At 62.5% G+C, this 54,826-nt stretch carries 55 protein-coding genes and 2 pseudogenes (2 of these 57 running past the window's edge); 25 read left to right on the top strand and 32 right to left on the bottom strand.

The genetic code is table 11. From position 1 onward, the window contains the following. The 3 genes from AC0L2R_RS17940 to AC0L2R_RS17930 form a co-directional block, all read right to left on the bottom strand. Positions 1–1,317 carry the 5' portion of a cation:proton antiporter domain-containing protein gene (locus AC0L2R_RS17940; protein WP_473510573.1) on the bottom strand. 453 nt of this gene lie to the left of the window's left edge, so only the first 1,317 of its 1,770 coding nucleotides appear in the window; the start codon lies at positions 1,315–1,317; its stop codon lies beyond the left edge, outside the window. A gap of 147 nt (positions 1,318–1,464) precedes the next feature. After that, positions 1,465–2,493 carry a cation diffusion facilitator family transporter gene (locus AC0L2R_RS17935; RefSeq protein WP_473510571.1) on the bottom strand — a complete coding sequence of 343 codons (1,029 nt, stop codon included), beginning with the start codon at positions 2,491–2,493 and terminating at the stop codon, positions 1,465–1,467. A 1-nt stretch (position 2,494) separates the two neighbouring features. Beyond that, a complete protein-coding gene (locus AC0L2R_RS17930; RefSeq protein WP_473510688.1) occupies positions 2,495–2,758 on the bottom strand; it encodes a metal-sensing transcriptional repressor in 264 nt (87 codons plus the stop codon). A gap of 288 nt (positions 2,759–3,046) precedes the next feature. Between AC0L2R_RS17930 and AC0L2R_RS17925 the strand changes: the two genes are divergently transcribed. Then, entirely contained in the window at positions 3,047–3,262 is a 216-nt protein-coding gene (locus AC0L2R_RS17925) for a hypothetical protein (protein WP_287222894.1), read from the top strand. Between the two features lie 256 nt (positions 3,263–3,518). Beyond that, the gene (locus AC0L2R_RS17920; RefSeq protein WP_473510686.1) at positions 3,519–4,277 is read left to right on the top strand and encodes a pseudouridine synthase; all 759 of its coding nucleotides are present in this window, start codon (positions 3,519–3,521) and stop codon (positions 4,275–4,277) included. A gap of 185 nt (positions 4,278–4,462) precedes the next feature. Here AC0L2R_RS17920 and AC0L2R_RS17915 read toward each other — a convergent pair whose 3' ends face one another. From AC0L2R_RS17915 to AC0L2R_RS17900, 4 genes are all read right to left on the bottom strand, one after another. Continuing rightward, positions 4,463–6,193 (bottom strand): Na/Pi cotransporter family protein, encoded by a 1,731-nt coding sequence (locus AC0L2R_RS17915; protein WP_473510569.1) that lies wholly within the window; start codon positions 6,191–6,193, stop codon positions 4,463–4,465. An 87-nt stretch (positions 6,194–6,280) separates the two neighbouring features. Further along, complete coding sequence (gene pstS / locus AC0L2R_RS17910; protein WP_473510567.1) at positions 6,281–7,366, bottom strand: phosphate ABC transporter substrate-binding protein PstS; 1,086 nt, start codon at positions 7,364–7,366, stop codon at positions 6,281–6,283. Between the two features lie 457 nt (positions 7,367–7,823). Then, positions 7,824–8,564 carry a 2OG-Fe(II) oxygenase gene (locus AC0L2R_RS17905; protein ID WP_473510566.1) on the bottom strand — a complete coding sequence of 247 codons (741 nt, stop codon included), beginning with the start codon at positions 8,562–8,564 and terminating at the stop codon, positions 7,824–7,826. Positions 8,565–8,741: 177 nt separating this feature from the next. Beyond that, complete coding sequence (locus tag AC0L2R_RS17900; RefSeq protein WP_473510564.1) at positions 8,742–9,614, bottom strand: DMT family transporter; 873 nt, start codon at positions 9,612–9,614, stop codon at positions 8,742–8,744. A 328-nt stretch (positions 9,615–9,942) separates the two neighbouring features. On the opposite strand from AC0L2R_RS17900, the gene AC0L2R_RS17895 reads away from it, so the two are divergent. Continuing rightward, positions 9,943–10,473 (top strand): putative pterin-binding protein, encoded by a 531-nt coding sequence (locus tag AC0L2R_RS17895; RefSeq protein WP_473510562.1) that lies wholly within the window; start codon positions 9,943–9,945, stop codon positions 10,471–10,473. Between the two features lie 21 nt (positions 10,474–10,494). Continuing rightward, positions 10,495–12,468: a putative bifunctional diguanylate cyclase/phosphodiesterase gene (locus AC0L2R_RS17890; protein WP_473510561.1), complete on the top strand. Its 1,974-nt coding sequence runs from the start codon at positions 10,495–10,497 to the stop codon at positions 12,466–12,468. 70 nt (positions 12,469–12,538) lie between these two features. On the opposite strand, the gene AC0L2R_RS17885 is transcribed toward AC0L2R_RS17890, so the two are convergent. Continuing rightward, a complete protein-coding gene (locus tag AC0L2R_RS17885; protein ID WP_139172690.1) occupies positions 12,539–12,838 on the bottom strand; it encodes a hypothetical protein in 300 nt (99 codons plus the stop codon). Between the two features lie 117 nt (positions 12,839–12,955). Between AC0L2R_RS17885 and AC0L2R_RS17880 the strand changes: the two genes are divergently transcribed. The 5 genes from AC0L2R_RS17880 (at position 12,956) to AC0L2R_RS17860 (ending at position 17,845) form a co-directional block, all read left to right on the top strand. Next, entirely contained in the window at positions 12,956–13,891 is a 936-nt protein-coding gene (locus tag AC0L2R_RS17880; protein ID WP_473510559.1) for a hypothetical protein, read from the top strand. A gap of 105 nt (positions 13,892–13,996) precedes the next feature. Next, positions 13,997–14,857, top strand: a complete 861-nt coding sequence (locus AC0L2R_RS17875) for an FAD binding domain-containing protein (protein ID WP_128170315.1) — start codon at positions 13,997–13,999, stop codon at positions 14,855–14,857. After that, complete coding sequence (locus AC0L2R_RS17870; RefSeq protein WP_091598743.1) at positions 14,857–15,333, top strand: (2Fe-2S)-binding protein; 477 nt, start codon at positions 14,857–14,859, stop codon at positions 15,331–15,333. The genes AC0L2R_RS17875 and AC0L2R_RS17870 overlap by 1 nt, the downstream gene beginning before the upstream one ends. A 2-nt stretch (positions 15,334–15,335) precedes the next feature. Beyond that, on the top strand, positions 15,336–17,612 hold the full coding sequence (locus tag AC0L2R_RS17865) for a xanthine dehydrogenase family protein molybdopterin-binding subunit (RefSeq protein WP_473510557.1): 2,277 nt from the start codon (positions 15,336–15,338) through the stop codon (positions 17,610–17,612). Beyond that, positions 17,600–17,845 carry a MoaD/ThiS family protein gene (locus AC0L2R_RS17860; RefSeq protein WP_236391206.1) on the top strand — a complete coding sequence of 82 codons (246 nt, stop codon included), beginning with the start codon at positions 17,600–17,602 and terminating at the stop codon, positions 17,843–17,845. Before AC0L2R_RS17865 ends, AC0L2R_RS17860 begins: the two co-directional genes overlap by 13 nt. Positions 17,846–18,197: 352 nt before the next feature. On the opposite strand, the gene AC0L2R_RS17855 is transcribed toward AC0L2R_RS17860, so the two are convergent. The 4 genes from AC0L2R_RS17855 to AC0L2R_RS17840 form a co-directional block, all read right to left on the bottom strand. Then, complete coding sequence (locus AC0L2R_RS17855; protein ID WP_473510555.1) at positions 18,198–19,754, bottom strand: serine hydrolase; 1,557 nt, start codon at positions 19,752–19,754, stop codon at positions 18,198–18,200. Between the two features lie 126 nt (positions 19,755–19,880). After that, positions 19,881–20,018, bottom strand: a complete 138-nt coding sequence (locus tag AC0L2R_RS17850) for a hypothetical protein (RefSeq protein WP_473510553.1) — start codon at positions 20,016–20,018, stop codon at positions 19,881–19,883. A 368-nt stretch (positions 20,019–20,386) separates the two neighbouring features. Further along, positions 20,387–21,028, bottom strand: coding sequence for a peroxiredoxin-like family protein (locus tag AC0L2R_RS17845; protein WP_473510685.1), 642 nt, complete (start codon positions 21,026–21,028; stop codon positions 20,387–20,389). 513 nt (positions 21,029–21,541) lie between these two features. Further along, complete coding sequence (locus tag AC0L2R_RS17840) at positions 21,542–22,432, bottom strand: LysR family transcriptional regulator (RefSeq protein ID WP_473510551.1); 891 nt, start codon at positions 22,430–22,432, stop codon at positions 21,542–21,544. 103 nt (positions 22,433–22,535) lie between these two features. Here AC0L2R_RS17840 and AC0L2R_RS17835 point away from each other — a divergent pair, with 103 nt between their 5' ends. After that, positions 22,536–23,405: an SDR family oxidoreductase gene (locus tag AC0L2R_RS17835; RefSeq protein ID WP_473510549.1), complete on the top strand. Its 870-nt coding sequence runs from the start codon at positions 22,536–22,538 to the stop codon at positions 23,403–23,405. Positions 23,406–23,444: 39 nt separating this feature from the next. Continuing rightward, on the top strand, positions 23,445–23,918 hold the full coding sequence (locus tag AC0L2R_RS17830; RefSeq protein WP_473510547.1) for an SRPBCC family protein: 474 nt from the start codon (positions 23,445–23,447) through the stop codon (positions 23,916–23,918). A gap of 101 nt (positions 23,919–24,019) precedes the next feature. Here the strand turns inward: AC0L2R_RS17830 and AC0L2R_RS17825 are convergent, their stop codons facing one another. The 6 genes from AC0L2R_RS17825 to AC0L2R_RS17800 all read right to left on the bottom strand — a co-directional run bounded on the left by AC0L2R_RS17825 (position 24,020) and on the right by AC0L2R_RS17800 (position 29,297). Beyond that, entirely contained in the window at positions 24,020–24,778 is a 759-nt protein-coding gene (locus AC0L2R_RS17825) for an ABC transporter permease (protein WP_473510545.1), read from the bottom strand. Next, positions 24,775–25,551 (bottom strand): ABC transporter ATP-binding protein, encoded by a 777-nt coding sequence (locus tag AC0L2R_RS17820; protein WP_473510544.1) that lies wholly within the window; start codon positions 25,549–25,551, stop codon positions 24,775–24,777. The genes AC0L2R_RS17825 and AC0L2R_RS17820 overlap by 4 nt, the downstream gene beginning before the upstream one ends. Next, positions 25,551–26,597: an ABC transporter substrate-binding protein gene (locus AC0L2R_RS17815; RefSeq protein ID WP_473510542.1), complete on the bottom strand. Its 1,047-nt coding sequence runs from the start codon at positions 26,595–26,597 to the stop codon at positions 25,551–25,553. The genes AC0L2R_RS17820 and AC0L2R_RS17815 overlap by 1 nt, the downstream gene beginning before the upstream one ends. A 68-nt stretch (positions 26,598–26,665) precedes the next feature. Further along, positions 26,666–27,103, bottom strand: a complete 438-nt coding sequence (locus tag AC0L2R_RS17810; protein ID WP_023799114.1) for a VOC family protein — start codon at positions 27,101–27,103, stop codon at positions 26,666–26,668. 2 nt (positions 27,104–27,105) lie between these two features. Then, the gene (locus AC0L2R_RS17805; RefSeq protein ID WP_128246959.1) at positions 27,106–27,834 is read right to left on the bottom strand and encodes a FadR/GntR family transcriptional regulator; all 729 of its coding nucleotides are present in this window, start codon (positions 27,832–27,834) and stop codon (positions 27,106–27,108) included. 11 nt (positions 27,835–27,845) lie between these two features. After that, entirely contained in the window at positions 27,846–29,297 is a 1,452-nt protein-coding gene (locus AC0L2R_RS17800) for an FAD-binding oxidoreductase (RefSeq protein WP_473510540.1), read from the bottom strand. Positions 29,298–29,490: 193 nt separating this feature from the next. Here AC0L2R_RS17800 and AC0L2R_RS17795 point away from each other — a divergent pair, with 193 nt between their 5' ends. The 4 genes from AC0L2R_RS17795 to AC0L2R_RS17780 all read left to right on the top strand — a co-directional run bounded on the left by AC0L2R_RS17795 (position 29,491) and on the right by AC0L2R_RS17780 (position 33,214). Continuing rightward, the gene (locus tag AC0L2R_RS17795) at positions 29,491–30,231 is read left to right on the top strand and encodes an ATP-binding cassette domain-containing protein (protein WP_473510538.1); all 741 of its coding nucleotides are present in this window, start codon (positions 29,491–29,493) and stop codon (positions 30,229–30,231) included. Next, positions 30,221–31,330, top strand: coding sequence for an ABC transporter permease (locus tag AC0L2R_RS17790; RefSeq protein WP_473510536.1), 1,110 nt, complete (start codon positions 30,221–30,223; stop codon positions 31,328–31,330). The genes AC0L2R_RS17795 and AC0L2R_RS17790 overlap by 11 nt, the downstream gene beginning before the upstream one ends. A 53-nt stretch (positions 31,331–31,383) precedes the next feature. Beyond that, positions 31,384–32,388, top strand: coding sequence for a sugar-binding protein (locus tag AC0L2R_RS17785; RefSeq protein ID WP_473510534.1), 1,005 nt, complete (start codon positions 31,384–31,386; stop codon positions 32,386–32,388). A 76-nt stretch (positions 32,389–32,464) separates the two neighbouring features. Further along, positions 32,465–33,214 (top strand): glucose 1-dehydrogenase, encoded by a 750-nt coding sequence (locus AC0L2R_RS17780; protein ID WP_473510533.1) that lies wholly within the window; start codon positions 32,465–32,467, stop codon positions 33,212–33,214. Between the two features lie 162 nt (positions 33,215–33,376). On the opposite strand, the gene AC0L2R_RS17775 is transcribed toward AC0L2R_RS17780, so the two are convergent. The 4 genes from AC0L2R_RS17775 to AC0L2R_RS17760 form a co-directional block, all read right to left on the bottom strand. Beyond that, positions 33,377–33,952 (bottom strand): dihydrofolate reductase family protein, encoded by a 576-nt coding sequence (locus AC0L2R_RS17775; protein WP_473510531.1) that lies wholly within the window; start codon positions 33,950–33,952, stop codon positions 33,377–33,379. A 123-nt stretch (positions 33,953–34,075) separates the two neighbouring features. After that, positions 34,076–34,609, bottom strand: coding sequence for an SRPBCC family protein (locus AC0L2R_RS17770; RefSeq protein ID WP_473510529.1), 534 nt, complete (start codon positions 34,607–34,609; stop codon positions 34,076–34,078). Beyond that, the gene (locus tag AC0L2R_RS17765) at positions 34,606–34,995 is read right to left on the bottom strand and encodes an ArsR/SmtB family transcription factor (RefSeq protein ID WP_473510527.1); all 390 of its coding nucleotides are present in this window, start codon (positions 34,993–34,995) and stop codon (positions 34,606–34,608) included. Before AC0L2R_RS17765 ends, AC0L2R_RS17770 begins: the two co-directional genes overlap by 4 nt. Positions 34,996–35,142: 147 nt before the next feature. After that, the gene (locus tag AC0L2R_RS17760; RefSeq protein WP_473510525.1) at positions 35,143–35,778 is read right to left on the bottom strand and encodes an ankyrin repeat domain-containing protein; all 636 of its coding nucleotides are present in this window, start codon (positions 35,776–35,778) and stop codon (positions 35,143–35,145) included. Between the two features lie 407 nt (positions 35,779–36,185). On the opposite strand from AC0L2R_RS17760, the gene AC0L2R_RS17755 reads away from it, so the two are divergent. The 3 genes from AC0L2R_RS17755 (at position 36,186) to AC0L2R_RS17745 (ending at position 38,569) form a co-directional block, all read left to right on the top strand. Beyond that, complete coding sequence (locus tag AC0L2R_RS17755) at positions 36,186–37,424, top strand: MFS transporter (RefSeq protein ID WP_473510523.1); 1,239 nt, start codon at positions 36,186–36,188, stop codon at positions 37,422–37,424. Further along, on the top strand, positions 37,361–38,089 hold the full coding sequence (locus AC0L2R_RS17750; RefSeq protein ID WP_473510521.1) for a histidine phosphatase family protein: 729 nt from the start codon (positions 37,361–37,363) through the stop codon (positions 38,087–38,089). The genes AC0L2R_RS17755 and AC0L2R_RS17750 overlap by 64 nt, the downstream gene beginning before the upstream one ends. Positions 38,090–38,176: 87 nt before the next feature. Further along, the gene (locus AC0L2R_RS17745) at positions 38,177–38,569 is read left to right on the top strand and encodes a VOC family protein (RefSeq protein WP_473510520.1); all 393 of its coding nucleotides are present in this window, start codon (positions 38,177–38,179) and stop codon (positions 38,567–38,569) included. Positions 38,570–38,613: 44 nt separating this feature from the next. Here AC0L2R_RS17745 and AC0L2R_RS17740 read toward each other — a convergent pair whose 3' ends face one another. Continuing rightward, positions 38,614–38,937: a c-type cytochrome gene (locus AC0L2R_RS17740; protein WP_473510518.1), complete on the bottom strand. Its 324-nt coding sequence runs from the start codon at positions 38,935–38,937 to the stop codon at positions 38,614–38,616. A gap of 67 nt (positions 38,938–39,004) precedes the next feature. Continuing rightward, positions 39,005–40,255, bottom strand: a complete 1,251-nt coding sequence (locus AC0L2R_RS17735; protein WP_473510517.1) for a PQQ-dependent sugar dehydrogenase — start codon at positions 40,253–40,255, stop codon at positions 39,005–39,007. A 402-nt stretch (positions 40,256–40,657) separates the two neighbouring features. Here AC0L2R_RS17735 and AC0L2R_RS17730 point away from each other — a divergent pair. Next, a pseudogene (locus AC0L2R_RS17730) lies at positions 40,658–41,667 on the top strand (Lnb N-terminal periplasmic domain-containing protein). A 153-nt stretch (positions 41,668–41,820) separates the two neighbouring features. Continuing rightward, positions 41,821–42,675: an aldo/keto reductase gene (locus tag AC0L2R_RS17725; protein WP_473510684.1), complete on the top strand. Its 855-nt coding sequence runs from the start codon at positions 41,821–41,823 to the stop codon at positions 42,673–42,675. A 98-nt stretch (positions 42,676–42,773) separates the two neighbouring features. On the opposite strand, the pseudogene AC0L2R_RS17720 reads toward AC0L2R_RS17725, so the two are convergent. The 4 genes and pseudogenes from AC0L2R_RS17720 to AC0L2R_RS17705 all read right to left on the bottom strand — a co-directional run. Continuing rightward, positions 42,774–42,962, bottom strand: a pseudogene (locus AC0L2R_RS17720) (endonuclease domain-containing protein); the annotation flags it as partial. 103 nt (positions 42,963–43,065) lie between these two features. Next, positions 43,066–43,371: a hypothetical protein gene (locus AC0L2R_RS17715; RefSeq protein ID WP_095496525.1), complete on the bottom strand. Its 306-nt coding sequence runs from the start codon at positions 43,369–43,371 to the stop codon at positions 43,066–43,068. Between the two features lie 139 nt (positions 43,372–43,510). Further along, the gene (locus AC0L2R_RS17710) at positions 43,511–44,317 is read right to left on the bottom strand and encodes a class I SAM-dependent methyltransferase (protein WP_287121107.1); all 807 of its coding nucleotides are present in this window, start codon (positions 44,315–44,317) and stop codon (positions 43,511–43,513) included. 218 nt (positions 44,318–44,535) lie between these two features. After that, entirely contained in the window at positions 44,536–45,627 is a 1,092-nt protein-coding gene (locus tag AC0L2R_RS17705; protein WP_473510515.1) for an acyltransferase family protein, read from the bottom strand. Positions 45,628–45,982: 355 nt separating this feature from the next. Between AC0L2R_RS17705 and AC0L2R_RS17700 the strand changes: the two genes are divergently transcribed. Further along, a complete protein-coding gene (locus tag AC0L2R_RS17700; protein WP_091599270.1) occupies positions 45,983–46,171 on the top strand; it encodes a hypothetical protein in 189 nt (62 codons plus the stop codon). Next, on the top strand, positions 46,168–46,569 hold the full coding sequence (locus AC0L2R_RS17695) for a DCC1-like thiol-disulfide oxidoreductase family protein (RefSeq protein ID WP_473510513.1): 402 nt from the start codon (positions 46,168–46,170) through the stop codon (positions 46,567–46,569). Before AC0L2R_RS17700 ends, AC0L2R_RS17695 begins: the two co-directional genes overlap by 4 nt. Positions 46,570–46,748: 179 nt before the next feature. On the opposite strand, the gene AC0L2R_RS17690 is transcribed toward AC0L2R_RS17695, so the two are convergent. From AC0L2R_RS17690 to AC0L2R_RS17675, 4 genes are all read right to left on the bottom strand, one after another. After that, positions 46,749–48,248 carry a thiol-disulfide oxidoreductase gene (locus AC0L2R_RS17690; RefSeq protein WP_473510511.1) on the bottom strand — a complete coding sequence of 500 codons (1,500 nt, stop codon included), beginning with the start codon at positions 48,246–48,248 and terminating at the stop codon, positions 46,749–46,751. 326 nt (positions 48,249–48,574) lie between these two features. Continuing rightward, positions 48,575–48,763 carry a hypothetical protein gene (locus AC0L2R_RS17685; protein ID WP_123148143.1) on the bottom strand — a complete coding sequence of 63 codons (189 nt, stop codon included), beginning with the start codon at positions 48,761–48,763 and terminating at the stop codon, positions 48,575–48,577. 262 nt (positions 48,764–49,025) lie between these two features. Next, entirely contained in the window at positions 49,026–50,300 is a 1,275-nt protein-coding gene (locus AC0L2R_RS17680; RefSeq protein WP_473510509.1) for an NAD(P)/FAD-dependent oxidoreductase, read from the bottom strand. Positions 50,301–50,342: 42 nt separating this feature from the next. Beyond that, complete coding sequence (locus AC0L2R_RS17675; RefSeq protein ID WP_473510507.1) at positions 50,343–51,731, bottom strand: aminotransferase-like domain-containing protein; 1,389 nt, start codon at positions 51,729–51,731, stop codon at positions 50,343–50,345. Positions 51,732–52,064: 333 nt separating this feature from the next. On the opposite strand from AC0L2R_RS17675, the gene AC0L2R_RS17670 reads away from it, so the two are divergent. The 3 genes in view from AC0L2R_RS17670 to AC0L2R_RS17660 are tightly spaced (at most 5 nt apart) and all read left to right on the top strand, a layout consistent with a single transcriptional unit that may run on beyond the window. Next, entirely contained in the window at positions 52,065–53,240 is a 1,176-nt protein-coding gene (locus AC0L2R_RS17670; RefSeq protein WP_473510506.1) for an ABC transporter ATP-binding protein, read from the top strand. 5 nt (positions 53,241–53,245) lie between these two features. Continuing rightward, on the top strand, positions 53,246–54,295 hold the full coding sequence (locus AC0L2R_RS17665) for an ABC transporter substrate-binding protein (RefSeq protein WP_473510504.1): 1,050 nt from the start codon (positions 53,246–53,248) through the stop codon (positions 54,293–54,295). A gap of 5 nt (positions 54,296–54,300) precedes the next feature. Next, positions 54,301–54,826 carry the beginning of an ABC transporter permease gene (locus AC0L2R_RS17660; RefSeq protein WP_473510502.1) on the top strand. The gene runs 755 nt beyond the window's last position, so only the first 526 of its 1,281 coding nucleotides appear in the window; its start codon is at positions 54,301–54,303; the stop codon falls past the right edge of the window.

The raw sequence follows: 54,826 nt of genomic DNA, 5'->3' as shown, positions 1-54,826 counted from the left end.
ATGGCCGACAAGCACCGCGTGGTCTGTCAGGCTGGTAGCCGCGAGTTCTGGCGGTTCGGCTTTGCCTTCTTGCGTGGCAATGGTTCGCTCTCGTGCTTTCAGCCACGGCGTCAGCCGATCCAACACCGCAAACAGCAGCGGGTTGACGAGAATCGAAAGGATGGCTCCGGCAAGCACCAGGTCACGTCCAGCCTCTGGAAGAAGCGCGAGGTCGACACCTAGTCCCGCCAGGATGAAGGAGAACTCGCCGATTTGCGCCAGGCTTAGGCCGAGTGTCAGGGCCACGTAGGACGGATAGCCGAACATCAATGCGATGGCCGATGCGGCCGTGGCATTGCCGATGACGATGATCAAAAATGTCACGCCGACGAGCAGCGGCTGCTCGACCAGGATCATCGGGTTGAACAGCATGCCGACGGAGACGAAGAAAAGCACGGCGAATGCGTCGCGCAGCGGCAGTGTTTCCTGAGCGGCCCTTTGGCTCAACTGGGATTCGGCAAGGATCATTCCTGCGAAAAACGCCCCAAGAGCAAACGAGACGCCGAACAGCTCGGCTGCCCCGAAAGCGACACCAAGGGCGATCGCCAGCACGGCCAAACGGAAAAGCTCTCGCGAGCCAGTGTGAGCAACGTAGTGAAGGATCGGCGGAATGACACGTCGGCCGACGACAACCATGATCGCGAAGAAAGCCGCCAATTTGCCCAGCGTCAGCCCGAGCGCGCTCCAGATGGTCTGCGGCTCAAACAATTTGAACAGGTCATTGCCGTTAAGGTTTGCCCCGTTGAAATTGCCACCGAGCACGCCTGCGAAGGCCGGCAACAGCACGAGCGCGAGGATCATGGCGAGGTCCTCTACGACCAGCCAGCCGACTGCGATGCGTCCGCCATCGGTTTCGAGCTGCCGCATTTCCTGCAGCGCCCGTAGGACCACGACTGTGCTTGCAACCGACAGGGCCAACCCAAACACCACTCCGGCTCCGATCGGCCAGCCGATCGCCTGCGTCACGAGGAGCCCGAGCATGGTCACCAGAGCCATTTGACCGACAGCGCCGGGAAGCGCGATCTTTCTTACCGACAGCAGATCGTTCAGCGAAAAATGCAGCCCTATGCCAAACATCAGCAGGATCACGCCGATCTCGGCGAGTTGGCGCGCCAGCGCCTGGTCGGCAACGAAGCCGGGCGTGAACGGGCCAATCAAGACACCAGCCACGAGGTAGCCGACCAGCGGCGACAGGCGAAGTCGGTTCGCCAACGTGCCGAGGATGAAGGCGAGTCCGAGGCCGGCGACAAGGGTTGCGATAAGTGGCGCCTGAGGCATCTTCCCAATCCGGTTTCCGGCCACGTTTGGCGCTCGGGTCAAGCGTTGCACGAGCCAGAGATAATGGACCCGGGGATAATGGACTAAGACGCGGCGGTCTCAACATTTTTCACGCAGCGAACGGAAGCGAGCCGGTCGGAGCGACCGTTAGTGGCCGTCGTGCTCGCCGTGGCCATGTCCATGGCGGTGATCGGCATCCGCGTTCGCCAATCTTATATTCGCCGCCGCAAGCGCCGGCATGTGCTCGAACAACTCGTGTTCCAGCGCTGCGGTGATCTTCTGCGCTTCGCTGACCGGCAGGCTTTCTTCGACGGCGATGGCAATGTCGGCGTGCAGCCTGTGACCGATCCACCGCGCCTTGGCATCGACAATGCGCGCCTGCGGCACATGCGCGGCGGCATGGTCGATGTCGCCGATGACTTCAGGATCTATACCATCGAGTATGCGGGTCAGCACCGAGCGCGCCGACTGCCAGACGATGCCGAAGATGGCAAGCGTGATGAGCAGGCCGACAATCGGGTCAGCCAGCGCAAAACCGAGCCAGACGCCGAACGCTCCGAGGACCACGGCAAGGCTGGTCAGGCCGTCGGTGCGGGCGTGGTAGCCGTCGGCAATCAGTGCGGCGCTGTTGATTTCGCGGCCGACGCGGATGCGGAACACCGCGACGGCCTCATTGCCGAGAAAGCCGACAATGCCCGCCGCCGCCAGCCAGCCCAGATGCGTCACCACGCGTGGATTGATCAAACGGTCGATGGCCTGGTAACCGGCGACGATGGCGCTGAACAGGATGATCCCGACGATGATCATCCCGGCCAGGTCCTCGGCCCGGCCCAGGCCGTAGGTGAAGGTCGGCGACGGCTTGCGCCGGGCCAGCAGGAAGGCGATCCACAGCGGAATGGCGGTGGTGGCGTCACCGATGTTGTGGACCGTGTCGGCCAGCAGCGCCACGCTGCCCGACAGCGCGACCACGACCATCTGCATCGCCGCGGTGATTGCCAGGATGACGAACGACCATTTTATCGCCCATATGCCGCGGTCGGTCGTGGCAATGGTCGCATCGATGACCCCGTGGCTATGCGACCCGCTCACATGATCGTGATGGCCATGACCATGCGCGGCGTGATCGCGCGGCCCGAACCCGAACCAGTCGAGGATGCGCGCGCCGAGCACAGGCATTTCACAAATATTTCGCCAGTTGCTTGAGTTCCGCCAGCGAGTTGCCGCCGGCTTCCGCGGTGTCCGTCAGGCAATGCTCGATATGATCGTGGATCAGTTCGCGCTTTGCACTGCTGATGGCGCTCTCCACGGCGTGGAGCTGCTGCGCCAGGTCAACGCAAGGACGATGCGCCTCGAACATCGACAGCACCGCCGCAAGGTGGCCCTGCGCGCGCTTCAGACGCTTCACGATAGCCGGATGCGAACGATGGATGCCTTGGGACATGCCCGTTCTGTATCCCCCCCGGGAGGATCCAGTCAAATCTTCTTTCGAGCTCACCTTGCCGGCGAGTCCGTCACAAATCGAAGAAAGACGGCCAGCCACCTCCTGCGGGTAACCCGCCGGCGGCGGCGGCCCGTATTATTTCGTGACCATGTTGCGCCGGAACCTTCCCCTCGCACCAGCGTTCGGGGCGCTGTATTCGCGATGCCTTGTTTTTGGGCAAGCATGATAGGCGACGGGCGAATACCGGTGGGGAGGCAAAAAGCATGGGTCGGGGAGGAGCATGTTGTCATGTCGAACCGTGAAATTGGAACGTCCCACACATTGGGGCTGCGCATCGCTGATCTCAAAGCCAGGATGCGGAGCGCCCGGATTACCGAGCACGAGATCAAGATTTTCCAGAAGGTAGCCGCTGTCATGGGAGCAGGTGAAGGCTCCCTGCGGATCGATGCCGACGACCTGATTGCCGCATCTTTCGTTGTCGAGGACGAGCCCAGGGCAAACTGAAGATCGTGGCACCCCCGGCGATCAGCGTCGGGGCGCGTGCGAGGCTCGAAATGTTGGCGCTCTACGGCGCCCCCCTCTGTCCTGCCAACTTTGCCATGATGTCCGGAGGCGACCTGTCGCAACGGAGGGCCGCAGCTCACACGTCCGGATACTCCTATCGAGAAATCCAGATATCCACCCCGGCGGCTTTCTGTTAGCAAATATTCACCTCAGGTGGCGGGAAAGACCTGACTTGCCGGAACGATCACGCAAAACCATGGCGCCACGGCCGAACACCGGCCGGCCCAACCCAGGCGTCAGTTCCCCCAGCGTCAGCCTTTGTCGTGCCCTGTCAAAACTTGGGCTGTGCTCGCGCAAGCAGGCGGAAATTCTGGTCGCCGAAGGGCGCGTCCGGGTCGACGGCAAAATCGTGCGCAACGGCGCGCTGCGCGTCGATCCCGGCCGCGACCGCATCGAGGTCGACGGCAGCCGCGTCGTCGCCTCGCGCAAGGTCTATCTGATGATCAACAAGCCGCGCGGCCTGGTCACCACCCGCGACGACCCGCAGGACCGCGGCACCGTCTACGACTGCCTGGCAGAACTCGACCTGCCCTTCGTGTCGCCGGTCGGCCGCCTCGACAAGGCCAGCGAAGGCCTGCTCTTGATGACCAACGACACCCGCTTCGCCCAGCGCCTGCTCGACCCCGCTTCGCACGTCGCCAAGATCTATCATGTGCAGATCGGCGCCCTGCCCGACGCGGCCCTGCTGGCGCGGTTGCGCGCCGGCGCCACGGTCGATGGCGAAGATTTGACGGCGCGGTCGATCGACATCCTGCGCAGCGGCGCCAGCACCGCCTGGCTGGAAGTCACCCTCGACGAGGGCCGCAACCGCCACATCCGCCGGCTGCTCGGCGCGCACGATGTCGACGTGCTTCGTCTGGTGCGGGTGGCGATCGGCCGCTTGCGGCTCGGCGACCTCGCCAAGGGCAAGGCCCGCCACCTCACGGCCGAAGAACTGGCGCTGTTTCAAGGCTGAGCGAAGGCGCCGAAGCGCTCCCTTCTCCCCTTGTGGGAGAAGGTGGATTGGCGCGCAGCGCCAAGACGGTTGAGGGGTGCTGGAAGGATCGCCGTCGTTGCCAAGCTGGAACACCCCTCATCCGACCTCGCTTCGCGAGGCCACCTTCTCCCACAAGGGGAGAAGGGAAAGGGACGCGCGCCCCGCTACTCGGCCGGGACCGGGCTGAGGCCGGGATCGCCCAGCGCGTGCGGCCTGGATTCCTTGCGTGCCGACGCCCGGGCGAGCACGCTTTGCCGGTTGACCGATTTGCGCTCGGCATCGATGCGCTGGATCAGGATTTCCGCGCGCTCGATCGACCCGAGCAGCGCCAGGATCGTGCCGCGTTCGGCGGCGCCGGCATTGGGTCCGAGCGCCAGCGTGCGGGCACGCAGTTCCTCGACCTCCGGCAGATTGACATGGCCGGCCGGCACCTTCGGGTCGGAGATGCCGTAAGTCGGCAAGATCTGCCGCAGCGAGGCATCGAGCTTGCTCAGCGCAACGTCGACGATGGCCTGCGCCGGACTGCTGAATTTTTCGCGCTGCACGCGGCGCGCCACCTGATGCATCGATTCTGTCAGGGCAGCGGTGAAGTCGGCTTCCTCGATGAGGCTGGCGATCAGGTCGAGCTGGTCGTAGGGCAAATCCTCCTTCATCAGTTCGGCGGTGTAGGCGCGGATGTCGCGGCTGAGGATATCGGTTGCGAGATAGTGCTCGCCGGGATCCGACGGCGCCTTCTTCGACGAACGGGCGATGTCGAGGAACATGGCGCCGGCTTGCAGATGACGGGCCGTCTCCTGCTGGACGGCGGGAACGGCCTTGGCAAAATCGCCGGCCAGCTTGCGGTCGAGGAATCGCGGCGTCGAGAAATCTTCCGTGTCCTCGGCATCCGTGTGACCGACACGCGACAGAACCCGCTCGAACGCCCCGATGAACGGAAACAGCAACAGCGTGTTGAAGACGTTGAAGAATGTCGAGTAAAGACCGACCGCGACCGGCACCAGGGGAAAGGTCTCCTTGCCGTCGACGATCACCGGAATGGCGGGATCGCCGCCGAAGAACTGCATCGCCCATTCCAGGACCTGCATGGAGACGAAGAACAGCGGGATGGTGATGCACACGCCGATGATGTTGAACGAGATGTGCGCGTAAGCGGTGCGCTTGGCGTTTTTCGAAAGATTGAGCGAAGCCATCCACGAGGTGATCGTGGTGCCGAGATCGGCGCCGAGCGAGAAGGCGACGGCTGTCGTCCAGTCGAGAATGCCGGCGGCGCCAAGGCCCATGACGATGCCGATCGTCGCCGAGGACGAATGGATCATGGCGGTCACGCCGGCGGCGATGAACACGCATTTGAGCAGGTTGAGGTAGGAGTCGGCCGTCAGCGTTTGCAGCAGGGCCATGACTTCGGGCAGGTTGCGCAACGGGCGCAGGCCGCCGGTCATCAGGTTGAGGCCATAGAAGATCAGCGCGAAGCCCATGCCGGCAAGCGCTATGTTCTTGACCTTCTCGCTTTTGGCAAAGCAGTAGATCAGCGAGAACACGCCGGCCAGGATCAGCCCGAGCGGACCGAGCGGCAGGGCGATGAGCCCGTTGCCGAGCGTGGTGCCGATATTGGCGCCCATGATCACGCTGATCGCCGGTCGAAGGGCAATGACGCCGGCATTGACCAGGCCGACGACCATGACGCTCATCGCCGTCGACGACTGGATGACACCGGTGATCAGCGTTCCCGCCAGCACGCCCTTGATCGGCGTTCCGGCGGCCTTGGCGAGAAAGGCGCGCATCCGGTTGACCGACAGCGCCTGGATGCCGTTGGCCATGAAGTCGAGGCCGAGCATGAAGATGCCCAACCCGCCGATCACCGGCACGAGGATGTCCTTGAAGATATCGATGTCCATGTCACGCAGTCCCCAACAAGCCGCCATCACGGCGCGATATGAATTTCAGTTCAGGTGCTGCGCCAAGCAGCAGCCTGGTTCTTCCGCTCAGTTTGCGACGGGCCCCTGCCCTGCCCAGTATTGCTCGATCCGGGCGACGAGCGCCTTCGGCAGCGGCACGTAGCCGAGCGCGGCGGCGTCATCCGCGCCGTGCGCGAAGGCGAGCCGGAAAAGGTCGTGCACGCGGCGATAGCGATGTTCCGAACGGCCCGAGACCTGAACGCCCGCGAATACCGCCGTGCTGATCGGATAGGCGGCATCGCCGTTACGATCGGTCAGCGAAGCGAAGAAGTCGGTCGTTTGCGCCCAGTCGATGGATGTCGCGGCAGCCTGCACGCCCTCCGGCTCCGGCTTGACGAACTTGCCGGATCTGTTCTCGATCAGCGCGAAGGCAAGGCTGGCGCGCTGGGCCTGGCCGGATTCGGCATAGGCGATCGCGCCCTTCGTGTCGTGCACGGCTTGAATGAGGTTCTGTGTGCCTTCCGCGTCAGTGCCGAGCGGCCACGAGATCAGTGTATTGGCGCCGTATTTGGCCTTCCACTCCCCGCTGACCGCCGACAGGTACTCGGTGAAGACAAAGGTCGAGCCGGAGCCATCCTTGCGGTGAACAACGCTGATCCTGAGATCGGGCAGCGTCAGATCCGGATTCACCGCCTTGATCGCGGGATCGGACCATGACTGGATCTTGCCCAGATAGATGTCGGCCAGCACCGGCCCCGTCAGGCGAAGGCTTCCCGGGCCGATGCCGTCGAGATTGACGACGACGGCGATGGCGCCCATCACGATCGGAAACTGCTGGCGGCCGGCCTTCTTGAGTTCGGCGGCATTGATCGGCGCATCCGTCGCGGCAAAGTCGATGTCCGGCTGATCGAGACGCAGGACGCCGGCGAGCGAGCCGACGATTTCATAGTCGACCTTCCAGTCGGGCGAGACATAGTCCCCGCCGTCGGCGCGGGCGCTCTCGTAGGCCGTTGCCCATTTGCCGATGATCGGGGCGGCCAGCGTCGATCCGGCGCCGCGGATCGGCTCGGCCTGCGCAGCGGCCCCGATCATCAGGCCAACAGCAAGCGTGATGGCGCCGCTGATCTTCGCCGATTTGCGCCGTAGTGACGCAAAGCTTGCTGGAAACATCATGGCGATCCCCGACGCGCGAACAAATAGCTAGTTTTCAGTCTTGGCAGATATCAACAGTCATCCGCCCGGCGAACGAACGCCGGCAGAGAAACAACACCGCTCACCGTATGAACCTTGGTTAACGATTGGATGACAAAGATCTTTGTGGGCGAGATTTTTATTTTTCCGCGATTGCCGCGGTTGCCTGAAGAATTGTTCGGCAGCCAATCGCTTCAGCTTTGCGCTGCCCCTCACCTGCCTGCCGGCACCCTCTCCCCGTATAGTGACGGGGAGAGGGGCGCTCTCATCGATGGTTTCGCCAATTTTAGATGTTATAGAATGCACGCCAAGGTTGCGACTGCCCCCTTCTCCCCGTCACACGGGAGAAGTGCCCGGCAGGGCGATGAGGGGCGGCGCCGACTTCGACAACTGATCCCCTTGGCACGAAGTTGCTGGCCGCCTCCACGCAGGGACAGCCCTATTTCGCGTCGTGAAAGATAATGCCGACGGTATGGCGCAGACCGGAGCGAAGCCGGCTGACGCCGTGCCTGAGATTGACGCGGTAGCTGCCTTTGCTGCCCTGCACCGGACGATTGTGGACCGCGAAGGCGACTGCATCGCCCTGGCGCAGCGGCACCACCTCGGCGCGGCTCTGCATGCGCGGGCGCTGTTCGGTCAGCACGAACTCGCCGCCGGTGAAATCCTTATCCGGTTCCGATAGCAGGATTGCCACCTGCAGCGGGAAGGCAAGATCGCCGTAGAGATCCTGATGCAGGCAGTTGAAGTCGCCAGGGCCATACTGGAGCAGGAGCGGCGTCGGCCGCGTCTGGCCCTGCTCGTGGCATTGCTTGAGGAACGCGGCGTGTTCGTCCGGGTAGCGCTGGGCGATGCCCATGCGCTCGTTCCAGTCGTTGGCGACGGCGGCAAGGCGCGGATAGAGTGCGGTGCGCAAGCCGCCGATCAGCTCTGGCAAGGGATAGCGGAAGTAGCGGTACTCGCCCTTGCCGAAGCCGTGCCGCGCCATGTGGACATGGCTGCGGAAATGGCTTTCGTCGGGATAGAGCCCGGCGATCTCACGGCATTCTTGCTGTGTCAGCAGCTTTTCCATCACCGCGCAGCCATAGCCGCTCATCTCCTCGGCCAGTGCCTGCCAGTCATATCCGGCGACGCGCGCTTCCGCCGATCGGACCGCTGCTTCTGGAACCGTGTGTATGGTCATGGCTCTGCCTCCTCTGGCTTCATCGGCTTCTGCAATCAGATGGGTGAATCGGCGCGTGCAAACCACCCGTTTCCTGCCAAGCGGTGTTGCACAGAGCGAAGCGTCACCCGCGCCCCCCGCCCAGGCCTGTTTGACGAGCGATTTCAATGCCTGCAGCGAGGCACCGGTTCGGGTTCCTCAGGCGCCGGCTTTGGCAGTTTTGCCGCCGGACGTGGCGAGGTAGAGGACGGCGCCGAGCATGATCGTCGCGCCGAGCACGCCTGCCGACGACGTCCGCTCGCCCATGAAAAGCGCGGCACCCAACGCGCCGAACCCACTTTCGGCGCTAAGCATCACCGCCGCGTGACTGGCCGAGGTGAAGCGCTGGGCGACGGTCTGGATGCTGAAGCCGACGGCGGTCGAGAACACGCCAAGCACAAGCAATTGCGGCCAGGCGTCGATCACGGTGGCAGGCGACAGATTGCCGTGCAACAGGCCGAACGGCAGGGTGACCACCGCCGCGCCAAGGCATTGCGTCGCCATGGCGGTGAACGGACGTCCGTAGGTTTGCGCATGGCGGCCGAGTTCGACCGTCCACAGCGCAAAGCAGACCGCCGACAGCATGATCGCCGCATCGCCGCGGTTGAAGCTCGCGATGCCGCCGGACAGGAGCAGCGCGCCGACCACCGACAGGCTGGCGGCGAGCCCAACGGTCGTCGTCAATCGCTCGCCGATCAGCAGCCGCGCCGCAATCGGCGTCATCACCGTCGACGTGCTGACCAGAAAGCTGGCATTGGTCACTGACGTGCCGAGATAGCCGATCTGCTGAAAAACGACCGCGACCGCAAACAACGCGCTTACCCTTGCCAGGCTGGCGCGATAGAGGCCGCCTGCCGGCTGTCGGGGTTCAGTGGCGATCAGCGGCAGGACCATAAGCCCGCCGATCAGGCAGCGCATGCCGACCGCGCTCAACGGGTCGAGATGGTCGAGAATAGTCTTTTGCGGGATATTGCCGAAGCCCCACAGAGCTGCGGCAAACAGAAGAACAAGGTTGGCATGGAGCTTCGACATCGGCCTCCCCTCGCTTGGATGTCGAGGGAAGGCTGGCAGATACCCGCTTACGGATCGCCTACGCGCTGGCATCGAGCTGTGGTGGCGAGGAACCCAGGCTGGAATGAGGCCGCGATCCTTCACGCCCCCCTCTGGCCTGCCCTCTTTGCCCCCACTTGGCATCTCCCCCACGAGGGGGGAGATCGGCAGTTTCGCCGTTGCGCGTCTCTTCCCGGCCGAACAGGGCTAACGGAAAAATCAGACATTCATGGCAATGTTAAACCCGCCTGCCCGAATGAAGGTCAGGCGACGGCTGGGTGCTGGCCCATCGACAAGAAAAGGATTGCGCATGTCATCCTTGCTCAACACAGGACGTTCATCGCTTAAGCGCAGTCTGATCATGCTGGCAGTCCTGGCGTTTTGCATCCTGCCGGCCGGGGCGTTGGAGCCCGTTGATCTCCCGGAATCGCCAGACACTGTGGCCTTCAATGTTCAGAACAACCGCAAGTCGGTCCCAGTCACGTTGCGACAGCTGGAAAAGCTCGGTCTCTACCGGGTCACCACCGCAAGTCCATTTGAAAAGGGGCAGCTTACATTTGAAGGCGTCCTGTTCCGCGATGTGCTCAAGCTCGTTGGATTGGAAGGCGAGGATTCCGTTGTTCTGCGGGCGGTGGACGAATATGTGCAGATAATTCCGCGCCAAGATTGGACGGAAGGTCCTCTCCTGCTTGCCACCCGCCAGAACGGAAAATTGCTGACCCGACGCACGCAAGGTCCGACCCGGCTGGTCTATCCGCTCAACGACCACCCGGCCTTCGATACGCCAATCCACAAACCACGGTGGGTCTGGCTGATCAAGACGCTCGAGCCTGGCGGCTGATCGAGTTCCGGCGTGGCTCGAATGGCACGCTTTGGATCGAGGGGCTGGCGCGTTCCCATCACCTACGGGACCGCCATTGCGGCTGCAGCAGCCAGCTCTGCCGTCCTGATCACCGTACTGTTTCTCAGCCTCAGCAAGATCGAATATTCGCTGCCGCGGTTCGGCTTTTTCGCCATCCGCGAGTTCCACATTGCGATACGCGATGTAACCCACCTCAAAGACATGACATCGCTCGCCCAGGCAGCCCCCGGCTCAGCAGACAGCCTTGAGCAGTTATCGGCGGCGAACGACCTGGTCTACATCCGTTTCAAGCGGATCGACGGCACCGGGACAGCGAGCGAGATTCCCGCCTACGCAAGTATCGTTCCGCGTGTCGTTGACGCGGTGACACGGCTTGATGCCATGATTGCGGCCGGGCCGCCTCTCGATGAAAATATATTGAAGGAAATGGGGCTGGAACTCGAGCATCTCGTAGCGAGGATGAACGACGAATATTACAAATATGGAGATGAGATCAACGTAGATCTCTATTCGGCGGAAAAAAGCCTGAAGAGATTCAACTACCAGATTGCATTCGCTCTGGCGGTCTTGTCGCTGCTGGCGATCGGAACTGCCGTATTGCTCATCGGCCGTCGGGAAACGATAAGGAAACTGGAGTTTCTGGCCTGGCGCGACGCGACGACGGAATTGAAGAACCGTGCCTGGATGTCAGCCAACAGGGACGTGATGCTGGACCGGGCAAGGCTGGCCGGCAAGCAACTCCGCCTTTTCCTGATAGACTTGGATCATTTCAAGGGCGTGAACGATACGTTCGGTCATCACATCGGTGATCTGCTGCTGAAAGCCGTCGCCGAAATCCTGCAATCGGTCGAACGGCCCGACGAAGTTGTCGCCATCCGTCTGGGCGGCGACGAGTTCGCCGTCATGGCGATCGGGGACCGGCACGCGGCAGCCGATGCGCTCGGCGATCGGCTTCGCGAGCAATTGAACCGGTTTGCCGAACTCGCGGGCCACCACGTGCGGATGGGAGCCAGTGTCGGCATGGCGTGTTTCCCCGAACATGGTTCGGATATTTCCACCCTGTTGCGCAACGCAGACAGCGCTCTTTATGTCGCCAAAGCGGAAGGACGTTCTGGCTTCGTGACGTTCTCGCCTGCAATCCTCAATCAGTTCGATATGCAGCTCGGCGAAGAAGCTGGGATCAAGCGTGCGCTTAACTGCGACGAGTTCTTTCTGGTTTGGCAACCGCAGTTCGAGCTGGCAACCGGCCGCATGATCGGCGCCGAGGCGCTCGTGCGCTGGCGCGACCCCGCTTCGGGAGCGATTCGTCTGCCGATGTCATTCATTCCAATTGCCGAACGAAGCGACCTGATACTGGAAGTCGACAAGGTCGTGCTGAGCAAGGCTTGCCTGCAGGCAGCCCGATGGGCGCCACTATCTGCCGATGATTTCGTTTGCTCGGTCAATCTTTCGGGCAAAAGCCTTCAGAACGATGCGTACTTCGCCCACCTTGTTCTGGTGTTGCAACAAACAGGACTGCCGCCCTCGCGCCTGCAACTGGAAATAACGGAGGGGGTGCTTATCCAGAACAGCCGAAACGCCTTGAACATGCTGACGGAAATTCGAAATATCGGCGTCGGTCTGGCACTCGACGATTTTGGATCCGGCTATTCAAGTTTCGGCTACCTTGCCGATTTCAACCTGGATCGGTTGAAGATCGACCGATCGTTCTTGAGCGGTCTGGAAGCGTCGAAGAAGAAACAGAACGTCGTTCGAGGCATTATAGCACTGGCCAATTCCCTCGGCTTGACCGTTCTGGCAGAGGGGGTGGAAAACGAAGCGCAGCTCGATTTCCTGATCGCCGAGCGTTGTCACAGCGCTCAGGGGTTTTTCCTGTCACAGCCGATCGAAGAAAATCGGCTGACGAACCATCTGGCTGCGAGGCGAGGCAGGATGAAAGATACGGACAAGTTCAGGCTGGGCCTTTCTGCGTAGAGCATTTGCACAGAGGATGTGGTCCTGAGCCTGAAAGCGTTGCTGCCGGCCGGCCTCCAGATGCGAAATCCTATGCGAACAAGCCGACTGCTCGATCGTAAAAATGGTCGAGAGCGCAGCGCCTGGCGGCAATCCGGGCGGCTTCAACCAATTCCTCGCGACCCGAGGCGCCGTCCTTGTAGGTTGCGATGACCACGCGCGCGATCATTTCGGCGTCCTCGTTGTCGAGCTCCGCTTCGCCGGACCGCAAAATTTCCCGAACCACACCCCTCAAGAGATCCAGTTCAATGGTTGAAAAGACGCCCATATAGGGCGCGGATTTGCACTCCACGGCCATCTGAATTCCTCCCACTGTCACGATATCAAACACGCGACAGATTACAACTAAAGTATTAGGCGAGCGCGCGGTTTGGGAGGTGCCCGTAGGCGTTGAAACGGAATGGGATTAGTCTGCGCGGTCTCGGGCTTAAGGGACGCGGGCAAAAGAATGGATTTCAGTTCAGGCCAAGGCTATTTCCTCATCGGCGGCCTCATCCTGGTCGGTGCCGGGCTGCTGATCCTTTCACTGATCGTCAATTCTCGTGTGGCGCACAGCGTGCGCCACGACATGCGCCATCGCGAAAAGCTGCTGGAATATTATCGCAACATCTTTTCCCAGCTCGGCGTCATCCTGATCGGAATTGGCGTTTCTCTGTTCATCTTCTTTTTTCAGCAGAATTATCAGGACCAGCGCAAACGCGAAACGGAGCTCCAGCTGGTTCTTGCCAAACTGGCCGCGCGCATTGCGCGCGGGGCTGCCGTCGTCGAATATTTGGGCGAATTCGATGCGCTGCTGGATGATGGCGGACCCTATACCAGTCCGGAACTCGGCGGGACCAACGCCGCGATCAGCGCGCATGGGGCGGAACTCGGCAAGCAGGTCGCCGAGATCCTTTTGGTTGAGCGCGATGTTGAGGTTCAAGGGTTCGAGATCCTGAACCTGTCGCGCGACTTCGAGGCATCGTTCGTCGTCAACGAGCTCGATCCCGCACTGTGGTTCAACATCGTCCGGGATGAGAGCGAGATCAAATATGCCACCACTCAGCTCGCCCTCGACTACAAGGACCTGCAGGATGCGATCGGCGGAGACTCGATCGCGGTTGCGATCGCAAATCCTGAAAAACAGGCAAAAATCAAGCAGGAGGTGCTCGACATCTTTTATGATGCCGACCTCTTGCGCCAGCGCAGCCGAAGACTTCTCGGCCGTGCGTGCTGGCTTTTCAGCAAGGGGCGCAGCTTCGTCAAGCTTGGACCGGTCGACGAGATCGAAGCCGATGCCAGGTCGCACCAGGAATGGATCGATCGGTCGAAACGCTTCCTGACGCAGTTGAAGTCGGGAAGCGGCGATTGTTTCAAATTGCTCCAGTTCAACCCGGCGCCCTGAACGCGGACGCGCCTGGCCCAATCGCTGCTCATGCAGAACCGGATGACCATTCCGATCCAAGGCTCTATAACGGGCCGACAGAATTGCGATGATCAAGGGGAGACGATGCGCTACATACGTCCGCTTTCAATGGAAGATGCCGTTGGCCAGTTGGCCGGTTCGCCCGGCACCGCCGCCATTCTCGCCGGAGGCAGCGACCTCCTGGTGAGGATGAAAGGCGGCTTTATCGAGCCCGACCTGATCGTCGACATCAAGGCAATCGACGGACTGGGCGAGATCAGGGAAACCGCGGAAGGCTTCAGCATCGGTGCCGCGGTGTCCTGCGCCCTGATGGGAGAGAGCGCGGCCTTGAACAGGGAATGGCCGGGCGTCGTCGAAGCGGCCAAGCTGATTGGCTCGAAACAGGTGCAGGGTCGCTGCACGATCGTCGGCAATCTTTGCAACGCCTCGCCGGCCGCCGACAGTGTGCCGGCGCTGGTGGCAGCCGGCGCCAGGGCATTGATTGTCGGGCCAGGAGGCAGGCGCACGGTCGCGGTGGAGGCAGTCCCGACCGGGCCTGGCAAGACGTCGCTCGCCAAGGGAGAAATCATCGAGGCGATCCTGCTCGACAGGCGCGCGCCGCGCTCCGGCGATGCCTATCTGCGTTTCATTCCACGCACGGAGATGGACATCGCCGTGGTCAGCGCCGGGGTGAACCTGACGCTCGACGAGCAAGGTGTCGTCAAATCGGCCCGCGTGGCGCTGGGTGCCGTGGCGCCGACGGTGCTGCTGGTGGAAGAGGCGGCCGAGGCCCTCATCGGCAGGAAGCTGGACGAAGCAGCACTTGAGCGGCTCGCCAAGGTCTGCTCCGGCGCCTGCCGCCCCATCGACGACAAGCGGGGCACCGTCGAGTTCAGAAGAAAAGTTGCGGGTGTGCTGGCCAGGCGGGCCGCCACGACCGCCTATGCGCGTGCAGGAGGCAAGTGATGGCCGCAATTGCAGTCTCAACGACGATCAACGGCGACAATGTCGAGTACCTTTGCCAGCCGGACGAGACGCTGCTCGACGTGCTGCGCGACCGCCTCGGGCTGACCGGCGCCAAGGAAGGCTGCGGCACCGGCGACTGCGGCGCCTGCAGCATCATCCTCGACGACCGGCTGGTATGCTCGTGCCTGGTGCTTGGCGCGGAGACCGAGGGCCGGCGCGTCGAAACCATCGAGGGCATGGCGCACGGCGACAGGCTGCATCCGCTGCAGCAGAAGTTCCTCGAACACGCAGCGCTGCAATGCGGCGTCTGCACGCCGGGCTTCCTGATCGCGGCGAAAGACCTGCTGGCCAAGAACCCCGACCCGACCGAGGAGGAAATCCGCTTCGGCCTCGCCGGGAACCTCTGCCGCTGCACCGGCTATGACAAGATCGTGCGCGCCGTCCAGGACGCCGCAAGCGTGATGAAGGGAGCCTGACGATGAACTTCGATCCGCGCTATTCCGGACGCAATTTCGCCTCCGTCGGCACGCGTCCCATCCGCCCCGACGGCGTCGACAAGGTAACGGGCCGCGCGCGCTATGGCGCGGATTTCAACATGGCCGGCCAGTTGGTCGGGCGTGTCCTGAGAAGCCCACACGCGCACGCCACGATCAGGAAGATCGACACCTCGAAGGCGGAGAAGCTCAACGGCGTGAAGGCGGTGATCACCGCGGCCGACCTGCCCGACCTCACCGACGGCGATGCCGCCATGTACGACATTCTTGACAACTGCATGGCGCGCAAGAAGGCGCTCTATGACGGCCATGCGGTGGCCGCGGTCGCCGCGGTCGACGCCCGCACGGCAAGGCAGGCGCTGAAGCTGATCGAGGTCGACTATGAAGTGCTGCCGCATGTGACCGATGTCGACGAGGCGATGAAGCACTCGGCGCCCGTGCTCGACGACACCATCTTCACCGAGGGCCTTGAGCAACAGCCCGTCAAGCCGTCCAACGTCACCAAACGCAGCCAGTACGGCCATGGCGACATCCATGAGGGATTTGGCCAGGCCGATTACGTCGTCGAACGCTCCTTCAAGACCGAGCAGACGCACCAGGGCTATATCGAGCCGCATGCCTGCGTGGCGAGCGTCAGTTCCGACGGCACCGCCGACCTCTGGGTCTGCACGCAAGGCCATTTCGTTTACCGCCAGCACTGCGCTCAGCTGCTTGGCATGGAAGCCTCCAAGCTGCGCGTCACCTCGTCGGAGATCGGCGGCGGTTTCGGCGGCAAGACCCACGTCTGGGCCGAGCCGGTGGCGCTGGCGCTGTCGCGCAAGGCCGGCCGGCCGGTCAAGCTGGTGATGACGCGCGACGAGGTGTTCCGCGCCTCCGGGCCGACCAGTGCCACCTCGATCGACGTCAGGATCGGCGCCCGCAAGGACGGCACGATCACCGCGGCCGAGGCGACGCTGCGCTATTCCTGCGGCCCCTATGCCGGCATGTGGGCCGAGCTCGGCGCCATGACCGCGTTCGCCTGCTACAATCTCGCTAACGTCAGGACGGTCGGCTACGAAGTGCTGGTCAACCGGCCAAAGACGGCGGCCTATCGCGCGCCATCGGCGCCGATGGCGGCGTTTGCAGTGGAAAGTGCCGTCGACGAGCTGGCCAAGGAGATCGGCATGGATCCGGTCGAGTTCCGGATCAGGAACGCCGCCCAGGAAGGCACCCGATCGTCCTACGGCCCGGTTTACGGCCCGATCGGCATCGGCCCGACGCTGGAGGCGGCGAAGAACCATCCGCACATGCAGGCGCCGCTGGGCAAGAACCAGGGCCGCGGCATGGCTTGCGGCTTCTGGTTCAACTTCGGCGGCCAGACCTGCACCGACCTCAACATCGGCATGGACGGCTCGGTCTCGCTTGCCGTCGGCACGGTCGATGTGGGTGGTTCCCGCGCGTCGCTGTCGCTGGTGGCGGCGGAGGAACTCGGCATCGCCTATGAGCAGGTCAAGGCGGTGGTCGCCGACACCTCCAGCCTCGGCTACAACGACATGACGGATGGCAGCCGCGGTACCTTCTCCTCCTCGATGGCGACGATCTCGGCCGCCCGCAACGCCATCAAGATCCTGCGGGAACGCGCCGCGCAGATGTGGGATGTTCCCGTCGACGACGTGGTCTGGGAAAACGGCCACGCCATCGCCAAAGGCGAGAAGTACGGCAACCTTGCGGCGCTGTCTCTGAAGGAGATCGCGGCCGGGTCAGGAAAGACCGGCGGGCCGATCGCCGGCCACAGCGAGCTCGTCGCCGACGGCGCCGGCGTCTCCTTCGCCACCCATATCTGCGATATCGAGGTCGATCCGGAGACCGGCGCCACGAGGGTGCTGCGCTACACGGTCGTGCAGGATGCCGGCAAGGCGGTGCACCCGACCTATGTCGAGGGGCAGTACCAGGGGGGTGCCGCGCAAGGCATCGGCTGGGCGCTCAACGAAGAGTACGTCTACGGCAAGGACGGGCGGCTGCAGAACCCCGGCTTCCTCGACTACCGTATCCCGGTCTGCTCCGACCTGCCGATGATCGACACGCAGATCCTCGAGATCCCCAATCCCAACCACCCTTACGGGGTGCGGGGCGTCGGCGAGACCTCGATCGTGCCGCCGCTGGCGGCGATCGCCAATGCGGTGTCGAACGCCGCAGGCGTGCGGATGACGCATATCCCGATGTCGCCGCCGCGGATTCTCGCGGCGATCGAGGCGGAACGGGGAGGCCGATGGTCGAAGTAACGCTCTGGGGGTCGCTCGGCGCAATCGCCGGAGGCAAGAGCAAGCTCGAGATCGAGGCGAAGGATATTCGGGAGCTGTTCAGGAAGCTGGCTGAGCAGTATCCCGGCTTCGAGCCCTACATCGACCGCGGCATCGCAGTCGCCATAGACGGGGTTATCTATCGCGACACCTGGTCGAAGGAATTGCCGCAGGGCGCTGAGATATTCCTGCTGCCGCGTCTTGCCGGAGGGTGAGTGGCGCCACCTCACGGCCAAGCCCCAGCTGTAACGGCTCAGAACAAAAAGCGCTCTGTAGTGATCCTTCGCGCCCCCCTCTGTCCTGCCGGACATCTCCCCCACTTGGGGGGAGATCAGATGTCGCGTCCGGCTTCGCCAATCTTCAACGGTGAAAGAAGAGTGGGGCGCGCGAGCTGCCAATCTCCCCCCTTGTGGAGGAGATGTCCGGCAGGACAGAGGGGGGCGCCTCGCTCCGCCATCAAAGGTTCTGCATCGTCGTGACGCTCTGGTGTCACGGAATGGCCCCGGGTCTGCACCGCGTCGCTTCGCTCCTTACTCCGCCCAAGGATGACGAAGGCGCAGGGGAACCCTAGTCTCCGACGCGCTGCAGCGTGCCGAGATTGTTATCGTCGAGAAACTCTACGGTCATGGCCGACGCTTTGCCGTTGGGGCCGATGTCAAAGCCTACGCCCACGGGCCTGTCCGGTGTCTCCGCGTCCGGGAAGGTCAGGAAGAGGTCGCCGTCGAAATGCTTCAACGAATAGGACCGGGCGCCGGCTGGCCCGACCTTGAGCGCAAGAGCGTCCCCCGCAGTCGACACGACCGCATCGCCGATGAAATCGTTGGAGTAACGGCCCGCATAGGCGCTGGCCGGCCGGGCCGGACTTGCCGGAGACGGTGGCGCGGCATAGGTGGCCTTGGCCGCCGCGATTGCCGGGCCGAACAGGCTCGCATAGGCATCGTCCCATGCCTTGACCCAGTCCTTCTCGACCCTTCCGTCAAAGGCGAGATCGGCGAAGCTGTCGGATAGACCTTCCGGCACGCCGGTCGAAAAGGCATTGGCGACGATGACGATGCCAAGCTTCTCCTCCGGGAAGAGCGTCACCAGGGTGCGGGCGCCGACGCTGAAGGCGCCGGCATGGCCCCAGCTCAGGCCGTGACGGCCGAATTCGACATTCCAGCCGAGGCCGTAGAAGGACGTGCCGCCGGAGACGGGGTTCTTGCCGCGTTCCATCAGCGGAACATGCGTCTGGTCCAGCGCATCGGCCTTAATGAGCGTCTCGCCGGCATAGACCCCATTGCCGAGCACGAGGCGCACCCATTGCGAGAGATCGCGCGCCGTGGAGCTGACACCGCCCGCGGGCGCCTGCGCATCCGGATCGCGCTTTACCTTCGCGGCCCAGACGCCGTCGATCTTGACGTGGAGCGCAGCGCGATTGGCATGCTTGATGAAGTCCGCATGACGGGAGCTGGTCGAAACCATTTTAAGCGGCCGGTAGAGTTTCTCCTCGGCGACCTCTTCCCAGGACTTGCCTGTCGGCTTCGCGGCCGCGACGGCACCCTCGGTCAGTCCGAAATTGCTGTAGGAGTAGCCGGCGCGAAAGCTCGACGATGGCGACACGAACCGCAGACGACGCAGGATCTCCGCGCGATCGTAGCCAATGTCCTCAAGATCGTCTCCGGCGGTGCCGGGAAGCCCGCTGCGGTGCGAAAACAGGTCGCGGACCGTGAGTTCGCTGGTCGGATAGGGCTCGGCGAGCCGGAAGGCCGGATCGAGATCGACTATTTTCGCATCCCAGGAAACGATGCCCTCGCTGACCAGCGCCGCCACGATCGTTGCCGAGACCGGCTTGGAGAGGGAGGCGATCTGGAACACCGTGTCGGCGTCGACGGTCTCCGGCTTGCCGGCCTCGCGACGCCCGAACCCTCTGAGAAAGACCACCTTGTCGTCATGAACGACGCCGATGGCGAGACCAGGCACCCCACCATCCGCGACGACGCCTTCGGCGAGCGCCTCGAGCTTCGACAGGGCTGCCGCGATCCGGTCTGGCGTAATGGTGTCGGCCGGCGCCGCCTGCGGCGAAAGCACCATGACGGCGATGAAGGCCAACGTCCCCCAACGGCGGAAATTCCGACCCAACCCCACGCTCGAGCTCCTCCCCTGCAAGCACTGTCATACTACAGGCCGACGCAGGGAAGGCCAGCCCTCGCCTGCGCGATACAGCAAAGTCCGCTGCGCGACGCCAAGCGGCCATCCCCGGCAGCCAACCGGTCAAAAATATCGAACGGACCATCGCTCGGCGGCGACGACCGTCATGAAGAACCCGAACGACAACAGCGATGAGAGCACGATAGCGGCGTCGAGCCGGTCGGACCAATAGTTGAAGGTCGCGTCGACGATCGTCGCCAAGACCTTGTCGGACGCGATCCATTCGCCAACCGCGGTCGCATCGCGGCGGTAAGCCGCCGGAGGCGGCGCCTAGTGGTGAAAGCCTGACGCTTGCTACCCGACGCGTAGGGCAGCTCAGGGCGGAAACTTGCCGTATGCGCACTGTCGGAACGACGTGATTGCGGCAAGGAGCGGACGTCGCCCCGCCTATGCGGCTTGCTCACTCTAGCGTCGGGGCGGTCCGCAGACCGTTGAATCGAAATCGCTACGAAGCCCACGGGCAGACCTTAGCCTCCTGCGCTGAGCATTTCGATGATTGTTAAATCCAAAGAATCACCACAGGACGGTGGCCGTCGAGCGAGTTTTCAGCAGCCCATTTCCGCAGCCTATTAATGTGCAACTTGGGAAGCTGCCGACATCAATTCCCCGGGATTCAGCGCTCTGAAGGTGTTGAGGCCATCCTCCATAACTTCAGTGAAGTTCCAGCGTACGATGCCCGCCCGGTCGATTAGGAACTGACCGACAAGCTGCGCCTGGCTGGAAGCCATCGCCTGCTGATCGACTTCCGTAATCTCATATCCTTCCTTCTTGTTAAGAAATTCATTCATTGCCATGACGTCCATAGGCTCGGGCAACTCGCCCGGGAGATGGAACGGTATCGCCATGACCGTGTCCATCCCGACCTCGCGCAAGCCGAAAGCACGGTGCGAGGCTCGCTCCGGGTCGGATGCGGCGAGAAGATCGGGTGCCGGGTGGTAACGGAAATAGAGCCGCGCCCGCTCGACCGGCGTATTGACCACAGCCAGGCATTCGACGCCTTTCTCACGCAGGGCCGGCTTGAGTTGCGCCATCGCCGCGACATGGCGCCGGCAGAACGGACAGTGCAGGCCTCGGAACAAACCGATCAACAACGGGCTACGGCCTCGAAAATCATCGAGCGCGATCTTGCCTTCGCGTGAGATCGCATTGAGCACAACATTCGGTGCCCGGTCGCCCGGCTGCAGCGGGCGGTCAACACTACTCGTGGACATGGACAACCTCCTCGCCCCGGGGTCAGTCAGGGAAAGCAGCACACCCAGCGTTTCGGAGGCGATCAAGTGCTGGGGCGAAAGCTTCCTGTGCCAAGGCAATAGCTTTCGACCTCTGCCATATTGCCGAGGTCGAGATTACGCGCGTTGCAAGCCCATCCTAACACGAAAAAGCATCCGCGGGTGCCGCCAAATGTGGTGAATTACCTTACGTGAGCGCACTCCCGAATGCTCTTGCGCTGAAGGTCAGGTTCCCGACCTCGATTTGGAGGTTCAAGTCTGCAACGCCCAAGGTCGTCAACGGGTCGGTTCTTGCCGTCCACCGGCACCAAGCGTCAGACTTTCACCATTAGGTTCTGTTGACAAAGTGCATCGGAAGACAGGCCATAGTTCCAGCACATTTTGCTAAGCAGGCTGGCATGTGACGTGAGTTCATCCATGACGCTGGCAAAGCGCTTCTCAGTTTTCGTTTTTTTGTTGCATAGGACTTTCTACGCCCGAACGCGGGTTCGGTCATCACCTGCCAATATAGGCGGCTAGTTCGTCCGGCGTCCCATTTGGGAAGGCCTGTTTTAGAAAATTCAAGAACGCCGACACTCGCGCGCTGAGTAGCCGCCGAGATGGGTAGAGCGCCCATAGAGCGATCTCCGGGCCGTCGATATCCCCCCATAGTACCAGCGTGCCGTCAGCCAAGTCGTGGGCCACCAACGAAATGGGAAGACGTGCTGCACCGACGCCGGCTCGCACCGCATCCCGGACCATAATGAGCATCGACAAAGCGAGGACAGGCTCGATTGCAATTGTTGACCGGCCGCCTTGTGTCTTCACGTGCCATGTTTGCCGATCGCCCGCCCAGCGCGCGACGCCAGGAGCGGCGAGTCCACCACTCGCGCGAGGAAGGTCAGGGCTCGCCACTACGACCAGGCGGTCGCGGAGAAACGCCCGTCCAACCAGGCTTTCGTCGGGATCTGGATTGACTCGGATTACCAGATCGTAGCCTTCCTCGATCATGTCAACAGGCCGATCCTCAGTCGTAACCTCCAGCCTCACCTCCGGATATTCAAGGGCAAACCCCGCAGCAATCCTCCCCATTGCGGTCTGAGAAAAAAGCAAAGGTGCGCTAATCCGTAATCTGCCCCTGGGTCTCTGACCGCCCGAGGCAATCGCCGAAGCCGTCTCGTCCAGTTCGGCAAGCAGCGCCCCTGTCCGCTCGAAGAGCGCCCGTCCTTCTTCGGTGAGCTTCAGGCTACGCGCACCCCGTTCAAACAGGCGCAGATCAAGGCTGCTTTCCAATTCTCCAACGCGCCGGGACAGGGTCGCCTTAGGCCGTCCGGTGGCCCTTGCCGCTTTGCCGAAACCACCGTGGCGGGCAACGAGATTAAAATCGGCGAGGGCAAGAAGATCCATGTGTGTTCCACCAGCGAGACGGTGCGTCTAAAATTTCAGCCTGTTGGACCCTCAGTGAGCCACACATATTGGCCGTGTCAAGCAACCCAACAGGAGAAATTTCATGACCATTCTCGTTACCGGGGCCACAGGCAATATTGGCCGCCAAGTCGTCGAACACCTCGTCAAGCGCGGCGCTGATGTACGTGCTCTCGTCCGCGATCCGTCGAAAGCCAACTTCCCGGCAGGCGTATCCATCGCGCAAGGCGACTTTCTCGATGTCGATTCGCTGCGCAAAGCCATGTCTGGAGTTTCCACTCTGTTCCTTTTGAACGCCGTAGTTCCGGACGAATTCACCCAAGCTTTGGTCGCGCTGAACGTTGCCCGATCGGCCGGTATCGAGCGGATCGTATATCTGTCGGTGATCCACGCTGACGGCTACGTGAACGTGCCCCATTTCGCTGGCAAGTTCGGCGTCGAGCGAATGATCGAGCAGATGGACTTCAAGGCTACGATCTTGCGCCCAGCTTACTTCATCCAGAACGATCTGATGATCAAAGACGTCATCACCGGCTATGGCACCTACACAATGCCGATCGGCGACAAGGGTCTCGCCATGATCGACGTCCGTGATATCGCCGAGATCGCCGCCCTTGAGCTGCTGCGCCGTGAACAGGCCGCAGAGCCGCTTGCGATCGACTGGATCAACCTCGTCGGTCCAGAGACACTGACTGGGGCGGATATCGCCGCCATCTGGTCAGACGTGCTCGCCCGCCCGATCAACTACGGCGGCGACAATACCGAGGATTTTGAGCAAAATCTCAAGCAGTTCGTGCCCGCCTGGATGGCCTACGACATGCGTCTGATGGGCGAGCGCTTCTTCACCGACGGGATGCTGCCTGGGGCCGGCGACGTCGAGCGCCTGACTGCCCTGCTCGGACGTCCACTGCGCCCATATCGAGCCTTCGCCTCGGAAACCGCTGCCTCCGCCTGACGGAAGCGCAGCCCCTGTCTGATCACAAGGACTGTCATCATGATTTATTCAACTGCCACAGTTCCGGTGAACCCGGAAGGCGAAGTCCCATTGACGGGCGCTCAAGTGTGGAAGGGTCTCGAGCTGAAAGCACGCGACGCCCGCTTGTTCCTTGTCACGGGTCTTTGCACCCGTTGCGACGTTGTGGAGGAAAGCGCTACCCACTTCGTGCGTGAGGCCACGATCGGTGGCCACGACCTGCGCGAAATCGTCACGCTCGAGCCGGAAAGCAAGGTCACCTTCTTCCAGGCATCCGGTCCGCGCGAGGGAGCGATTGTCAACGAACTGTTCGAAGATGGAGAAGGCGCACTGCAGCTTCGCTTCTACTGCTACATTGGCCTGCGCGGCAAAGAGCCAAACGGTCGCGAGGAGCAGGCCGAGCAGGCTCAGTTCGCCAGCGAAAACGGCTACAAGGCCGCCCTGCTGTCGACGCTGAAGCGGACCCGCGAACTGCTCGCAGCGGGAAAGCTCTAATCATCGCCAGAAACACAAGCAACAGGGCGGCTCTCAAGGAGGCGCCCTGCCTTCGCGGGAACAAATGATGCTACGTCCGTCGCCGACGCGTTCAGCCGCCTCTAACGGTATCGAACCGACCATCGCTCAGCGGCGACGACGGTCATGAAAAACCCGATCGACAACAGCGATGAGAGCACGATGGCGGCATAGAGCCGGTCGGACTGGTAGTTGAAGGTCGCCTGGATGATCAGCGCGCCGAGACCTTTGTCGGAGCCGATCCACTCGCCGACGATCGCGCCGATCACCGCGGTCGCCGAGGCGATCCGCAGCGAAGCGAAAAGCATTGGCAGCGCGCGCGGCAGGCGCAGGCGCCAGAATACTTCCCAGCGCGTCGCCGACAGCACGCGGAACAGCTCGTGCTCGCTGGGGCTCGCCGATTCCAGACCCCGGATCATGTTGATGAGCGTTGGGAAGAAACAGATCACCGCTGCGATCACGATCTTGGGCAGCATGCCGAGGCCGAAGATGAGGATGACGACCGGGGCCAGCGCCAGCACCGGGATCGTATTGAAGAACAGCACGACCGGAAAATATGCCGCCTGCAGCGTACGGCTGTGAACGAAGACGACCGCCAGCAGCACTGCGGCGAGGTTGCCTAGCACGAAGCCGGAGAGCGCCTCGATGGCCGTCGGCCAGAGGTTCGACAGGAGAAGCGATCCGTTCCTGGCAAACACGCCCGCTATCGCGGTCGGCGTCGGAACGATGTAAGCGGGCACGCCGGCGAGCGGCAGCAGGAATTGCCATGCGAGAATAAGCGAGCCGGCGCCGAGGATCGGCAGCGCAGCCTGTGCGAATGGCGAAAGCGCGCCCTGGTTCACGACGCCGTTCCGAGGGCGGAGCGCATCCTGGCCATTGCCGCGACGATCGCCGGATCCTCGCGCGAGCATCTGTTGTCCGGCCCCTTCAGCGGACGAAGGTCGTGGTCGGCGACGATCCGGCCGGGATGGGCGGCAAGCACGATCACGCGCTGTCCGAGATAGACCGCTTCGGCAATGGAATGTGTGACGAACAGCACGGTCGTTCCGGTCCGCCGCCAAAGGTTCAGCAGTTCGTCGTTGAGGCGATCGCGGGTGATCTCGTCAAGCGCGCCAAACGGCTCGTCCATCAGAAGCAGACGTGGCTCGCCAAGCAGCGCCCGGGCGATCGCCAGCCTTTGGCGTTGTCCGCCGGAAAGCTGATGCGGCAGGCGCTCACCAAGCGCCGACAGCCCGACGAGTTCGAGCAACTCGTCGGCGCGGTCGTCTATCATGCGTGACAGGCTGCGGCGGCCGACCTGGATCGGCAGCCGCACATTCTCGCGCGCCGTGCGCCACGGCAAAAGGGTCGAGTCCTGGAAGACGAAGCCCACACCGCGGTCGGAGCGCACCGCCGACGGCGTTTCGCCCATCACGCGTATCGTGCCCGCGAGCGGCGCCAGCAGATCGGCGACAACCCGCAGCAACGTCGACTTTCCGCACCCCGAAGGCCCGAGGATCGACAGGAATGTCCCGGCCTCGACTGTCAGTTCGAGACCGGAGATCACCGCCACGGGCGAGCGCCGGCCGGGATAGCCGACGTCGAGCCCGGAGGTTTCGATGGCCGGCGCGGCCATCAAGAGGCGGGCGCGCCGAGCTTCGGCCGTTCAGCCGCACTGAGTTCGAGAACCTTCGTCGTATAGACGTCCTCGGCCTTCGGCCTGCCGTTTGGATACTGGCCAATCTGGTCAAGCAGCGCGATCTGGCTCTCGATCGAGGCAGGATTGAAGGTGCCCCATCCATCCTTTTTCGTGTTGTCGTCAAACGACAGTTTCAGCACCAGGGAAATCGTCTTCTTTTCCCAGCCTGCGTCGATCTCGGGATAGGCCGCGACGAGCTTGTCGACCGCCTGCTCGGGATTGGCGTGGACCCAGCCCCACCCCTTGGCCACCGCGCCGATGAATTTCGCCAGGGTCGCGGAATCGGATTCGATGGCGCTGTCAGTCGCGAAATAGACATTGGCATAGGACGCCAGGCCGAGCTCCGACAACAGCAGATCGATGCGATCGTCACCGACGACGCTGAGCGCCTGCGTGTTGGTGATCCAGCCGCCGATCGCATCGACGTCGCCACGAACCAGCGGCGCCTTGTCGAACCCGACATTGACGATGGTGACCTCGGAAGGGTCGATCTTGTTCTTCGCGAGCATCGCGTCGATGGCGAAGCGCGCGGTCGGCTGCGTGCCGATCCGCATCCCCTTCAGATCCGCCACCGACCGGATCGGCTTCTCCGGTTTCGACGTCAGCGCATAGGGCCCGGTGCGATAGCCGCAGGCGATTATCCTCACCGGAACGCCGCTCGCCCGCGCGGCATAGAGTTGAGGCGATTCCGAGAATTGGCCGAGATGAGCGGCACCGGACACCACCGGCGGCACGGTGGCGGCGTTCGGCCCGCCGGGGCTGAACTCCACTTCAAGCCCAGCTTCGCTGAAGTAGCCATTGGCGACGGCTGCGACGTCGCCGATCTGGCCGTTCGACATCAGCCAGTCATACTGGACGACGAGCTTGGCGGCTGCCGAGGCGCTGGCGCCGAACAGCTGAAGTCCCGGCCCGAAAGCCGCCAGGCCGGCGGCGCCGGCCTTCAGGATCGATCTGCGATTCCACTGCGATGCGTTCCCACTCATCTTCTTGCTCCTTTGTTTGACTGCTTGCATGCGGCGCGGCCCCTTCTTGCGGGGCCGTCGCGATCCAATCACACTTGCGTGTCGTGATAGTCGCCCGGTCCCGCGCCGGTCCAGGCATAGAGTTCCCACAGCGTCCCGTCCGGATCGTGGAAGTAGGCGCAGCGCGCGTTCCAGACATAGTCGCCGGGCGGCCCGACGAACGGCACGCCCTTGTCCGACAGTTCGGCGTAGAGCCGGTCGACCTCGCCGGCGCTTTCGAGTTCCATGGCGACGCATGCCTTGTGCGCCTGCTTCGGTGAGCGGACATTCGAGACGCCGCAGTGGCGATTGATGTGGTCCAATTGCCATGCAGCGAGCGTCACGCGCTCGGAATGAAAATCGACAAAGCCCTCGGCGCGGCGTCTGATCCGGTAGCCAAGCTTCTGCGTATAGAAGTCGATGGTGCGGTCGATATCCTCTACAAGCAGGCAGATATCGGTGATTGCCTTGGTCTGCCCGAGCGACATGGTCATTTGCCTCGATTGATCGCGGTGAGTTCGACGCCTACGCGCGATGCGGCGCCTTCGATGTGCCGGCGCATCGCCTCGCCGGCAGCCTGCGGATCATGCGCGGCGAGCGCGTCGTAGATCCGCACGTGCTCGGCGACATTGACCTCGACCAGGTCGTGGAGCGGGTTGGTGAGGCGGGCATAGTGGATCGACTGGCGGATCTGCTCGCAGACGAAGGAAATGAAGGTGTAGATGTAACTATTGCCGGTCGCCCGGGCGATCGCCCGATGGAAAAGCAGATCGGCCTCGATGCTGCCATCCTCCCAGCGCTCCTCGCCGCCCATGCGGTCCAGCGCAGCCTTGATTGCGTCAAGATCATCGGATGTACAGCGCGCCGCGGCCAGCGTGGCGGACTCGGTCTCCAGGATGCTGCGCAGCTCGAAGAGCTGCTCCATGTTGCGCTGGTCTTTCAGCGCCTCACGGTCGATCCGGATGGCGGTCCGCTGTTCCGGCGCCATGACGAATGCGCCTACGCCCTGACGCGCCTCGATCATGCCATCGGCGCGAAGCTGCGCAATCGCTTCCCTGACAACATTGCGGCTGACGCCGAACTTGTCGGCGAGCTGGCTTTCGGTGGGGAGCCGGGCTCCCGGGATGATGTCGCCGCCCTCGATCTCGCGGCTCAGATGCGAAGCGACGCGATGCGGAAGCGCCTCCACGCTGCCGATGATGGACGAACGCTGCTTCATGCGGCTTTCCCCTACAAATCGCCCGGACCAGGCATGAGACACGCGGGATTGAACAGGCCTGCCGGATCGAAGGCTGCCTTGATCGCGGTATGAAGCTGCCGTTCGCGTTGCGACAGGCCGGCCCAGAACACGTGACTGCGGCTGCGACCGACGCCATGTTCGGCACTGAACGAGCCGCCGAGCGCTCCGACCAGCTCGTAGAGCCGGGCCAAAACCGCCTGCCCCACGGTCCTCGCTTCGCCGGGCTCGCAATCGATCGGAGGCAGCACATTGAAATGGATGTTGCCGTCGCCCGCATGGCCATAGGTCAGGGATGCCCAGCCAGGCCAGTCGCGCACAATGCACGCGCGTGCTTGCTCGATCAGCGTCGGCACCTGGCTGAGACGAACCGAGAGGTCGGTGCGGACATGATAGCCGCGCCGCGCCTGCCCCTCGACCAGGCCCTCACGGATGGCCCAGAATGTGGCAGCCTGCGAACGGCTTTGCGCGACGACGGCGTCCCTGATCAGGTCGGCCTCGAGGGCGCGCGCCAGCATAATTTCAAGAAGGCCGCCGGCATCTATCCCTGGCCCACAGGCGAGTTCGACGATCGCATGAACCGAACATTCTTGCGTCAGCGGCGAGCGCAGGTTCGGATCGATGAGGTAGACCAGCGGCAGGCACTCCTCGCCGATGACCTCAAACGCGCTGAGAAGGTCGGAGCAGAGATGCCTTGCCGTCCGGAACAGCTCGCACGCCTGGCGGAAGCTGCCCAGTCCGACATAGGCGGTCTCGACCTGCGTCGGCCGGGGCGAGAGCCTTACCTCGACGCCGGTGACGACTCCCAGCGTCCCTTCCGAGCCGATCATCAATTGCTTCAGGCTGTAGCCGCGATTGTCCTTGCGCAGCCCGTTCATGCCGTTCCAAAGGGTGCCGTCCGGCAGCACCGTCTCAAGCCCGAGCACCAGATCACGCGTCATGCCGTAGCGCAGCACATTGATGCCGCCGGCGTTGGTCGCGACATTGCCGCCGATCGTGCACGATCCCTGTGCGCCAAGCGCGAGCGGGAAGGTCATCTCGGATGCTTCAGCGGCGTCCTTGACGTCCTGCAGCACGGCTCCGGCATCCGCTTGCAGGGTGAAGTCGAGCGGGTCGACGCGGCGTATGCGATTGAGACGCTCGAGCGACAGCACTGCGTAGTCCGAATTGTCTGGAATGGCGCCACCGGCAAGTCCGGTATTGCCGCCTTGCACGACGATGGCGACACCGCTCTGCGAGCACCATTTCACAAATGCCTGGACTTCTTCCACCGATCCTGGACGCACGATGAAGCGGGCACTTCCGCGCCTGTCGCGGCCCCAATCGATGAGGTAGCGCTCTGCCTGGGGCGACTGGCCGTCAATCAGCGCATCACCCGCCAACTGCGCAGGCAGCTCAGCAATTGCGCCGGAAGCTTCGCGTGGAGATGGGCGATCCGTGATCATCGGGTCAGATCATACGGTCATCCTACAACTTCGCAAGTCCTATTCTTCTCGATGCTCCAGGGTCCACCTGCCCCCCTCCAACAACGGATGCCGGTCTCCTTCGAATAAGGATTGTGTCGAATACATTTCGCTGATTAGCTATCTTGCATAAGTCCGGGACAAGATTGGCAAATGTTGTCCGGGGAGGACCGCGATGCCGGCGCTTGAGGTTCGCCACGTTTCGAAGAATTTCGGGGCCATCCAGGCCCTGAGCGACGTCAGCTTCCAGGTGGAGCGAGGCGAAGTCGTGGGTCTGATGGGGGACAACGGCGCCGGCAAGTCCACCGTGGTCAAGACCGTGGCTGGCAATTTCCCGCCGAGCGACGGCGAAATTGTCGTGGACGGCGAGGTTTGCCATTTCCATAAACCCGTCCAGGCCCGCGCCAAGGGGATCGAAGTCGTCTATCAGGACCTGGCGCTCGCCGACAATCTGACGGCGGCGCAGAACGTCTTCCTCGGCCGCGAGATCAAGAAAGGTTTCTGGCCGATCAGAGTGCTTGACAAGCAGGCGATGATCGACCGCTCGGCAGCGCTGTTCAGGGAACTCAAATCGGAAACCAGGCCGCGCGATCTGGTCAAGAAGATGTCCGGTGGGCAGCGCCAGGCGGTAGCCATTGCGCGAACCCGGCTTTCAAACGCCAAGCTGGTGTTGATGGACGAGCCGACCGCCGCCATCTCGGTGCGCCAGGTGGCGGAAGTGCTCGAATTGATCCGGCGCCTGAAAGCGCAGGGCGTCGGCGTCATGCTGATCAGCCACCGCATGCCTGACGTTTTTGCCGTCGCAGATCGCATCATCGTGCTCAGGCGAGGTTCCAAGGTTGCCGACAAGGACACCGGCAACACATCACCCGAGGAAATCACAGGACTGATAACGGGAGCCATCCGTGGCGAATAGTGTTCAGGAATCGGCCGGGAACGCCGGCCAGCCGGCCATGTCGGACTTCGTCCCGACCAAGGAACAGACAGCTTTCCAACGCGTGATCTCAAGTCAGCCCTTCTGGGTGACGATCGCGCTGATCGCGCTGGTCATCTTGATGACAGCGATGGAGCCGAGCTTCGGCACCTCCGAAAACGTCGCCAATGTGACGCGCAATCTTGCGCCTTTCGGCATCATGGCGCTCGGCATGACGGTCGTCATCATCACCGGTGGCATCGATCTGTCGGTCGGCTCGATCATGGGCCTCGTGGTCATCGTCGCCGGCCTGTTCCTCACCTGGCATTATCCCTGGTACATCGCTTTCGCTATGGGCCTTTTTTCCGGCCTGGCCTGCGGCGCGGTCAACGGGTTCTTTGTCGCCTATGTTGGGATGCCGTCCTTTGTCGTCACGCTCGGCATGCTGTCCGTCGCGCGCTCGCTGGCGGTGGTGTTCTCGGCCAACCAGATGCTTTACCAGTTCGGGCCCGATGCTCCGATCGTGAAGGCGATCGGCCAGGCGAAATGGCCGCGGCATGGACCCGAGGACTGGGCGCCGCACTGGATACCGGAACTGTCGTCGCAATTCTGGACCATGGTGGTCCTGGCGCTGATTGTCGGCTTCGTGTTCAATTTCACTGCCTGGGCCCGGCATCTGTTCGCAATCGGCGGCAATGAGGAGGCGGCGCGGCTCACCGGCGTTCCGGTCGACTGGATTAAGTTCCAGGCATACCTCTTCTCCGCCTTCACCGCCTCGATCGCCTCGCTCCTGCTGCTCGGCTACAACGGCTCGGCCATCAATGCGATGGGCCAGGGCTATGAGCTGCGCGTCATTGCGGCGACAGTGATTGGCGGCGCCAGCCTGATGGGCGGCGCCGGCACGGCCTTCGGTGCCGTCATCGGTTCGGCGTTCCTCGAAGTGATCAGGAATGCGCTGCTGATGGCCGGCATCGATTCAAACTGGCAGGGTGCCTTCGTCGGCGCCTTCATCGTTCTTGCGGTTCTTTTGGGCATGCAGACCGGCGGCAAATCGATCCTCGCCGCGTCGCTGGCAGTCCTGATGCCCAAAAAAAGCCGCTAGAAACCCGCCGGCGGGAGGCCTGCGGGACATCACACCAAGGAGGAGAACTTCACATGAAAAAACATCTGCTGACGGCGGCTGTCGCGCTTGGCGCCATGGTGCTCGCCGTTTCCGGTGCCGACGCGAAATACACCTTCGCCCTGGTGCCGAAGAACATGAACAATCCTTTCTTCGACCAGGCACGCGACGGCTGCAAGAAGGCCGAAGCCGAATCGAATGGTGCCCTGGAGTGCATGTATATCGGCCCCGGCGAGCATGGCGGCGGCGACGAGCAGGTACAGATCGTGCAGGACCTCGTGGCCAAGAGGGTGGACGGTATCGCCGTGTCGCCATCGAACGCTGCGGCGATGGCGGTTGCGCTGCAGGCCGCCAAGGACGCCGGCATTCCGGTCCTCACCTGGGACTCCGATCTGCTGCCCGAGAACAAGGACCTGCGCGTCGCCTATATCGGCACGCACAATTATGAGATCGGAACGAACCTCGCCAAGCTCGCCATGCAGATCAAGCCCAAGGGCGGCACGATCTGTATCCAGTCGGGCGGCGCGGCGGCGGCCAACCACAATGAGCGCATGCAGGGCATTCGCGACACGCTTTCGGGAACCAAATCGGCTGCCTCACCGGGCGACCGCCTGACCGGACAGAACGGCTGGACCGAAATCGAGGGCTGCCCACTCTACACCGACGACGACTTCCCGCGCTCGGTGCAGCAGTTCGAGGACATCATGGCGAAAAACCCGAACCTCGATGCGTTCATCCCAACCGGCGGCTTCCCGCAGTTCATCCCCGATGCCAATCGCGCCGCGGTCGCGCCGTACAAGGACAAGATCGCCTCGAAGGCCCTGGCCCTGGTCGTCGCCGATACGCTTCCCGTACAGATCGACCAGATGAAGGAAGGGTTCTCGCTCGGCCAGGTCGGCCAGCGGCCGTTCGAAATGGGCTACAAGACGATGATGGCGCTGAAGGATATGAAGGACGGCAAGGCTTCGCCGGCCGACCCGACCTATACCGGCCTTGACATTTGCACGCCGGAGACAGCGGATACCTGCATCGCCAAATAGTGCTCCAAATAGCGTTAATCGGGCGGGAGCAAACTCCCGCCCTTTTCATAGCCCGGCCTTTTCCTAGGGGATCTCAATGTCGGAATTGTTCTCGCTCAACGGCCGTGTTGCGTTGGTCACGGGTGCTTCGCGTGGTCTCGGCTTCGCCATGGCCAAGGCACTTGCGGAAAACGGCGCGACGGTGATCGCCAATGCCCGCGATCCGGCGGCGCTGTCCGCGGCGGCCGCAAGGATCGGTGCCGAAGCCCTGCCGTTCGATGTCACCGACGCGGCGATCTCGAGGGCGTCGCTCGAAGGGATTGTCGAACGCCACGGCCGCCTCGATATTCTGGTCAACAACGCCGGCATCCAGCATCGAAGTCCGTTGGTCGAATGGCAGGACGAGGATTTCGACCATGTGATTGCCGTCAATCTTTCGGCCTGCTTCCGTCTGATGCGCGACGCGGTGCGCCTGATGCTGCCAAACAAGTTCGGGCGCATAATAAACACTGGATCGGTTGCAGCGATCCTTGGCCGTCCCACCATTCACGCCTATGTGGCGGCAAAGGCGGGCCTGCACGGGCTGACACGCTCGACCGCCGCTGAACTGGGCCGTCACGGCATCACCGTCAACGCGATCGCCCCCGGCTATTTCGCTACTGAGCTCAATACCGCACTTATGAGCGACGAGGCCTTCACCAAATGGGTCGAGGCACGAACCCCGGCGGGCCGCTGGGCCCAGCCTGAGGAACTCGGCGGAGCCGTGGTGTTTCTCGCCTCAGACGCTGCCGCCTACGTCAACGGCCATGTGCTGGCCGTTGACGGTGGGCTATCGGTTTCCCTCTGACCGGCGACGCGCCTTTCAGGAATAAATTTCAGCCAGGCAGCGCTGCGAAATTTGCGAAGACCGGCTGAGTTAATGCATGTCGCCCAAAAGTGCGCAGCGGTTTTGGGATAACGACATGCATAAAAACAAAAACCTAAAGCCGCGTCGCAGACGCGACGCGCTTTAGCCGATCCCATAGACCAGGCTCACGCGCCCATCTGTGAGCTGCTGAACCTTCCGCAGTTCAAGCCCGCGACGATTTTGCGTTGCTCCAAACAGCGCCTTCCCTTCGCCGACGAGCAGTGGATAGAGGATAAGCCGCAGTTCATCCACCAGCCCGGCATCGATGAGGCTCGCGGTCATTCGCGCACCGCCCATGAGATAGATATCCTTGCCCGGCTGCTGCTTGAGGCCAGCGATGTCTTCGAGGCTCCGCACGAAGCGCGTCTTTGGCCAAAGCGCCGAAGTCATCGTGTTCGACAGCACATAATGCGGGGTCTGTTCGGCAAAGCGGGCCCATTCGAGCTCCGCCGGCGTCGGCAGTTTGCCGGTCATCGGCAGCGGCTTGTCCGGCTCATTCTGGATCGCGCTCCAGTAGCGCTCGTAGCCGGCGTACATGACGCTCCCGAGCAGGCAGGCATCGATCTGCGGCGTCAGCCCGTAGTCCTCCGACCAGGCGTCGACCCAATCGGCGTAACCCTCGGGTCCCTCCATCTTGCCGTCGACGGAAACCTTCATTCCGGCGATCAATTTGCGCATGACGTCCTCCATCAGGCTTGCCCAATGCAAGCACGTTTCATCGTTTCATCGTTGCCGGTGTGCGAGCCTCCACGGGCGGATGCCGGTGGAGGCTGGGCGGTGAATTCAGTCGACCCTACCGTGTCAGGTCGGCAGGCGGCGGTCGTATTCTTCCCGCAGCCGACTCCAGCCATCCCAGAACGAGGTCGGCGTCTTGCCGGCGAGGCGGGCAGCCAGCATGTCGAGGTGCATGTGCCAGCCGGCGGTGACGTTGAGCTGGATTGCGCGTTCCGGCAGCCGGCGATGGATGACGGTGAGCAGCACATCGTTCCCATTCGGCTCCAGCAAGAAGGAAACCCCGCCGGTGTCTCCCCAGGTGATGGCAAGCTTGTAAGGTTGATCGAGCTCGGTGATCCGTCCCTTCATCCGGTGCTCTTCGGGAAAGCCGGCGGGGCGCTGGCCGGGCGGATCGGTCAGCTCGTCGTTACGCCAGACCAACTCGAACGAGGTGCCGGCCTTCATTTCCATCTGGCCCGCGGCCATCCACTGCCGGCGCAGGTCGCTCTCGGTGAGATAGGCCCAGACCCGCTCGATCGGACCGGGCAAAAGCCGCTGGATGGTGAACGTGGCGGGCTCGGTCAGTTCGCCATAGGCTTCGATGGCTTTCATCTGGTTCATTGGTCGTCTCCTTCTCTTGAGGCGGGCGATTTCCTGGAATCATGCCGGGCTTTACGTGCGTCCTCTTCGCGAAGCAGACGCTCGAGGACGTCGAGACGGTTGGTCCAGAAGCGCTCGTAGAAGCCGAGCCATTGGTGGGCGCTGGCCAGCGGTCCGGGTTCGAGGCGGCACAGATGTGTGCGGCCCCTCACCTCGCGACGAATAAGCCCTGCATTCTCCAGCGCCTTGATGTGCTTGGAGGCGGCGGCCAGCGACATGGCGAAGGGTTCCGCCAGCTGGCTCACCGTTCGCTCGCCGCCGGCGAGGTCGCGAAGCATGTCCCGGCGGGTGGCGTCGCCAAGCGCATGAAAAACCGCGTCGATCTGGGGTGTCTCTAATTCAACCATGTAGTTGAATATAGAGGCGCGCTTTCGAATTGTCAACCGATTGGTTGAATGATCTTGGAAGGGTGTTCCACATGCGGTCTGCGGCGATCGAAGACATTCGGCCAGTGCAAGACCACGGACATGGTCACCGCGGCGGAAGCGGGACCTTCACTTGCCTTCGAAGAAAGTATGAATCGAGACTTCCAGCTTTCCGATGAGTTGAGGGTTATGGCAGCTTCCAGCCCAGATCAGGGCGTTCAGTCTCATATCCTTGTTGAGAAAGTTCATTTTCCGGGAATCAAGCAGGTATCCCGCGACCTCGTAGTGCCGTCCCTTGATAGCCTCGATAAGCGCGTTGTTTCTTCCGGTCTTGTCAGTAAGATTCACGTCGGCGCCATTCTCGACAAGCAACTTGACGACATCCAGATGTCCGTTCTTTGCTGCTTCAATAAGGGCCGTTCTGCCGTAGTAGTCGGCTCTTGCGTCGATCTCTATTTCGGGATGTTTCACGAGGGCGAAAATGGAGGCGTAGTGGCCCTTGGCCGAAGCAAGGCTCAAAGGCGTGCTCTTCCATTTGTTTCTGGAATTCACATCGATTGCTGGGTGTTCGATCAACGCCTCGACCGCCGCGGTGCGGGCATTGAAGGCTGCGAGATGAAGGGCTGACCAGCCGCCGCCGTCCGCCTCGTTGATATTGGCGCCGGCCGCCAATTCCGCTCGAACGGCCCCCGCATCGCCGCTTTCTGCCGCGATCAGCAGATTCGACCAACCTCTCGCCCCTTCGACTTCCAAGCTCTCGGTCAATGCAGTCGCCTCCCCGAATGCTCCCTGCAGGATACCATTGTTCCGGTTCGGCCGACATCCACCGAATGACCGGCTTCCATCGAAAAGCCTTTCTCATTCGACGGTGTCCGCAAATACAATCCGAGAGGGGAAGAAGGAGACGATAGCGAACCTGAGCTTGAGCGAGAGGCATGATGCCTTTGAGTGCCTGACCTAAGAGCGCGACGGCGTCCGACTGACTTCACTCGCAAGCAGAGTGGCGAGGACGCCGAAGTCGGACTGGCTGGTTGGTAATCGGCATGGAAGTTCGACCGGCTCGAACGTGAAGCCAGGCCTCTGATCAAAGCGGAACTGGCCGATATCCTCCGGCAGCGGAGGCCGATAAAGACGAACAGGAAGCGCGCACTCTATCGAGAAACAAAGGGATCATGCAGTCCTTCAGTGCATTCGTCGTCAACAATGTCCGCTGGCTCGCGGGCGCCTTTTTGCTGACCCTCGTCTCGTCCTTCGGGCAGACCTTCTTCATCGCCTTGTCGAACGGCGGTATCCGCGAGACGTTCGGGTTGAGTCACGGCGAGTTCGGCGGGATTTACATGCTGGCAACGCTGCTTAGCGCGGCGACCCTGCCGTTCCTTGGGCGGCCGCTGGACCGGTATTCGACAGTGACCATGGCGATCGCGACGATGCTCATGCTAGCCTGCGCCAGCATTGCGATGGGGTTCGCCGGTTCGCTGCCAACGCTGCTCCTTGCGCTCTATTTGCTGCGCCTTTTTGGCCAGGGGATGATGACCCAGACCGCTCTGACGGCAACAGGCCGCTGGTTCGCCGCGAACCGGGGCCGCGCCGTCTCGGTCGTCACGCTTGGCTTTCATGTCGGCGGCGCTCTGCTGCCTTTCCTGTTCGTCCTCGTGGCCGGCCTCGTCGGCTGGCGGGGAAGCTGGTTCGTCTGCGCAGCCTTCATCCTGGTCGTGGCCTTGCCTCTGGTTTGTGCGCTGGTCCGGAAGGAACGCAATCCGCAGAGCGAGGCCCAGCCGAGGGCGCAACGCGCAGTGAAGCACTGGACGCGGACTGAAGTCCTGCGCGATCCGACGTTCTACGCCATCTGCCTGGGGGTTCTGGCTCCCGCCTTCGTCGGCACGACCATCTTCTTTCACCAGGTCTATCTAACCGAGCTCCGGGGCTGGCCGCTGCAACTCTTCGCCAGCGGCTTCGCCGTCCTGTCCGCCACGACGATGGGTTTTGCGCTTCTGGCCGGGTGGCTGATCGACCGCTTCTCGGCGGTCCAGCTGCTGCCTCTATTCCTTCTGCCGCTGGCGCTGGCATGCTTCGCGGCTGCCTATCTGACGGCGCCTTTCGCCATCTTCGTCTTCATGGCGCTGCTTGGCATCAGCTACGGCTTCTCCTCGACCCTGGAGGGCGCGATGTGGCCGGAGATCTACGGCACCGCGCATCTCGGCGCGATCCGCTCGGTTGTGGTGGCCGTGATGGTTCTGGCCTCGGCGATGGGTCCCGGCATCACCGGATACCTGATCGACGCCGGCGTCGACTACTCGCTGCAACTGGCCTTGATGGGCGTCTACAGCCTGGCCGCCGCCTTGCTGATGTGGCGGGTGTCGCGGAGGCTGACGCGGGGCCTGTCTCGCGGCTGGAATCTTTCCAGCTCCTGATCGGCCCTGAAATCGTCGACACCAACATTTATGTCGCTAGTTACGGAATGAAGTGCTGGTCCGCGTCAGACGCTAATCGGAAGGTGAGAAGCAGGATGCGAATTGGACGTCGGCAACTTCTTGTCCTGTCGCTCGGAGCGGCTGCCTTCGGCACGGCCCAAGCCTCCGGGCCACTCTGGGCAGCCCTGCGATCCGGAGAAGCCATTGCGCTGCTGCGCCATGCCGCGGCCCCAGGCTCCGGCGATCCGCCTGGCTTCAGGCTCGGTGACTGCAGCACCCAACGGAATCTGTCGGAAAAAGGTCGTGCGCAGGCCCGCGCGATCGGCGACCTGTTCCGTGCGAACGGCATCTCGTCGGCAGCCGTCTATTCGAGCCAGTGGTGTCGCTGCCTGGATACCGCTCGCCTGCTCGGGATCGGCGACGTCGTGCCTCTTGAGCTGCTCAATTCCTTCTTTGGCGACAGTTCGGCCGCAGAAGTGCGCACCGCTGCCCTTTTGGCCTGGCTCCGCGGGCAGCGTTTCGGCGGACCTGCCGTGCTTGTCACGCATCAGGTCAACATCACCGGTTTGACGGGCGAGGTGCCGGATAGCGGCGAAATGATCATCGTCCGTATTCATGAAGCTGACCCCGTGCAGGTCATCGGGCAGGTTGCCACGACGGCTTGAGCATCATGGCCTTCGACCCCATCTCGTGCAGCATCGCTTCAGTCGCGGAACAACGACGTGCGAGGAGAGATCGAAGGGAGTGACGGCATGGCTATCGATTTCAACCATACAATACTGCCGGCCCGCGACAGCGGGGCGTCGGCAAAATTCCTGGCGGAAATGCTTGGCCTTCCCGCCCCAAGGCGCTGGGGGCCTTTCCAGATGGTCACCACCGAAAACGGTGCCAACCTCGACTACATGGATACCTCAGGCGAAATCAGGCCGCAGCATTACGCCTTCCTGGTCAGCGAAGCCGATTTCGACGAGATCTTCGGCAGGATTCGTGAACGGAACCTGCCGTACTGGGCTGATCCTGGCCGGACGCAGCTGGGCGCGATCAATCGCCACGACGGCGGCCGCGGCGTTTATTTCGAGGACCCCAACGGTCATCTGCTCGAGATCATTACCCGTCAGTACGGCAGCGGCGGATGGAACCCGTGATCGCTCGGTGGCGTAGCCAGGCGGCGGACGTCTGCGAGCTGGCCTCATGGCGGAACCTGAACGGTGATCTTGATCGATGAATAATAGGCGGCGACATCAGCTATATCCTCATCGCTCAAGCCTTTGGTCACGACAGTCATCTGCTCATTCTTGCGCTCGCCTGTCTTGAAGGCGTTCAGCGCCTTGACAAGATAAGCCTCCTTTTGCCCTGCTATGTTCGGCGCGTCGGGCAGCTTGGCGATGCCGTCCTTGCCATGGCAAACCTGGCACTTCAGCATGACTTTTTTGCCCGAAGCGGCATCACCTCCGGCCTGCACAAGCGACGAACAGGCAAAGAGCGTGGCCAGACTGACGATCAAACGCCTCACCCCGAACTCCCTTATCCATAGAGAAGCAAACCAGGCAGCAGCAGAAGGCTGCCGCCTGGCCAGTCGCTTAATCGCCGTAGGAAATCCGCCAGACGGCCCCGGCCAAATCGTCGGACACCAGCAGCGAACCGTCTTTGAGCATCTGAACATCGACAGGACGGCCGAGATATTCGCCATTCTCGTTCAGCCAGCCGTCAGCGAACACTTCAGCTTTGTCCGCCGTGCCGTCCGCCTTGAGCGAGGTGAACATCACCCGAGCCCCTACCGGGTCCACGCGGTTCCACGAGCCGTGCTGGGTCGAGAAGATGCCGCCGCGGTATTTTTCGGGGAACTGCTTGCCGGTATAGAACGACAGCCCGAGATCGGCCGCGTGAGCCTCTTGCTCGACCTCCGGGAAGATCACGCCTTCGGGGACTGTTGCGCCCTTGTACTCAACCGTACGAACTTTGCCGCCGCCATACCAGGGGAAGCCAAAATTCTGGTCCGGTCCGGTAACACGGTTCATTTCACCTGGGGGAATGGTGTCGCCCATGCCGTCGACCTGATTGTCGTTCACCCAAAGTGTCTTGTCCTTTGGGTTGAAATCCAGGCCGAGGGGATTGCGCATTCCGCGCGCATAAATTTTGCGGTCGGTACCGTCCTGCTTCATGCTTATGATGCCGCCGATGCCGAGTTTCTCGAATTCCGGGAGCACTTCGGGGGCTGGCACATTGAACGGCTGGCCGATGGTAATATAGATGCGGTTGTCAGGCCCGACGCGACAGGTTCGGGCCGTGTGATTGTAGCTCTCGTTGGATGCGGGTATCAGCTCGCCCTGCTTCACGATCGGGAAAGCCGCGACATCGGGACCTTCATAGAAAAACTCGGCCGCCGGGAACCACAATACGCGGTTCTGTTCGACGACGTAGAGGTGGCCATCCCTCGAGAAACAGACGCCGTTCGGAACCGTCATTTTGATCGAAGGCGCAAAGGCCTTCACGTCGTCGGCGACGCGGTCCTTGTTGCGGTCGGTCATGGAGTAGACCAGCTCTTTGCGGGTACCGACGAAGGTCACCACGCCCTGCGGTCCTACGGCGATATGACGCGCGTCGGGAACGATGGCATAGAGAGAGATCTTAAAACCATCCGGGACTTTGACCTTCGCTGCAATGGCTTTGAGGGCTTCGGCGTTTTCTCCGGTTTGCGGGATCGGCTCCATCATCGGTGTGCCGGTCGTCTTGAAGCCGCCAAGTTTCTCGAGATTTTCGTCCTGCGCAAAGGCGGACGTTACGCAAAGGGCGGCAGTGCATGACAAAACGAAAGCCAGTTTCTTGATCACGATATCCTCCCACGTGGCCAGCTTCGCGGCATCTGTGGCAGTCAGACACAACGTTGCGGGCGGTTGCTTTTGTGCGAAATTTCCAGCGCCGAGCACGATCTTCCGGTCGGGACCAAACGACCGAAAGCGTTGCCTAACTCAATCCCCCTGACAGTCACCTGGGGCTGCAGCGGTTGCCGCCACAGCATAACATGTCGGCCCGCCGGGTACCAACGATGAACGGCAAGCTGGCCGGGGCTTTTCAACCAGTCCTCTTATCGGCTGCCCGGGCGGGCGCCGATTTGGCGCAACAGCCCGAATGTGCTCCAATATCGCCATATAGAGCTGCCTTCGGACGTCGGTGAAAAATGGCATCCAGGCAATGCAAGGCCACCAGCGAGCGGCCCGCCAGAGGGGGAATAGATGCGTCGCATCGCTCGGATCTCGCTTGCCATCATCCTTTCGCTGGCCGTCGCAATCCTGACTGCCTGGGCCGGACTTGCCATGTGGTATCGTCTGCCTGTGGCTGAGCTTGGACGGGCTCTGGCCGGCGTCCTGTTCATCTTGTTCGGCCTCGCCACTATCATCGCCCTCTTCAGCCGGTTTCGCATCAGGGCGCTTGTCCTGTTTGCAGCTGCGTTAGCTGTGGTTCTGGTTTGGTGGAGCACCATCAGGCCTTTCGATCACGCGGACTGGGCGCCCGACGTCGCCCGTCAGGTAACCGGCACCCGCGACGGAAACCTGTTGACGCTGACTGATGTGCGCGACTTCGAGTGGCGTAGCGCTACTGATTTCACCGAACGCTGGACAACGCGGACCTACGACCCCTCCACCCTTCAGACGGTGGATCTCTTCATGTCTTATTGGTCCGGGACCAAAATCGCCCATGTCATCATAAGCTTCGGCTTTGCAGGAGGTGACTATCTTGCCTGGTCGATTGAGGTGCGGCGCCATGAGGCGGCAAGTTTTCACCCATGGCAGACCTGTTCAAGAGCAATCCCCTGGTCATTATTGCGGCTGATGAGCGAGACGTCGTCGGCGTCAGGTCAAACGTTCGTGGAGAGGATGTCCAAATCTATCGGCTAAAAGTGTCACCGGAAGCGGCCCGGGCGCTCTTGCTGGAATACGTCTTGGACGCAAATGCACTTTCCACGACTCCAGAATTCTATAATTCCATCACGACGAACTGCACGACCACGATCGTCAAGATGATGCGAGCCGTCGGTGACGTGGTGCCTCTTGACTGGCGCCTCATCGTTAACGGCTATCTCCCCGAATATGCGTATGCACGGGGTGCGCTCGATGTCAGCTTGCCGATGTCGGTTTTGAGGGAGGCAGCCCACATTGACGGCCGTGCGCGGGAGTCGGGCCTTTCGCCAGATTTTTCGAGATCGATCCGGATTGGCGTGCCATCCCCCGGTCCAATTTATTGATCTCCATGTTTGGAAATGCTGGGCGGTTCGAACCGGATCTCATCCCGGCTTCACGGCGCACTTCTACTTTCTCCACCTGTCGACTCGCATTGGCGGACGCCGCGCCTAGATAAGCACTGCGCCGGGGCGGGAGCGATGCAGAAGGACCTGAGCATGCCTGAACAAATTACCCTGACTAAAGCTGCGCAGATCACATTGAATGATGGCTCAGCTATTCCCCAGATCGGCCTTGGCGTTTGGCAGGTCGATCCAGCCATTACGGCCCAAGTCGTGAGTTGGGGAATCGAGGCCGGCTACAGACTGATCGATACCGCCGAAGGCTACCAGAACGAGGAGGGCGTCGGGCAGGCGATCCGCACGGCTGGCGTGCCGAGAAGCGAGCTGTTCATCACCTCGAAGCTGCGCAACGGCGCGCATCAGCGTGACGCCGCCCTGCGGGCTTTCGACGAGACGATGAACAAGCTGGGCATCGAGCAGATCGACCTGTTCCTGATCCACTGGCCGGTGCCCAGCCAGGGCAAATATGTCGAGGCGTGGAAGACGCTGATCGAACTCAGGCAATCCGGCCGGACCAAGTCGATTGGCGTTTCGAATTTCAACCACGACCATCTGGAGCGGATCATCGGCGAGACTGGTGTCACACCCTCAGTCAACCAGATCGAACTCCATCCCCGGTTTCAACAGCGCCAGACCAGAGAATTTCACAGCACGCACAACATCCGCATCGAAAGCTGGAGCCCGCTGGGCAGCGGCCGGCTGTTGAGCGACCCGACCCTCGAAAAGATCGCCGCAAAACACCGCAAGTCCGTGGCGCAGGTGATCATCCGCTGGCATCTTCAGGAAGGGCTGATCGTCATTCCAAAGTCGATCCACCAGGACCGGATTGCCGCCAATTTCGACGTCTTCGATTTCGAGCTGGATTCAAAGGACCTCGAGCTCATCCGAAGCATGGATTCATCGGCCGGCCGTACCGGCGCGAACCCGGCCACGGCGGCATTCCTGTTCTGAGGGTCTGAGAGAAGGGAGCCGACAGCGGAGCTGCCAATCTCCCCCCTCGTGGGGGAGATGTCAGGCAGGACAGAGGGGGGCGCTGTCCCGCCGGCGTATCAAGTCGTACCGGCGAGCCCTGCCTCGATCACAATATGCTGGCAGACATTGTCGATGCCGCGAATGACGTCGTCGTTCCAGAAGCGCAGCACAGTCCAGCCGTCTTGCTCAAGACGCTTTGTCCTTGCCTCGTCGCCTGCATTGGCGTCGGCATGCTGCGAACCATCGACTTCGACGACGAGCTTCTTGCAATCGGAAATTGAGGTTGGCACTCTACGGCGCCCCCCTCTGTCCTGCCGGACATCTCCCCCACTTGGGGGAGATTGGCAGCTGTGACGATCGCGCTCAGCCTCATATCCCCGATCCATCCAGCAGCGGGACATCTTCTTCGTCCCAAGGGCTCGGCATTGAACCCTTGCTCAGATTGGCGGTTGGCAGCGGCATCCAGCACTTCAGCTCGGGTTCGGCGTATTCAACCACGCGTCCGGGCGACGAGTCGGAAGCACGCCACCCCTCACTGCCGAACTGGTCGGCTCGAGACCAGTAAGCCAGGTCGACTTCCGCTGGCCCCTGCTCAGACGGCCGAACTGTGACCAGGATTCGGCTGCCATCCCTTGGCGCGCTCGACATGTGACGCCAGCGATCGGGCTCGTCCATCGTAATCTCCTCGCACAATCTGCATCTCGGCTGTCCAGACGAATAGTCGCTTCGCGCACAAGGCCGGTCAACCCGAACTTTGCGCCGGCAGTCTATGATTGGCCGCCTGCCGGTTTGGTGCGACATGGGCTGCCGGTCATCAGCGCACCTTCGCCTTGACTGCCCAGGCTCTCGTTTTCAGGGGAATGGACCCGCCCTCGCCACGCGGCAGACTGTCGCGGAGCCTCTCCATCAATCTCTGGCGAGCTGCGGGGTCGAGACTCATGCAGTAGCCGGGCGCCGGTCCCGCACCCAGGGTGAAGGGGCGCCAGTAGTCCTCAAAGTCCTTGAACACGGCCGGCATTTCAATCCGGGTGGAGTCGATGGAGCCCAGGCCTGCCTTCTCCGCGAGATCGGTCAATCCATCTTGTGTGCAAAATGGAAAACGCCTGTCTTCGGTAAGGTCGATGGCACCGGGGTCAAGCGCCGTCGCAGCGGTCCAGAAGGCCCGCATGAATTCCACCCCGCCGCCGGGATAATCCCACACATAGAATCCAATCGTCGCTCCAGGGCGGGCCACCCGCCGCATCTCGGCGAGCGCCTTTTGCCTGTCGGGAACGAAGTTGAGAACAAGCGCCGACACGACCATGTCCTTGCTGCCCGATTCGACTGCCAAGGCCTGCGCATCGCCTGCGAGAAACGCGACACGCTTGTCCGGCACGTTTGCCCGCGCCTTGGCGAGAAAACCCTCCGACGGGTCTATGGACACCAAACTCCTGGGATTGCAACGGGCCAGGATGGCTGCCGACAGCGCCCCGGTTCCGCAACCCACCTCCAGCCAGTCCAGACCCTCCGCCGGATCGAGCCAATCCAGGAACGGTGGAGCGATCTGACGGCTCCATCGCCCCATATAGAGGTCGTAGCTATCCCCGGCCTGCCAGGCGTCGTGGCGCGTTGCCTCAGCCATCGCAATCTCCTCCCCTGATGATTTCGACCCGTCGGACCGTGAGAATACGCCCGCCGCCCTCGCGGGAACAGGGGGCCAGGAAGATCTGTCCGGGGGATCGTACTCGGATGCCGACACGCGCACGCTCGGCCCCGGGCCGGCAAGGCAGACGATCTGGGCGCTGGACAGCTCCGATCCGGAAGCAAACCGCTGCTGCCGTCGCCTGGACGCGTTCGTGCTCAGCCTGCCCGGAACGCGAGGCTCCGCCTCATCAGTTGGATGCTGAGCGCCAGGTCTCCGCTTCCGATGAACCAGGGAGACAGTATCCGGGACGATCTCAGTCCGCGATAGAGCAGATAGGGAAGTCCGAGCGACAGGGCAATCAGCGCCAACTCGGAAGACATTCCGAAGTCCCGCAGCGTGAAATGAACGAACTGATGGACGAACATGATCACCAGGGAGGCTGCGCCGATTTCCGCCAACGGAGCGATGCGCAAGCTCGGCATCGCCATGAAGCGGACGAGGCCGAGGATAAAGGTCGAGATCGCCATGAAGCGGACGAGGCCGAGGATAAAGGTCGAGATCGCCAATGCAACGAGCAGGCCGAGAAGCGGGGGGCCGAAGATGGCGTTCTTCATGCTGAAGGTAAAGTCGGACCCCGACCGCGCCGCCGCGAGCGCAACCCCGGCAACCGCCACGACAAACACCGCCGACCACAGCGCGCTCATGCCGCGTTCGCGCAGGAAATGTCCGAACCAGAATGCGCCGATCGCGAGCGGCACGTTCGTCAGAGCCAGCGGCGCGCGCACCTCCTGCCAGTAGGCCTGGATTGAATAGGCGAGGCCGACGGATGCGCCGACGAAGATCAGCATTCCGGGATCGGTCGGTCCGCTGGTCCTGATCGCGACCTCGTTGTAGACGAGTTGCGTGGCGACGAGGCAGGTGACGAACCAGAACACGCCGAGTTCGCGCGTCAGGTGCCGTCCGCCCAGCAGCGCGTCGGTGATGAGTTCCCTGATCTGCCAGGGCGCCGGGGTGTCGCCGCGCAAAAAGTCCACAACGAGCACGCTCGCCATGATCGCGCCGAGAAACATCACATAGGGAATGAGCAGGCCCTGGACGCGCTTCCGGAAAAGCGCCTTCCTCTCCGTCACGGCAAAAAGGTAGCCGGATATGATGAAGAAGAACGGCATGAAGAACAGCGATGCCGTAAAGTAAATCGGGTGCGCCCATCGCCAGGTGCTGTGGTCGAGGACGTGGGCCATGACGACGAGGGTGATTCCCAAGCCCTTGGCAGTGTCCAGCCAGGTCTCACGTGTGGGCAGGTTCAACTTCAGCGTTTCCTGGATACGGCTTATCGGCCGGCCCGGTCCTTCGGTTTCGATGGCGATTGTGCATTGCATCATACTGTGTGGCAAGTGCGAATTGGCTCGGAGGTCCGCATTGCCGGTTGCCGCCGATGCAATGTCGCAAAAGTCGGCGAAATTCAGCATTCCGCTTGATTTTCCGCCGATCTTCACTCATTGTTGCGTTGCACAATAACAGGCTGGTGCCGACTATGGCAGCTCAAGCGATAGGAAACCTTGGCCGGCACGGGCTGCCGTTCTTGCAGCCAGCCGGCTGTTGAAATCGATCGCGCTTTGACCAAGGATCGACCAGGTCCGATTCAAGCAGCAAAGGACCAAGATGCTTCGCGACTTGTCCGCCTACAAGAAAATGTTGATGCTCGGCATTGTCGGGCTGGTGCTCGTCGCCATCCTCGACGCCTTCAGCAATCTGCCCGTCGTCTCCGGCTGCGCATTCTACGGCAATTGCGCGATCGATAGCTCCGTAGAAGCACCAATCGGGCACAGTCAGGATCCGACGCTGCAATGAAGCCCCCCGGCAAGACGGCGCTTATCGTCTATGACGGCGACTGCATCTTCTGCCAGAGCTATGTCCGCTTTGCCCGGCTGCGCGACGCGGTCGGTCCTGTCGAGCTGCTCGACGCGCGCTCCGGCGACCCGCGCGTTGTCGAGTTTCAGCACCAGGGCTTCGACCTGAACGAGGGCATGCTCTTCGTTTTCGAGGATCGCGTCTACCACGGCGAGGAGGCCATCAATCTCATGGCGATCCTCAGTTCCTCTTCGACGCTTTTCGGCTGGCTCAACCGCAGGATTCTCTCAAACAGGACGGCCGCGCGGCTGATCTATCCGGCGCTCAAGCTCGGACGCCGGGCCACCCTGAGGCTTCGCGGCCGCTCGCTGATCCCTGCCGACCTCGAACGGCGCTAAAGCATGTCACAAAAGCATGCCCTCGGGCCCTGACCCGAGGGTGCGCAGCGGTTTTGCGACAACGACATGAACTTAAAGCGCCGCGTGTCCCTTGCAATCGCGACGCGCTCGGGCAGTTCCCGGCGAAATGGATGGCCAGACTGCCCGGCGACATCTACCAGTTTCCGTGAGAGCGGCGCTCAGTGGGTGCAGGACTTCGGCCGCGAGAAATCCACCAGCTTGAACACAAGCAACTTGCGTTCGAGGAGGCTGGGCATTTCGCCTGCGAAGGTCGACGCGTTGGCGCGGGTAATCGTCTCACCATCCTTCACGTAAGTCACCCAAGCCTCGGGCTTCCGGCGCAGTTGTTTCTTCACATCGAGGAGGACGTGGTAATTGCCCGCCCGCGACTGGCGGACGAGATGGGGCTCGGACGAATCAACGATCTTCACCACCTCGTTCTGATAGTTGAACATGTATGGTGGCTTGGGAAAGAGCAGATGGTTGGTCTGGCCGGCCTCGGTGTGCAGATTGCTGAACATGTTGATGGAACTCTCCGTCTTGAGCCCGACATAGGGTGACAGGCAGGAGAGGAAGAACAAGCCCGGCACCAAATAGACCCAGAGCGGCTGGCGCGGCGAGGAGACGGTCCGGCAAGGCAGGTTCTGCAGGGCCACATGGGACAGCACGACCATCGCCGCGCCGCCCACTACCGCCCAAATGAGGATCCAGACGGAGTGGACCATCATGTCGAAGGAGCGCCCGGGAAAAGCATAGGTGAGCGCAATGACGAGAGTGACCGCGACCAGCATCACGGCCGCGCCCGGCAGCAAGATCCCGATCCGGCCGAACGTCTCGCGCAGCGGATTGGTAAACTCCAGCGAGGTGCGATAGAGCGCCTCGCTGGCGGGCGTGGGGATGCTCAGCACATACAGCGCGAACACCAGGCTGGAAAAGTCCATGTACCAGGAATAGGCCGAGATCGGGATCACGTAATGGAAGACGAGCGCGAGGATGAACCCCACGGCGAAATAGCGCTTCCAGTAGAGGGACACGATCGCAATCGCCTCAATGACGAAGGTGGCGAAGATCGCAAGATACCGGCCAAACAGATTGTCCTCGAGGCCGAACGGACGAGCCAGCGGAGCGTAGAGGCCCACCGCGCAACTCACGGAAGGATCGAGGAAATCGGTGTTGATCTTGTGGAAGATGCCGTAGAAATACATGATGGCGAGCAGCGCCCGGGCGACGATCCGGATCTGTTGATAAAGCTCCATCCGGGCCAGCGCGGCGCCGCGGCCGGCGGCCCGCAGATAGAGCACTGCCACACTGAGCAGGATAGCCCCGTTCATCACCGCCGTGATCGTCTTGTTGTTCGAAGCGACCGGCATGCGCAGCGCGTACAGCACAAGCGATACCATCACGAGCCCGATCAAGAACTCGGTTCGCCGCGGGTACAGCAGGAGTAGCAGGCTGAACAGGACGACCGACCAGCTCAGAGCGGCAAACAGCGGCCCCTTGTAGCCAAGCATGGAGTAGATATCACCGGCGATACTGAAGATCGCCGCCATTGCCCAGAACGGGGCAAATGCGGTCAACCCGTCAAATGTATCGTCCCATCCTCTGACTTTCGTGATCTTGCTGCGACCAACGTTCCATATCGGTGTCGCGCTTGAATACTGCTGCTGCCCAATAAACACCAGTTAGCCCCCGCTGCCCTATGTTGCACTGCAACATCAGCACGAGCGCAGAGTAAGAGTCAATCCGCCGTCGTCGGTAGCTCCTGCTGCCGAGCATCAGCCATTGGGAGAGGTACGGCGGACCCAAAGCGGGATGCGTTTAATTTGAACTGGCCGTCCGCTCCATTTGTTTCGCCCGCCGCTGCATGTCGCCTAAGGCATGCCCTCGGGCCTGGCCCGAGGGCGCGCAGCAGTATCAGGACAACGACATGTCAAGACAACGACATGTAGGAAAACAAGAACTTGAAGCGGCGCATTAATCCTGCGGATGCGCCGCGCTTCGCCGACTAACGCTGCTTTGCCGTTCTGGGAAATTCCACCACGTCAGCGGGCGGACGCTTGTACTGGGCTGCGGCAATTGCATCGATCAGGATGTCCAGGGCGGCGCGCGCCGCGCTGCTCGTCTCGTCATCGCCGCGCAAATAGTGGCAGGCTCGTTCAAGATGGAGGTGGGCTGCGGCAAAGTCACTGGTCATGGATTCTCCTTTTGCCCGCCGCTGGACAAGGATGGCCCATTTCGATTTACCCAAAGGCGAACATCCACAGCTGGATTTGAATCAAATATGGCGGGTTAACCAGATCTTCAGCATCGCGAGGTGACCTTGCGGCTGCGGACATGTGTTGAGTTCCGCCTCAGGCAACAGACCCGCTCCGGAGACCGGGGCGGGTTTTTGCTTGGATTGCCGAACGCCTGCCCAAGCTTACACGCTCCGCTACCGCGGCGACGCCGACCTACCTTCATGCACCGAAGCGGTCCGCCGCAAAGGGCGCGAGGCAGTCAGGGTCGCCGCGTCCGGCAATCAGGTCGGCGACCAGGCGGGCGGTGATCGGCGCCAGAGTGAGGCCGAGATGACCATGACCGAACGCATGGATCACCCTGGGGCTGCCACGTGACCGACCGATGACGGGCCGGGAATCGGGCAGCGACGGCCGGAACCCGAGCCATTCGGATGAGGGCCGGCCGAGTGAGGGGAAGAACTGCCTGGCACCGCGATCCAGCAGCGCCAGCCGGCGCGGATTTGCCGGCGCTGCAAGCCCGCCGAGCTCGACGGTTCCGGCGACACGCAGCCGGCCGGTCATCGGCGTCATGTAGAAGCCGAGATCGACAGGACAGACCGGACGATTGAGCAAAGGCGCTTCGGTCGGGAATTCGAGATGATAGCCGCGTTCGGTCTCGAGCGGGATGCCGTCGCCTGCCTGCATGGCCAGCGCCCGCGATTGCGCACCCGCGGCGATCACCACCGTATTCGCCCTGACGCGAAGGCCGCAACCGCTGAGCCTGACACCGTCCGCCTCGACCTGCAGCCCTGATATAGCAGCCTGTGCCACCGACACGCCGCGGGTGGTTGCGGCATCGAGCAGCCGCCGCATCAGCGTCTTTGGATCGGTGACATTCATCGAATCCGGGAAGTACAGTCCGCTGGCCCCGGTCGTGGGCAGGCTCGGCTCCAGCGCGGCCACCTCTGCCGGCGTCAGAACCTCCTGATGCACGCCAAACCCGGCGCGCAGCGCCCTGCCACCGGCCGCCCTGGCGAAACCGCTCTCGCGACGATACAAATAGAGGCAGCCGTTGCGGCGCAGCAGGTCGACCATATCGGCCTCTTTCGCCATCTCCTCCCAGGCCGGCAGGGCCTCGGCCAGAAGCCCGGCGAGTGCCAGCGCATTGGCACGGGTGGCCGCCGGAAGCGACTCTCTGACAAAACTGACCAGCCACGGCGCCAACTGGAACAGAGCCGGCCAGCGCAGCGAAAAAGGGCTGTCTGGATCGAGCAGCAGTTTTGGCAGCGCGCGCAGAACGGCCGGATTGCCGACCGGCATACAGGCATATTCGGCGATCGTTCCGGCATTGCCGAACGAAGCGCCGGAGCCCGGCTCATTGGGGTCGACAAGCAAGACTTCGCGGCCCTCGGCGGCAAGGCGGAGCGCCGTCGCCAGCCCGATAGCGCCAGCGCCGACAATGGCGATTTCAACGGTTTCCGCTGCTGCCACGACCGTATCTTCTTGTTTGACCATGATCTTTTCCGAAAACCGGCCCCCACTTTTCGGGATCATGGTCTAGACGAAGCCAGGCAGTTGCAGATGCCCGGCCGCGAGCAGTTCGGCCATGGTGTTCAGCGCGGTGCGCAGATCGTCGAGCGAGCGCGCGGCGCCGACATTGATGCGCACTCCGTGCTGCACCGGCTCGCGCCCGACCGCGAAGGCATCGCCGGGAAGAACGGCAACGCCACGTTCCAGGCAGGTGCGAGCGAAACCCGCGCCGCGCCACGGCTCCGGCAGGCGCAGCCAGGCATGCGTCGAGGTGGCGTGGCTCTGGACATCGTAGCGGCCGAGGATTTCGGTGAGGATGGCCTGGCGCTGGCGAAGCTCCTGCTTCTGGGCTTCGATGATGCGCGCCGCCGAGCCCTCTTCTATCAGCCGTGCGCCGATCAGCGCGGTCAGAGGGCTGATGCTCCAGCAGTTTATGCGCAAAGCCGCAGCGACCTGGCCGGCTATGGCGCGTGGCGCGATCACAAAACCGAGGCGCAGTCCCGGGGCAAGGCATTTCGACAAGGCGCCGATGTGAACCGTCAATTCGGGCTCGAGGCTGGCAAGCGACGGCGGCGGATTGTCCGCCAGCGGCCGATAGACGTCATCCTCGATGATGAGGACGTTATGGCGACGGGCGACAGTCACCAGCTCGTGCCGGCGTTCCTCGCCCAGCGTGATGGTGGTCGGGTTGTGCAGGGTCGGCACCAGGAAGACCGCGCGCGGGCGCAACTGCACGCAGGCCGCCTCGAACGAGTCGGCCCGCATGCCGCCACGGTCCATGGCGATGCCTCTGAGATCGAGCCCATGCACCCGGCACAGTGCATTGATGCCCTGATAGGTCACTTCGTCGGCGAGCACGACCTCCCCCTGCCTGGCCACCGCGCCAAGCACGCAATCCAGCCCATGCTGGGCGCCCGCCGCCAGCACCACCCGGCCGGGATCGCCGGCGCCGGCGACCGGCTGCATCCACTCGGCGATCGCCGCCCTCGCCCACAGCGGCCCCTCGGGCGGGTGATAGTCCTGAAGCGTAGCGTAGTGCCGGTCCTTGGCCAGGCGCGGCAGCAGCAGGGCCAGGGCATCGAGATAGGCCGAGGTTGCCGGCCGGTTGACGGAAAGGTCGATGACGCCGCTGTCGTCGCTTGGCGCCGACACGAAACCGGGTCCTTCGCCGCCGTTGCGGGCAGCCACCGTGGTGCCGCGTCCGGGCCGCGCTTCGAGCAGGCCGCGCTGCTGCAGCGTCGATAGCGCCCGCGTCACCGTGGTGACGTTGATGCCAAGCGCGCGGGCAATCTCGCGCTGCGGCGGCAGCCGGTCTCCAACTGCAAGCGTGCCGGCTGTAATCCGTTCGGCAATAGCGTCGGCAAGGCGCCGGTAGACTGGGCCTTCCTCCGAGGCGAGTTGCAGGTCCTGAAGCATGCGGATTGGCGGTTTCGGTGTGTTGAGGCTCTGGCTACCGGCGCATCTAGCATAAGACAATCCTCCGGACAATAGTGCTTGTCCGGTGCCTGATTCCAAAATCCGGGCTGAAAAATCTCACACAACACCGAAGAATGCCGCTTGACGGGCAAACTTGTCTGCATCTATGCTTCTTTAGCGATCGATTGTGTGAGCATACAAGTTTGGTTTGCCGCCTTGCGCGGCCAGCGTCAAGCGAGACCGGCACATGGACGGCAAGCACCACCTCGTTTCGACAAGCGGCCATTGCCGGCGCTCAACGGATTTCCGCCCGTGAAGGCCGAAGCGACAGGCATGTCACGCGACAGCGCCGGTCCGCCGAAGGCCAATGCCGGCGGCCGCCTCAAAGCCGACGACCCCAATGGTGGCCAGGGATTTGTCGAGTTTGCCGATGTCGAGAAATCCTATGACGGCCGCACGTTCGCGGTGACACGGCTGAACCTCAGCGTGGCGCGCGGCGAGTTCCTCACCCTTCTCGGCCCCTCTGGTTCGGGCAAGACGACGACGCTCAACATGCTTGCCGGCTTCGAACGGCCGACCAGCGGCGTCATCACGCTTGAGGGCCGGTCGGTCGACAGGCTGCCGCCGTACGAACGCAACATCGGCATGGTGTTCCAGAACTACGCGCTGTTTCCGCACATGAGCGTCGAGGAGAACGTCGCCTTCCCGCTCTCGGTCCGCAAGACCACCAGAGCGGACGTGGCCTCCCGCGTCGGCCGCGCGCTCGACATGGTGCGGCTGCGGCAGTTCGGCGACCGGCGGCCGGCGCAGCTTTCCGGCGGCCAGCAGCAGCGCGTCGCGCTCGCCCGCGCGCTGGTGTTCGAGCCAAGCCTGGTGCTGATGGACGAGCCGCTCGGCGCGCTCGACAAGAAGCTGCGCGAGCACATGCAGATCGAGATCAAGCAGCTGCACACCATGCTCGGCGTCACCATCGTCTATGTCACGCACGACCAGAGCGAGGCGCTGACCATGTCGGACCGCGTTGCCGTGTTCAACAATGGCGGGATTGCCCAGCTCGGTTCGCCTGACGATCTCTACAACACGCCGGAGAGCTCGTTCGTCGCCAGCTTCATCGGCGAGAACAACACGCTGGAAGGCAAGGTCGAGCGCGTCTCCGGCAAGGAGTGCCGCGTCGCGCTGTACGGCGGCGGTTCGGTCGCCGCGCTGGCCATCGGCGTCGCCGAAGGCGCAGCCTGCCATGTCGCCATCCGCCCGGAACGGTTGAAGCTTGCGCCCGCTTCGAACGGAGCAAATGCGTTAGCCGCCACGGTCGAAGGCCGCATCTATCTCGGGGACCACCAGCGTCTTCTGGCCAAGCTGGAAAGCGGCCAGGTGCTGACCGTCAAGGTCGGCCCCGAAGCGACCATGGGCAACGGGGAGCCGGTCACGGTTTCCTGCGCGTCCACCGACTGCCGCGCCTTTCCGGCCGATGCCGGAACGGGCGGTTCCATCTCGAAAACAGGGGAATAAGAACAATGAAAATCACAAAAGCCCGGCTGTTCGCCTTCGCGGCAGCCACAGCATTCATCACCATGGGAAATGCCGCCTTCGCCGACGAACTTTCGATCATGGCCAGCGGCGGCGCCTGGCAGGATGCCCAGCGCAAGGCATGGTTCGAGCCGTTCAGCAAGGAAACCGGGATCAAGATCGTCGAGCAGGAATATCTTGGCGATCTTGGCAAGGTCAAAGCGATGGTCGATACCGGCAACGTACCGATCGATCTGGTGACTGTCGAGACCGCGACCGTGCTGCAGGGTTGCGACGCCGGCATTCTCGAGCGGCTCGACTATTCCAGGATCGCCCCGCGTGAAAAGTTCATCGAAGGTTCGGCGCTGGACTGCGGCGTCGGTCTCGACGCCTATGGCGATGTCCTTGCCTATGACCCCAACGTGCTGAAGGAGGCGCCAACCTCGGTGCTCGACATCTTCGACACGACGAAGTTTCCGGGCAAGCGCGCGATGCGCAAGTTTCCGGCACAGAACCTCGAATGGGCACTGATGGCCGACGGGGTCGCGGCGGCCGATATCTACGAGGTGCTGGCAACCCCCGAAGGCGTCAACCGCGCTTTCAAGAAGCTCGACACCATCAAGCAGGACATCGTCTGGTGGGATGCCGGCGCACAGCCGCCGCAGCTCCTCGCATCCAAGGAAGTGGTGATGACCACCGCTTGGAACGGCCGTATCCAGAACGCCATCGACAAGGACGGGGCGCCGTTCAAGATCGTCTGGAACAACCAGATCCTCGAATATGACATGATCGCCATTCCGAAGGGCGCCAAGAACCCGGATCTGGCCTACAAATACCTTGCCTATATCAGCCAGCCGGAAATCAACGCCAAGCTCGCCAGCTACATCACCTACGGGCCGGTGCGCATCGATGCGGCGTCCTTCGTCGCGCCGGACGCCCTGAGGAAATTGCCGAACGCACCCGACCACATGACCGCTTACCTGGTCGCCGATACCGAATTCTGGGGCGACTATGGCGAGGATCTGGTCAAGCGCTTCAACGCCTGGCTCGCGCAGTAGGGAAAATGTCGGCGCTCGAGCCCACGAAACTGGACCGGCCGCGGGCAAGCCGCGACTGGTCGGCCGCCGATTCCGGCGCAGCAAAGTCGGTTGCGGCAGCACTTCGCCGCGCCGATCTCGGCGACCGCCTGCGATCGCTGACGCTGGCGGCACCTTTGCTGGTGCTGCTGGCATTGAGCTTCGGCATCCCGATCATCCTGCTTCTGTCGCGCGCCGTCTATGATCCGACGATTGCCAACGCACTGCCGCAGACCAGCCAGGCATTGCGCGGCTGGAACGGCACCGGACTGCCCGACGATGCTGCGTTCCTGGCCCTTGCCGCCGATCTCAGCAGCAATCAGGCCAAGGGCACTGCCTACGAACTCGCCAAGAGCCTCAACGCTCGCCTGCCCGGCGCGCGCAGCCAGGTGCTCAAGACGGTGCGTCAACTGGATTCTGCCGACCGGCCGCCGCTGGAGGTGATGAAAGCGGTGCCGTTCTGGTCGGCGCCGGGCACATGGCCGGTCATCGAGAGCGGCACCCATAGCGTGA

It is taken from the genome of Mesorhizobium sp. WSM4820 (assembly GCF_055811075.1).
This window is presented reverse-complemented; position numbering and strand designations above follow the sequence as displayed.

Excerpts from the sequence above, each read along its gene's own strand:
- AC0L2R_RS17675 (WP_473510507.1), bottom strand. The coding sequence starts at position 51,731 with ATGCTTCAGGACCTGCAACTCGCCTCGGAGGAAGGCCCAGTCTACCGG.
- AC0L2R_RS17765 (WP_473510527.1), bottom strand. The coding sequence starts at position 34,995 with ATGGTTGAATTAGAGACACCCCAGATCGACGCGGTTTTTCATGCGCTT.
- AC0L2R_RS17710 (WP_287121107.1), bottom strand. The coding sequence starts at position 44,317 with ATGGCTGAGGCAACGCGCCACGACGCCTGGCAGGCCGGGGATAGCTAC.
- AC0L2R_RS17925 (WP_287222894.1), top strand. The coding sequence starts at position 3,047 with ATGTCGAACCGTGAAATTGGAACGTCCCACACATTGGGGCTGCGCATC.
- AC0L2R_RS17805 (WP_128246959.1), bottom strand. The coding sequence starts at position 27,834 with ATGAAGCAGCGTTCGTCCATCATCGGCAGCGTGGAGGCGCTTCCGCAT.
- AC0L2R_RS17770 (WP_473510529.1), bottom strand. The coding sequence starts at position 34,609 with ATGAACCAGATGAAAGCCATCGAAGCCTATGGCGAACTGACCGAGCCC.
- AC0L2R_RS17800 (WP_473510540.1), bottom strand. The coding sequence starts at position 29,297 with ATGATCACGGATCGCCCATCTCCACGCGAAGCTTCCGGCGCAATTGCT.
- AC0L2R_RS17755 (WP_473510523.1), top strand. The coding sequence starts at position 36,186 with ATGCAGTCCTTCAGTGCATTCGTCGTCAACAATGTCCGCTGGCTCGCG.
- AC0L2R_RS17905 (WP_473510566.1), bottom strand. The coding sequence starts at position 8,564 with ATGACCATACACACGGTTCCAGAAGCAGCGGTCCGATCGGCGGAAGCG.
- AC0L2R_RS17700 (WP_091599270.1), top strand. The coding sequence starts at position 45,983 with ATGCTTCGCGACTTGTCCGCCTACAAGAAAATGTTGATGCTCGGCATT.
- AC0L2R_RS17845 (WP_473510685.1), bottom strand. The coding sequence starts at position 21,028 with ATGTCCACGAGTAGTGTTGACCGCCCGCTGCAGCCGGGCGACCGGGCA.
- AC0L2R_RS17745 (WP_473510520.1), top strand. The coding sequence starts at position 38,177 with ATGGCTATCGATTTCAACCATACAATACTGCCGGCCCGCGACAGCGGG.
- AC0L2R_RS17785 (WP_473510534.1), top strand. The coding sequence starts at position 31,384 with ATGAAAAAACATCTGCTGACGGCGGCTGTCGCGCTTGGCGCCATGGTG.
- AC0L2R_RS17820 (WP_473510544.1), bottom strand. The coding sequence starts at position 25,551 with ATGGCCGCGCCGGCCATCGAAACCTCCGGGCTCGACGTCGGCTATCCC.
- AC0L2R_RS17915 (WP_473510569.1), bottom strand. The coding sequence starts at position 6,193 with ATGGACATCGATATCTTCAAGGACATCCTCGTGCCGGTGATCGGCGGG.
- AC0L2R_RS17830 (WP_473510547.1), top strand. The coding sequence starts at position 23,445 with ATGATTTATTCAACTGCCACAGTTCCGGTGAACCCGGAAGGCGAAGTC.
- AC0L2R_RS17685 (WP_123148143.1), bottom strand. The coding sequence starts at position 48,763 with ATGACCAGTGACTTTGCCGCAGCCCACCTCCATCTTGAACGAGCCTGC.
- AC0L2R_RS17695 (WP_473510513.1), top strand. The coding sequence starts at position 46,168 with ATGAAGCCCCCCGGCAAGACGGCGCTTATCGTCTATGACGGCGACTGC.
- AC0L2R_RS17725 (WP_473510684.1), top strand. The coding sequence starts at position 41,821 with ATGCCTGAACAAATTACCCTGACTAAAGCTGCGCAGATCACATTGAAT.
- AC0L2R_RS17875 (WP_128170315.1), top strand. The coding sequence starts at position 13,997 with ATGCGCTACATACGTCCGCTTTCAATGGAAGATGCCGTTGGCCAGTTG.
- AC0L2R_RS17715 (WP_095496525.1), bottom strand. The coding sequence starts at position 43,371 with ATGGACGAGCCCGATCGCTGGCGTCACATGTCGAGCGCGCCAAGGGAT.
- AC0L2R_RS17815 (WP_473510542.1), bottom strand. The coding sequence starts at position 26,597 with ATGAGTGGGAACGCATCGCAGTGGAATCGCAGATCGATCCTGAAGGCC.
- AC0L2R_RS17900 (WP_473510564.1), bottom strand. The coding sequence starts at position 9,614 with ATGTCGAAGCTCCATGCCAACCTTGTTCTTCTGTTTGCCGCAGCTCTG.
- AC0L2R_RS17835 (WP_473510549.1), top strand. The coding sequence starts at position 22,536 with ATGACCATTCTCGTTACCGGGGCCACAGGCAATATTGGCCGCCAAGTC.
- AC0L2R_RS17890 (WP_473510561.1), top strand. The coding sequence starts at position 10,495 with ATGGCACGCTTTGGATCGAGGGGCTGGCGCGTTCCCATCACCTACGGG.
- AC0L2R_RS17665 (WP_473510504.1), top strand. The coding sequence starts at position 53,246 with ATGAAAATCACAAAAGCCCGGCTGTTCGCCTTCGCGGCAGCCACAGCA.
- AC0L2R_RS17935 (WP_473510571.1), bottom strand. The coding sequence starts at position 2,493 with ATGCCTGTGCTCGGCGCGCGCATCCTCGACTGGTTCGGGTTCGGGCCG.
- AC0L2R_RS17780 (WP_473510533.1), top strand. The coding sequence starts at position 32,465 with ATGTCGGAATTGTTCTCGCTCAACGGCCGTGTTGCGTTGGTCACGGGT.
- pstS (WP_473510567.1), bottom strand. The coding sequence starts at position 7,366 with ATGATGTTTCCAGCAAGCTTTGCGTCACTACGGCGCAAATCGGCGAAG.
- AC0L2R_RS17895 (WP_473510562.1), top strand. The coding sequence starts at position 9,943 with ATGTCATCCTTGCTCAACACAGGACGTTCATCGCTTAAGCGCAGTCTG.
- AC0L2R_RS17865 (WP_473510557.1), top strand. The coding sequence starts at position 15,336 with ATGAACTTCGATCCGCGCTATTCCGGACGCAATTTCGCCTCCGTCGGC.
- AC0L2R_RS17870 (WP_091598743.1), top strand. The coding sequence starts at position 14,857 with ATGGCCGCAATTGCAGTCTCAACGACGATCAACGGCGACAATGTCGAG.
- AC0L2R_RS17810 (WP_023799114.1), bottom strand. The coding sequence starts at position 27,103 with ATGTCGCTCGGGCAGACCAAGGCAATCACCGATATCTGCCTGCTTGTA.
- AC0L2R_RS17880 (WP_473510559.1), top strand. The coding sequence starts at position 12,956 with ATGGATTTCAGTTCAGGCCAAGGCTATTTCCTCATCGGCGGCCTCATC.
- AC0L2R_RS17930 (WP_473510688.1), bottom strand. The coding sequence starts at position 2,758 with ATGTCCCAAGGCATCCATCGTTCGCATCCGGCTATCGTGAAGCGTCTG.
- AC0L2R_RS17680 (WP_473510509.1), bottom strand. The coding sequence starts at position 50,300 with ATGGTCAAACAAGAAGATACGGTCGTGGCAGCAGCGGAAACCGTTGAA.
- AC0L2R_RS17670 (WP_473510506.1), top strand. The coding sequence starts at position 52,065 with ATGTCACGCGACAGCGCCGGTCCGCCGAAGGCCAATGCCGGCGGCCGC.
- AC0L2R_RS17840 (WP_473510551.1), bottom strand. The coding sequence starts at position 22,432 with ATGGATCTTCTTGCCCTCGCCGATTTTAATCTCGTTGCCCGCCACGGT.
- AC0L2R_RS17775 (WP_473510531.1), bottom strand. The coding sequence starts at position 33,952 with ATGCGCAAATTGATCGCCGGAATGAAGGTTTCCGTCGACGGCAAGATG.
- AC0L2R_RS17795 (WP_473510538.1), top strand. The coding sequence starts at position 29,491 with ATGCCGGCGCTTGAGGTTCGCCACGTTTCGAAGAATTTCGGGGCCATC.
- AC0L2R_RS17860 (WP_236391206.1), top strand. The coding sequence starts at position 17,600 with ATGGTCGAAGTAACGCTCTGGGGGTCGCTCGGCGCAATCGCCGGAGGC.
- AC0L2R_RS17920 (WP_473510686.1), top strand. The coding sequence starts at position 3,519 with ATGGCGCCACGGCCGAACACCGGCCGGCCCAACCCAGGCGTCAGTTCC.